Genomic DNA, 54033 nt, shown 5'->3' with positions numbered 1-54033 from the left:
TTCCGTCGCCGACAGCAGGGCGACCCGCGCGCGGCCGCCGCTGCTCGCGCCCGGCAGCGCCGCGGCATCCGCGGCGACCGGCAGCAGGGCGGTGACATCCACGCCGGTCGCGATGCCCATGCGCCCGAACATCCAGGCCACATCCTCGGTCGCGACATTGCCGGTCGCGCCCGGGGCGAAGGGGCAGCCGCCCAGCCCGCCCGCGGCCGCGTCGAACACCCGCACCCCCGCCTGGTAGGCCGCGAAGGTCGTCGCCAGCCCCAGGCCGTAGGTGTCGTGGGCGTGATAGGCCCAGGCCGTCACCTCCGGGCAGCAGGCCCGCGCCGCCGCGACCAGCGCCGCGACATGGTCCGGCGTCGCCCGGCCCGTCGTGTCGCAGGGGCAGATCTCGATATCCGGCCGCAGCGCGGCAAGGCGGCGGATGAGGTCCAGCACCGGCCCGACCGGCATCCGGCCCTCGAAGGGGCAGTCGAAGGCGGTGGCGAGGTTGAGGCGCAGTTCCGCATCGGCCGGCAGCGCATCGAGCATGCGCGCGTAATCCTCCACCGATTCGGCGACCGACCGGCGGACATTGCTGCGGTTGTGGGATTCCGACGCCGAGAGGACATAGACCAGGAAGCGCGCCCCCGCCGCCAGGGCCTCGCTCGCCCGCTTCGCCGTCGGCACCAGCACCTGCGGCCGCAGGCCGGGGATGGCGGCGGCGGCCTCCACCAGCGCCGCGCCGTCGCGCAGCTGCGGGATGGCGGTCGGGCTGACGAAGGAGCCGATCTCGATCCGCCGCAGGCCCGTGGCGGCCAGGCGGCGCAGGAAGTCGATCTTGGTCGCGGTCGGAATCCACGGCCCGATGGGCTGGAAGCCGTCGCGCGGCGCAACCTCCACGATCTCCACGGCGTCCATCAGCAGATCCCTTCCTGGTGCAGCGCGGCGATCTCCGCCGCCGAGAGGCCGAGCAGGCCGGCCAGGACCTCCCCGGTATGGGCGCCGACGGGCGGGCCGGCCCAGCGCACCGCGCCGGGATCGTCGGGCAGCAGCGGCACGATGCCGGGATGCAGCATGGGGCCGAGTGCCGCATCCTCCACCTGGCGCACCATGCCGCGGTGGCGGAATTGCGGGTCCGCCGCGCAATCCGCGATGGTGTAGGCCCGCGTCGCCGGCACGTCGGCGGCTTCCAGCAGCCGCTCCAGCTCTGCCGCCTCCAGCCGCGCGGCCCAGGCGCCGATCGCCTCGTCCAGCGCCGCGCTGTTGGCGACGCGGGCCTGGTTGCCCAGGAAGCGCGGGTCCTCCGCCAGTTCCGGCTGGCCCATCAGCGTGGCGAGCTTGCGGAACAGCGGATCGGAATTGGCGGCGATCAGCACCCAGATTCCGTCGCGGGACCGGTAGGCGTTGGTGGGCGCGGCGGTCGCGATGCCGCCGCCGGTGGGCTGACGCACGGTGCCGAGCGCGCCGTATTCCGGCAGCGCGCCTTCCAGCAGGCTGAAGATCGATTCCGTCAGCGCGACATCGAGGCCCCTGCCCCGCCCATCGCCGCGCCCGGCCGCGTCCCGCTTCCACAGCGCGGCCATGATGCCGAAGGCGGCGTAGATGCCGGCGACGCTGTCGCCGATGCTGATGCCGACGCGCACCGGCGGCAGCTCCGTGGTGCCGGGGGGGTGGTTGGTCAGGTGGCGCAGGCCGCCCACGGCCTCCCCGATCACGCCGAAGGCCGCGCGGTCCCGCTGCGGCCCGTCCTGGCCATAGCCGGAGATGCGCGCGATCACGAGGTCCGGCCGCGCGGCCCGCAGCGCTTCTTCCGACAGACCGAGGCGATCGAGCTGGCCGGGGCGGAAATTCTCCACCAGCACGTCGCATCGCGCGACCAGGCGGAGCACGATCTCCCTCGCCCGCGGCTTCTTCAGGTCGAGCGTGATGCAGCGCTTGTTGCGGGCATGGACGGACCACCAGGCGGATTGGCCCTTCACCCGCGCGCCCCATTGCCGCACGGGATCGCCGGCGCCGGGCGGTTCCACCTTGATGACATCGGCGCCGAGATCGCCCAGCAGCCGCGTGCAGAAGGGCGCCGCGACGAAATGGCCAAGCTCGATCACGCGCAGCCCCGCGAGCGGGCCGGTGCCCTCAGCCATAGGTCGAGACCTCCACCAGATTGCCGTCGGGATCGCGGAGGTAGAGGGAGGTGATCGGCCCCGTCGCGCCGGTGCGCGGCACGGGGCCGAGTTCGATGGCGAAACCCTCCCGCTTCAGATGCGCCTCGACCTCCGGCAGCGGGATCGCGGCGATCAGGCAGAGATCGGCGCTGCCGGGCGCGGGCTGCGCGGCGCGCGGCAGGATCGGTGCCTCCTTCGCGACATGGACATTGATCTTCTGCCGGCCGAAGGACAGCGCCAGCCTTCCGCCGCCGAAGCGCTCCTCCCGCATGCCGAGGCCGCGGACGTAGAAATCGATGGTCCGCGCGGCGTCCGCGACGGTCAGGACGAGATGGTCGAGGCGGTCGATCACGGCGGCGGTCATTCCTGCGGGATGTTCATGGCGCGTACGACCTCGGCCCATTCCACCAGCTCGCGCTCGACCCGCGCCTGCAACTCGGCCGGGGTCATGCGCCGCATCGCCGCGCCCTGCGCCTCGGCCCGGCCGCGGTAGTCCGGCGACGCGATGATCGCATCCACCGCCGCGGCGAGGCGGGCGACCAGCGGCTCCGCCATGCGGGCCGGCGCGAAGAGGCCGAACCAGGCCTCCGCGCTCAGCCCGGGCAGCCCGGCCTCGGCGGCGGTGGGCACGCCGGGCAGCACGGGGTGACGTTCCTGCGCCGACAGGAACAGGGCCCGCAGCTGGCCGTTCTGGATGAAGGGCAGCGCCGGCGGCGGCGTGGTCAGGAAGATCTCCACGCGGCCCGCCAGCAGGTCCTGCATCGCCGGGCCGGCGCCGCGATAGGGCACGTGTTCAAGCTGGATGCCGGTCAGGCGCTTCAACTGTTCGGTGCCGAGATGCTGCACCGAACCATTGCCGGAGGAGGCGTAGTTCAGCTTGCCCGGATTCGCCTTGGCGTAGGCCACAAGCTCCGCCAGCGTCCGGGCGGGGACCGAGGGATGCAGCAGCAGCACCTGCGGGACGTCCATCAGCAGACCGATGGGCACCACGTCGGTGCGGGGGTTCCAGCCGAGGTTGCGGACCACCGCCGGGGCGCCGACATGGAAGCCGGAATACTGCACCAGCAGCGTGTGGCCGTCCGGCCTGGCGCGCATCACGGCCTGCGCGCCGATCACGCCATTCGCCCCGGCGCGGTTGTCGACGAGGACCGGCACGCCGAGCTGCTGGCTGAGCGGTTCCGCCAGCAGGCGCGCGGCGAAATCCGTGGTGCCGCCGGGGGCGCTGGGCACGACGAGGGTGACGGGGCGGCCCGGTGCGAAATCCTGCGCGCGCGCCGGCAGGGCGGCGGCGGCGGCGAAGGCGGCCAGCAGGGTGCGGCGCCCGGGATGGCAGGATGGCCGCGGGGCGGCGCGGCCGGCAGGGGCGGGTCGATCCGGCGGGGATACGGGACGATGGGGCACGGTTCGGCTCCGCTGGCTTTGTTGTCCTGGACGTCGCCGCGGCGGCCTTCCGGCGCTTGCGGCGCGGGCACCCTGCCGATGGGGCCCGCGCCGCTCCAGTCGTCATGCGGCACGGCAGGCGTCGCGGATCGGCAAGCCGCCCCCGCCCGCTATGGCGAAGTCAGGTGCCCCACGAGCAGCCGCGCCGCGGCGGAGAGCCCTTCCGGCTGCCGCAGGCAGAGCGCGAGGGGGCGCACCGCCCAGGGCTCCTCCAACCGGCGCGTGGGCAGGGCGCCGCCGGCGGGCATCGCGGCGGCCGGCAGGATCGACAGGCCGAGCCCGGCCTCCACCAGGCGCCGCACGCCGTCGAAGCTGGCGACCAGGACGCGTTCGCGGAGATGGCCGCCGATCCGCGCGGCCTCCGCCCGGTAGAGGCGTTGCAGGGCGCTCGGGTCCTGCAGCCCGACGAAGGGTTCGTCCAGCAGATCGGCCAGGCGAAGCCCCGCCCGCGCGGCCAGGGGATGGCCGGGGGGCAGCAGCACCATGAGGGGATCCTCCCGCCAGGGCAGCACGGTCAGCCCCTCCGGCACCGGCACGGTGGCGGAGAAGAGGCCGAGTTCCGCGACGCCGGTCTGCACGGCGTGCAGGATCTCGACGCTGGTGCGTTCCTCCAGCGAGACGCGCAGGCCGGGATGCGCCTGGAGGAAGGAGGAGAGCAGGTCCGGCAGCCTGCCGCTGATGGCGGAGATGTTGGCATGCAGCACGACGCTGCCGCGCGCCCCCCCGGCATGCGCATCGAGTTCCGCGGCCATCCGTTCCAGCAGGCCGAAGAGATCGGCCAGGCGGTCGAGCAGCATCAGCCCCGCCGCCGTCGGCTCCACGCCCCGGTCATGGCGGCGCAGCAACTGCACACCGACGCGGCCTTCCAGTTCCGCGATGCGGCGGCTGACGGCGGATTGCGCGATGTGCTCGCGTTCCGCGGCGCGCGCCAGGCTGCGTTCCTCGGCCGCCGCGGCGAAGATCCGCAGCGTGACGAGATCGAGCCCGAGCGTCGCCCAGTTGGGCCGGTAGCGTGGCTTCATGCGGCGGCCCCCTTCCCCCGGCGCAACCTCGCGCGAAAGGGCGCGCGCGTCACGGGGCCTTCGCGGCGCCCTGCCGTCAGAACTCCGCGTCGAGTTCGAGTTCCGTGATCCGGGGCTCCGGTTCGTCGAGCGCGGCGGCGATCCATTCGCGCAGGTCGGGCCAGGCCTCGATGGTGCGGGCATAGGCCTCGCAGGTCTCGTCCAGCGCCACATGGTAGGTGCGGGCGCGCATGATGACGGGGGCGTACATGGCATCCGCGATGGTCGGGCGGTCGCCGAACAGCCAGGGGCCGCCCCATTGCGCCAGGCAGTCGCGCCAGAGGGAGAAGATGCGGTCGAGGTCGCCGCGGGCGGCGGACCAGACGGTGAAGCTCGGGATGCTGGCGCGGAGGTTGAACGGCAGGGAGGAGCGCAGCGCGTGGAAGCCCGCATGCATCTCTCCGCTGATGGCGCGGCAGCGGGCGCGGGCGATGCGGTCCTCCGGCATCATCCGCGCCTCGGGGAAGCGTTCGTTCAGGTATTCGGCAATGGCGATCGTGTCCCACAGCTCCGCGCCGTCATGCTCCAGGCAGGGCAGCAGGATGGAGGAGGCGTTGTTGAGCAGTTCCGCGCGGGTGGAGGGATCATCCGGGGAGACGGTGATGACGCGGAAGGGCAGGCCGGAGAGGCGGGCGATGAGGAAGCCGCGGAGCGACCAGGAGGAGTAGTTGCGGCTGGAGATGCGCAGGATGGCGGCCGGCGGGGCGGGCTTCACCGGGGGCTTGCGCGGCTTCGTCGCGGACATGGCGCTGACCTTCCTGCTGGCGCGGCGACGGTAGCAGCGCCTTCGCGGTTGCGAAACGGGCCCGGGCTGGCACGATGGGCGCCAGTGATGATGGGGCCCATCGGATGATCTACCGGGCATTGCAGGCAAGGCAGGACGCGCTGGCGCCGCTGCGGGCCCATGCGAAGGGGATGGCGGGGTGGCTCGGCCCCTGGGGGCTGGCGCATCCGCTCTTCGATGGCGTGCGCGCCATGCGGGCGGCCGCGGAGGTCTTTGCCGGTTTCGCGGTGACGCAGGCGCGGCCGGATTTCGGGATCGCGCCGGTGCGGGTGGGGAACCGGCTGGTGGAGGTGACGGAGGAGGTGGTGGCGGCGACGCCCTTCGCCTCCCTGATCCGGTTCCGGACGGATGTGGACACCCCCCTGCCCCGGGTGCTGGTGGTGGCGCCGATGAGCGGCCATTTCGCGACGCTGCTGCGCGGCACGGTGCAGGTGCTGCTGCAGGACCACGACGTCTACATCACGGATTGGCACAATGCGCGGGACGTGCCGCTGGCTGCCGGTCGCTTCGGGCTCGATGAATTCATCGAGCATGTGATGCGGTTCCAGGAGGCGATCGGGCCGGGCGGGCATGTGCTGGCGGTGTGCCAGCCGGTGGTGGCGGTGCTGTCGGCGGTGGCGCTGATGGCGGAGGACCGGAACCGTGCCTCCCCGCGCAGCGTGACGCTGATGGCGGGGCCGATCGACGCCAGGCAGAACCCGACCAAGGTGAATGAACTCGCCAGCGGGCACGGGATCGAGTGGTTCGAGCGCAACCTGATCGCCGCCGTGCCCTGGCGGCACAAGGGGTCGGGGCGAAGGGTCTATCCGGGGGCGTTGCAACTCTCGGCCTTCATGCAGATGAACATGGACCGGCATCTGAAGGCGCATCAGGACCAGTTCTGGGCGCTGTTCGACGGCGATGTGGCGCGGGCGGCGCAGCACCGGCGCTTCTATGACGAGTATCTCGCGGTGATGGACCTGCCGGCGGAGTTCTTCCTGGAGACGGTGAAGACCGTGTTCCAGGACCATGCGCTCGCACGAGGCGAGATGATGTGGCGCGGCCGGCGCGTGCGGCCGGAGGCGATCCGGCGCACCGCCATCATGGCCGTGGAGGGGGAGAAGGACGATATCTGCGGCATCGGGCAGACGATGGCGGCGCTCGATTTGTGCCGCAGCGTGCCGGTGACGATGCGGCGGTACCATCTGCAGACGGGGGTGGGGCACTACGGCGTGTTCAGCGGGCGGCGCTTCGCGCAGGCGATCTATCCGCGGGTGCGGGAGATGATCCAGGCGAATGAGGGATAGTCAGGACCCGGTGCGCGGCGGGTCGAGATACAGCGGGCTCTCCAGATATCGCCGCAGCCAGTATCGGGTGACGACGCCGATGGCGGCCGCCATCGGCACCGCCAGCAGCACGCCGAGGAAGCCGAAGGCGACGCCGCCGGCGAAGAGGGCGAAGATCACCCAGACCGCGTGCAGTTCCACCCGGTCCCCCAGCAGGCGGGGGTAGATGATGTAGCCCTCCACGATCTGGCCGGTGATGAAGACCGCCGCCACCAGGCCGACGCCGTTCCAGGTGCCGAACTGCGCCATGGCCAGCAGGATCGCCGTGACGAAGCCGGTCAGGCTGCCGACATAGGGGATGAAGGACAGGATGCCCGCCATCAGCCCGACCGTCAGGCCGAGTTCGAGGCCGACCGCGCTCAGGCCGGTCGCATAGTAGACAGCGAGCAACCCGCAGCAGAGCAGCTGGCCGCGCAGCCAGGCCGACAGCACGCGGTCGGTATCGCGGGAGAGCTGGCGCAGCACGGCGGCGTTGCGGCGGGGCAGCCAGGATTCAAGCCGCGCCATCATCGCCTGCCAGTCGCGCAGCAGGTAGAAGCCCACCACCGGCGTCACCACCAGCAGGGTGAAGACGTTGAACAGCGCGACGCCGCCGCCGATCAGCCGCGCGACGGCGGTGCCGAGGAAGGTGATGATCTGCCCGGCCTGGCTGACGACGAGGTCGCGGAGCTGGGTGTCCACCACCTCCGGCCCCAGGGCTTCCTGCAGCCGTTCCAGCGCCTGGCGGACCAGGCTGCCGATGCCGGCGACATAGGCCGGCAGGCGCGTGACCAGCACGCCGATCTGCGCGACCAGCAGGGGATAGAGCAGCAGCATCGCCAGCAGCGCGAAGGCCGTCAGGCCCATCACCAGCAGGAAGGCGGCCAGCCCGCGCGGCACGCCGAGGCGCGTCAACTGCCGGGCCGGCGGGTCGAGGAAATAGGCGATGCAGGCCGCCAGCACGAAGGGCGTCAGGATGGCCGAGAACAGCCAGAGGCTGAACAGCAGCACCGCCGTCGTGCCGATGACGAGCCCCCAGCGCTCCGCCCGCGTCGCCATGCGGGCACCGGGGGAGGCTGGCCAGGAGGCGGGACGCGGTTCCGGCTTCGGCGCGGGCGCGGGCAGGGCGGGCGGCGTGGCGGGGGGCTTGCTGCCGCTCATGCTCGGCCCCGCGCGGCCTGGGTGACGTAGGCGGCGCCGGAGGCGAAGGTGCTGGCGGCGACCAGCCAGATGAAGACGTCGATGACCACCGAATCACCCATGCCGTAGCCCGCCAGCAACAGCGCGCCGGCGGCCAGCGTGATCTGCAGCGCGGTGTTCAGCTTGGAGACGAAGATCGGCTGGATGCGCGGCGGCTGGCCCAGCACATAAAGCACCAGCACGCCGCCCACGATCAGCAGGTCCCGGAAGACGACGAGAATCGCGAGCCAGTCCGGCAGCACCCCGATGCTCGCCAGCGTCACGTAGATCGACACCAGCAGCGCCTTGTCGGCAACAGGATCGAGGATGGCACCCAGGGTCGAGCGGCTGTGCCGGATGCGGGCCAGCCAGCCATCGATGGCGTCCGACACCCCGGCCGCGACGAAGACCCAGAAGGCGAGGTCGAGGCGGTGGTTCAGCACCAGCCAGACCGCCCCCGGCACGGCGCAAAGCCGGGCGAAGGTGATGACGTTGGGCCAGGTGAAATAGGCGTCCGCCGGCACCACCGCGGGCCGGGGCGGCAGGGTGGAGAGGGGCGTGCCCTCCGCCGATGGACCGGCCTCGGCCGGCTTGCGGTCAACGGCCTCCGGCAAGGCTCAGGCGCCATCCCTCGCCGGGTCGCGAATCGATCGGGCCGGGCGCCAGGGCGATGCCGTTCTGCGCCAGTTCGGCCGCGGCTTCTGGCGGCTGGGTGCGCAGGCCGAGGCGCAGCCGCGCCCTTTCGCCGGTCAGGCTCACCACATCGAAGCGGGCGACGGGGGAAGCCGCGCCGAGGCGGCGGGTGATCTCCACCCATTCCGGGAAGGACCGATAGACCGCCACGACATCCAACGTCGCGACGGCCGGGCCGCCGACACCAGGCGCCTGGCTGGTCGCGCCGGGGGTGGCCGGGCCGGTGGCGGCGCCGCCTGGGGTGCTGAAGAGGGTCCCCGGCGCGCCGATGGCACCCGGGTTGCGGCCGCCCATGGCGGCGACGCGGCCGGGGTTGAAGTTCACCGTCAGCCGCGCGGAGTAGCCGCGCTGGGTGATGCGTTCGGATTCGATGACGAGGGACTGGACCAGGCCCTCGATCTGCGCGTCCGGGATCCCGCGGGGCAGGCCGAGGGCGGCGGCCATCCGCTCATAGGCGGTGCGCTGGCCGGCATTCAGCGCGCGGTCGCGGGCGATGACCGCGGTTTCCGCCGTGGCCTCGGCCGGGACGCCGCGCTGGATCAGCGGGTTTTCTTCAGGTGTCGCCTGGGCGAAGGCGGGTGCGGGCGCGGCGAAGGGCGCCGCGAACGCCATGGCGGCGCCGAGCACCATCGCCTGCATTGCCGTCCGGGGCCGGAAATGGTTTTTTCCGCCCCGCTGGCTGCGCCGCTCGCTGACCGGCATATCGCCATCCCTACCGTTGCAGGCACGTCGTGCCTGTGTGCCGAATACCCGATCGGGGGCCGCCATGACCAGCCTGACCTACCGCGACGCCGGAGTGGACATCGAAGCCGGCGATGCGCTGGTGGATGCCATCAAGCCCCTGGCGCGCAGCACCGACCGGCCCGGAACGATGGGCGGCCTCGGCGGTTTCGGCGCGCTGTTCGACCTGAAGGCGGCCGGGTTCCGCGACCCGGTGCTGGTGAGCTCCACCGACGGCGTCGGCACCAAGCTCAAGCTCGCGATCGACAGCGGCATCCACGGCTTCGTCGGCCAGGACCTGGTGGCGATGTGCGTGAACGACCTGGTGGTGCAGGGCGCGGAGCCGCTGTTCTTCCTGGATTATTTCGCGACCGGGAAGCTCGATGTCGCGCAGGCCGCCTCCGTGGTGGGCGGCATCGCGGAGGGCTGCCGGATCGCGGGCTGCGCCCTGGTGGGGGGTGAGACGGCGGAGATGCCGGGCCTCTACAAGGGCGGCGACTACGACCTGGCGGGCTTCACGGTGGGGGCGGCGGAGCGCGATGCGCTGCTGCCCAGGGCCGATGTCGGGCCGGGGGACGTGCTGCTGGGCCTGGCCAGTTCCGGCGTCCATTCCAACGGCTATTCGCTGGTGCGCCGGATCCTGGAGGGGACGAACCTCACGCTCGCCTCCCCTGCCCCCTTCGCGTCAGGGCAGAGCGTGGCGGAGGCGCTGCTGGCGCCGACGCGCATCTATGTGAAGCCGGTGCTGGCCCTGCATAAGGCGGGGAAGCTGAAGGCGGCGGCGCATATCACCGGCGGCGGGTTGCCGGGCAACCTGCCCCGCGTGCTGCCGGCGGGCGTGGTGGCGGTGCTGGATGCGGCCGCCTGGACGGTGCCGCCCGTCTTCGCCTGGCTGGCGCGGGCCGGCAATGTCGCGGCGGAGGAGATGCTGCGCGTCTTCAATTGCGGGCTCGGCATGGTGCTGGTGGTGGCCGCCGACGATGCCGAAGCCGCGACGGCGATGCTGGCGGAGGCGGGCGAGACGGTGTTCCGCATCGGCGCGCTGGCGGCGGGCGAGGGTGCGGCCGCCGTCCGCATCGACAACCTGCGCGAGGGCTGGCCCGCTTGACCAGGCGGGTCCCGACCGCGGTCCTGATCTCCGGCCGCGGCAGCAACATGGCGGCGCTGCTGGACGCGGCGGCCGACCCTGCCTACCCCGCGCGGATCGCGCTGGTGCTGTCCAACCGGGCGGATGCGGGCGGGCTGGAGCGCGCCCGCGCGGCGGGCATCCCGACCGCGGTGGTGGAAAGCCGCGCCTTCAAGGGCGACCGGGCGGGGTTCGAGGTGGCGATGGAGGCCATGCTGGCCGAGCACGGGATCGAGCTGGTGGCGCTGGCCGGCTTCATGCGGGTGCTGACGGAGGGGTTCGTCGGGCGCTGGCAGGACCGGCTGGTCAACATCCACCCGTCCCTGCTGCCCAGCTTCAAGGGGCTCGACACCCATGCCCGCGCGCTGGCGGCCGGCGTCCGGCTGCATGGCTGCACCGTGCATCTGGTGCGGCATGGGGTGGATGAGGGGCCGATCCTGGCCCAGGCCGCCGTGCCGGTGCTGGCGGGGGACACGGAAGCGACGCTCGGCGCGCGGGTGCTGGCGGAGGAACACCGGATCTACCCCGCGGCGCTGGCCTGGCTGGCGGCGGGGCGCGTGCGGGTGGCGGGGGAGATCGCGCATGTCGAGGCCCCGGGCGCGGATGGCGCCCTGGCGAACCCCTTGCCGGGCTGGGCGCCACTTTCTAAAAGGGCGGCCGAAGGCTGACGCTCAACGAAGGATCCCCCATGGCTGACCACGCCCCCGCGACGTATGAACTGGTCGAGGTGAAGGCCGAGGACATCATGGCCGAGCGGACGTCGTTCTATGACGGCTTCCTGAAGGGCACGACCTGGGGCATCGGCCTGACCGTCGGCATCCTGGTGCTGCTGGCGATCTTCGTGGTCTGAGGGCCCGGGCCGGGCGGCCCGGTTTCCATTGCCAGGGCACGTGGCCTTCCGATGATTCCATCTGGGCGCCTGTTGCTCCAGGCATAGCCCCCCTGGCCGGACCCTCGGATGGCATTCAGGGTCATCCCGGGCATCGCGCCGGCCTGCCGAGGCGCGACCCATCCTGACGCATCATGGGCCTGACGCCGTCTCGGCATCGAGGCGCCGGAGGAAGCGCAGCAGCAGGCCTGTCACGGCCGCCGGCTGCTCCAGGCTCGGCAGATGGGCGGCCCCGGGCAGGACCTCGCCTTGTGCCGCCGGCAGCGTCGCCACCATGTGGCGGCACCGTTCCTGGATATGCGGGAAATCCAGGTCGCCCCAGGCCACCAGCGCCGGGACGCGCAATGCCGCCAGGCGCTGGTAGGCCGGCGCCGTATCGAGGCTGGGCGCGGCCGGCAGCGACCGCAGCGCGATGCCGTTCATCGCCAGGAACAGATCCCGCACGGGCCCGGTGACGCGCCCCTCCCCGGCCAGCGGCCCATCGAGCCAGAGCCGCGCCTTGATCGCATTCACCTGGTCGAGGTCGCCGGCCCGCTCCGCCGCCGCCTGTCGCGCCAGCAGGGCGGCGATGGCGGGGGGATGCGCCGGTTCTGGCGCGCCGCCGACGCTGGGGGCGATCAGCACCAGGGCGCGCACCCTGTCGGGGTGGAGTAGCGCGGCGTCGATCGCGATCCGGCCGCCCTGGGAGCAGCCGACCAGGATCGCCGGCCCCGCGGCGCCAAGGGCATCGAGGACCGCCAGCAGGTCGGCCACGGGCGAGAAGGGCGCCCGGCCGGATTCGGTCCTCCCGAAGCCCCGCCGGTCATAGGCGATGGCCCTGGCAAGGGTGCCCACTTCCTCCATCTGGCCAGGCCACATGCGGCTGTCGGCGACATTCGCGTGCAGGAAGACGACCGGGCAGCCCGCGCCCCTCTCCTCCGCCGCCAGGCGGGCGCCGTCCACGACGACATGATGGCCCATCGGCATGGCCTTGCCCCTCATTCCCCGTCGCCCATGCAGGCTACGGCATGCGGGCGCCGCGCGTCCTGCCCGGCGCGGGATGCCAGGGTCACGCCCGGCGCATTGCGAAACGGCGCGCCGGGCGGAAGGATGGCCCCATGAGTCGAGAAGGCCGGCGATCCATGACGGACGGCATCACGGGCTGGCATGCCCATGTCTACTACGACCCCGATCAGACCCGCGCCGTGGCGGCGCGGCTGCGGGAGGCGATCGGGGAACGCTTCCCCGGCGCGGTGCTCGGGCGGTGGCATGATCGGCCGGTCGGGCCGCATCCCACATCGATGTATCAGGTGGCCTTCGGGGTGGACCTGTTCCCGGCGCTGGCGCCGTTCATCGCGCTGAACCGGGAAGGGCTGACCGTGCTGCTGCACCCGGAGACGGGGCGGCAGCGCGCGGACCATACGGCCCATGCCCTGTGGATGGGGGCGGTGCTGCCGCTGGATGTGAGCGTACTGCCGGAATAGGCGGGGGCGCCCCCCCTCACCCAACCCTCTCCCCCGTCGGGGGGAGAGGGCTTTCGGGATCAACCGTCGCGCTGGTCGCGATCGCGGTCGCGGTCCCGATCCCGGTCGCGGGTGTCGGACTGGTTGTCGTCCTGGTCCATGCCCCGGTCGCCCATGTTACGGTCGACATGGCCGTTGCCGTATTGGGGCGCGTTGATCTGCTGGGCCATGCCGGAATCGTCGCGGCGCATGGCGAGGTCGGGCTGGTCGCCGTTGCCCTCTCCGCCGCCTTCCTGTTCCGGGCCGTTCTGGTAGCGGCGCTGCTGGTGCTGGGGCGGGCCGCCCTGCTGCTGGGCCGCCTGGCTCATCGCGTTCAGGATGCGGAAATAATGCTCCGCGTGCTGGAAGTAGCTTTCCGCCATCACGCGGTCGCTGGCGCTGGTCGCGTCGCGGCCGAGCTGGAGATACTTCTCGAACAGCTGCTGGGCGGTGCCGCGCAGGCGCATGTCCGGGCCATTGCTGTCGAAGACATGGTTGCGGTTCATCGGCTGGTGGCCGCCGCCACCGCCCCCCCCGCCACCACCGCCGCCGCCGCCACCGCCGCCGCCCTGGCGGTACGGACCGCCGCCGCCGCCACCTCCGCCCCCGTGGCGGTTGCCGCCGCGGCCGCGCATGCGCTTCATGTTCATTGGTATGGCGTTCGCCGTCTCGCAATCGCGCCGCCGTGCGGGAAGGCCCCGACCGGGAACGCGGCATCTTCGGGTTGCGTCATCGCGGCGCGCGGGCTGGCGGGAACCGGGCCTGTGCCCCTGGACCCCCAATGCCCGGCCGCTTCTGCCGGCGGTGCCGGGACGCGCAAAGGCTTCCCGGGCCGCATGGTCAACCTAGTGCGCTGGCGCCGGGCCGACAAACGGTTTTTTCGCCAACCCCCCTTTTGCCAGCAGCAGGGCGCGTTCGATGCCGCCCAGGTCGGCGCGGCATCCCGCGGGTTCCAGCCCGGCGCCGCGGGCCAGGCCCTCCACCGCCGCGCGCTGGCCCTGGCCGAGTTCCAGCACCGCGACTCCGCCAGGCGCCAGCAGCGCGGGCAGCGCGGCGGTGATGGCGCGATAGGCATCGAGCCCATCCGCCCCGCCATCCAGCGCCAGCGCCGGTTCGTGCCGGGCGACATCGGGCATGAGGCCGGCGATGGCGTCGCGTTCGATATAGGGAGGATTCGACAGCACCAGGTCGAAGGCCGAATCGAGCGCGGCGGCCCAGTCCCCGGCCAGGAAGGCGCTGCGGTCCGCGAGCCCATTCTCCCGCGCGTTGCGGGCGGCGAGCGCGGCGGCTTCCGGCGCGCGATCCAGCCCGATGCCGAAGGCGGCGGGGCGTTCGGCGAGCACCGCGAGCAGCAGGGCGCCGGTGCCGGTGCCGAGGTCGAGCACCCGGATCGGGCGCTTCGGATCCGGGAAGGCCTCCAGCGCCGCTTCCACGAGCGATTCCGAATCGGGACGGGGGATCAGGGTGGCGGGGGAGACGGCGAGGTCGAGTGTCCAGAAACCCTGGCGGCCGAGGATATGGGCGACGGGGGTGTGGTCCAGCCGGGCCTTCAGCGATTGCCCGAAACGGGCGGCGGCCTCGGCCGGGACCTCCGCGCGGGGGTTGCGCAGCAGGGCATCCTGGGTGGTGCCGAGGGCATGGGCGAGGAGGAGACGGGCCTCGTAGCGGGGCTGGTCGATGGCGGCGGCGCGCAGGACCTGGCCGGCCTGGCAGAGGTAGGCGCCGATGGTGCTGCCGGGGGGGCATGTCATCGCGGGCGATGTGGGGAAGGCGCTGCCTTCCCCACGCCCCATCCGCCAGGGGCGTGGCGCCCCTGGACCGTCGTCAATGGCCTGGGTTCCAAGGGCCCGCTGGCCCTTGGCCGGGGGTGCGGGGGGCAGAGCACCCCGCCATGCGCCCTCATTCGGCCTCGGCCGCCAGCCGCGCGGCTTCGTCCTCCGCCGTCAGCGCCCCGATGATCTCGTCGAACTCCCCCTGCATGACCCGGTCGATCTTGTGCAGCGTCAGCCCGATCCGGTGGTCCGTCACCCGGCCCTGGGGGAAGTTGTAGGTGCGGATGCGCTCCGACCGATCGCCGGTGCCGACCTGGGACTTGCGGTCGGCGGCGCGGGCGCTGTCCAGGCGGTTGCGCTGCGCGTCGTAGATGCGGGCGCGCAGCACCTTCATGGCCTTGGCGCGGTTCTTGTGCTGGCTCCGCTCCTCCTGCATCGCCACCACCGTCCCGGTCGGAATGTGGGTGATGCGGACGGCGCTGTCGGTCTTGTTGACGTGCTGGCCGCCAGCGCCGGAGGCGCGATAGGTGTCGATGCGCAGGTCGGATTCATTGATCTGCACATCCACCTCCTCGGCCTCCGCCATCACGGCGACGGTGACGGTGGAGGTGTGGATGCGGCCCTGGCTTTCGGTCGCGGGCACGCGCTGCACGCGGTGGACGCCGGATTCGAATTTCAGCCGGGCGAAGACGCCGCGGCCCTCGACCGTCGCGGTCGCGCCCTTCACGCCGCCGAGTTCGCCCTCGTCATATTCCAGCACCTCGAACCGCCAGCCCTGGGTGGCGGCGTAGCGCTGGTAGGCGCCGAAAAGCTCCGCGGCGAAAAGGGCGGCTTCGTCGCCGCCGGCGGCGGGGCGGATTTCAAGGATCGCGTTGCCCTGGTCCGCGGCGTCGCGCGGCAGGAGCATCAGGCGGATCTCCCGCTCCAGCACCGGCAGGCGGTCGCGCAGCGTGAAATACTCGGGCTCCGCGAGTTCGCGCAGTTCGGGGTCGGCCAGCATGGCCTCGGCCTCGTCCCGGCCGCGTTCGGTGGCGCGGTATTCCTGCACCTTCTCGACCAGCGGTTCGAGGTCCGAGAGTTCCTTGGAGAGCGCGCCGACCTGCGCGCCATCCGCCGTGTTGAGCTGGTGGCGGATTTCCTCGGCGCGGGAGAGCAGGCGGTCGAGTTTCTGGGGAAGGCTCATCCGATCAGCCTGGCCACGGCCTCCGCGGGGGGGATGCGGTCCTGGGTGCCGGCATCGAGGTCGCGGAGCTGGACGACCCCTTGGGCCACCTCATCCTCCCCGAGGATCAGGGCGGCGCGGGCGCCGATCTTGTTGGCGCGTTCCATGCGGCGCTTGAGATTGCCCTTATAGGCGATCTCCGCCGTCACGCCGGCCGCGCGGAGCTGCTGCGTGAGCTGGATGGCGGCGGGTTCCTGCGCCTCGCTGACCGGGATCACGGCGACGGGGCGCGGGGCGGCGGGGCTGGCGGCGAGGAGCATGGACAGGCGTTCGACACCGGCGGCCCAGCCGACGGAGGGGGTGGCGGGGCCGCCCATTTCCTCGACCAGGCCATCATAGCGGCCGCCAGCCATGACGGTGCCCTGGGCGCCGAGGCGGTCCGTCACGAATTCGAAGGCCGTGTGGCTGTAGTAGTCGAGGCCGCGGACGATCCTCGGGTTTTCCCGGGTGGGGACGCCGAGGGTCTCCAGGTGCTTCAGGACGGCGGCGAAGAAGGCCGAGGCAGCGGGCGTCAGGTAGGGCTGGATGGTGGGGGCCGTCGCGACGATCCGGCGGTCGCCCTCATCCTTGCTGTCCAGGATGCGCATCGGGTTCTTCTCGAGCCGGATGCGGCTGTCCTCGGACAGGCTGTCCTTGTGCGCGGTGAAGTGGGCGACCAGCGCCGTGCGGTAGGCGTCGCGGCTCTCCGCGTCGCCCAGCGTGTTGATCTCCAGCACCACGCCATCGCTGATGCCCAGTGCCTCAAGGATGTTCCAGCCGGCGGCGATGACTTCCGCATCGGCCAGCGGCTCGGCGGCGCCGAGGATCTCCGCGCCGATCTGGTGGAACTGCCGGTAGCGGCCCTTCTGCGGACGCTCGTAGCGGAACATCGGCCCGGCATAGAAGACCTTGCGGGGCAGGTTGGACTGCGTCAGGCCGTTGGAGACGAGGGCGCGGCAGACGCCGGCCGTGTTCTCCGGCCGCAGCGTGATGGAATCGCCGCCGCGGTCGGTGAAGGAATACATCTCCTTCGAGACGACGTCGGAGGTCTCGCCAAGGGACCGGGCAAAGACGCGCGTGTCCTCGAAGATCGGCGTGGCCCATTCCTCGAAACCGTAGAGCCCCGTGATCCGCCGGGCCGCGGTGACGACGTGGTGATACCGACGAAAATCCTCGCCGATCAGGTCACGGGTGCCGCGGACGGGCTGGAGGGGTGTGCTGGCCATGGGGGGCGTATCGCGCCTGCGGCGCGTAGGAGCAAGAGGCGCGAGGCGCGCGTGGGGGCAAGGGGCGGCGTTGGTCAGGGCGTTTCGTCGGGGGGAATGAGGGGACGGAGACGGCTGGCAAGCCGCGGCATCGCAATCGTCACCGTTTCCCACAGACGATCCAGGTCAACGCGCCCGTAGTCATGGACGACAACATGCCGCATCCCGATGACGGCGTGCCAGGGAATGTCAGGGAGCGAACTGCGGAAGCCATCGGAAAGCTTGGCCGCTGCTTCGCCGACGACGCTCACACATCGTTCCACGGCGTAGCGGTGGATGTCGCTTGTCCGGAAACCTTCCGCATCCATGCCGTTGACGAAGCCCGCCGCGCGGTCGCAGTACCAGACGATATCGAGCGCCAGGGCCCAGTCCCGAGCCTCGTCACGCCGCATGGCGCGTCTCGGTATAGAAGGGTCTGGCATCCGCGAGGATGCTGCGGCGGCGGATGTAGTTGTGGCTCGCCATGAGGACATGGCGTTCCAGAACATCGACCTTGCGGCCGAAAACCGTCTCCAGTGCTTCCTCGAACTCCACCAACGCCGCGAAGTCGCGCTGGCTGCCGGGTTCGAACTCCACCAGCAGGTCCACATCGCTCCGCGCCGGGTCGAAATCATCACCCCGCGCGGCCGATCCGAAGACCTCCAGCCGGGTCACGCCGAAGCGGCGGCAGAGTGCCGCGATGGCGTCCCGGTGGCGGAGGATCTCCGGGTGCACGGGCTACTCGGCGGCCTGCTTCTCGGCCGCCTGGGCCTCGGCGGCCTTGGCGGCCTTCATGGCGTCGGCGCGGGCCTCCACCAGGCCGACGATGTGCTCGACCATCTCCTCGGTCTTCACGGTGTGGCTGGTCTTGCCCATGCCGTAGACCATGTGGGTGCCGGCCCCGCCGCCGGTCAGGCCGATATCGGTCATCAGCGCCTCACCGGGCCCGTTCACCACGCAGCCGATGATGGAAAGGGAGATCGGCTGGTCGATATGGGCCAGGCGCTCCTCCAGCTTCTCCACCGTGCGGATCACGTCGAAGCCCTGCCGGGCGCAGGAGGGGCAGGAGATGACCTTCACGCCGCGATGGCGGATGTGCAGCGACTTGAGGAGTTCCCAGCCGACCGCGACCTCCTCCTCCGGCTCCGCGGAGAGGGAGACGCGCACCGTATCGCCGATGCCGGCCCAGAGCAGCGAGCCCAGGCCGATGGCGGATTTCACCGTGCCGGCGCGTCGGCCGCCGGCTTCCGTGATGCCGATATGCAGCGGGTGGTCGCAGGCCTCCGCCAGCTGCTGATAGGCGGCGACGGCCAGGAAGACGTCGGACGCCTTCACGCTGATCTTGAAATTGTCGAATCCCTCCTGCAGCAGGTGGTCGGCATGCCACAGGGCGCTTTCCACCAGCGCATCCGGGTTGGGCTCCCCGTACTTCTCCAGCAGGTGCTTCTCCAGGCTCCCGGCGTTCACGCCGATACGGATGGAGCAGCCATGGTCGCGGGCGGCCTTCACGACCTCCTTCACCCGGTCCTTGCTGCCGATATTGCCGGGATTGATGCGCAGGCAGGCGGCGCCGGCCTCGGCGGCCTCGATCGCGCGGCGGTAGTGGAAGTGGATGTCGGCGACGATCGGGACGTTGACCTCGCGCACGATCTCCTTGAGCGCGGCGGTGCCTTCCTCGGTGGGCACGGAGACGCGGACGATGTCGACGCCCGCCAGTTCGCAGCGGCGGATCTGTTCGATCGTCGCCTTGGCGTCCTCGGTGGGGGTGTTGGTCATGGTCTGGACGGTGATGGGGCTGTCGCCGCCGACCGGGACCTTGCCCACATGGATCAGCCGCGACTTGCGGCGGGCGATCTGCTGGTAGGGGCGATAGGCCATGCTGCGTCCGTGGTCCCTGGTTCCTTGGCCCTGAGCATAGGATGCCGGGGCCGCGGATCACAGGGGGAAGCCGCGCGCGCCTCAGTTGGTGCGGATGGTCGCCGGCGGCGGGGCGTTGCTGGCCGTCGCGGGCACCAGGCGCTGCCGCAGGCGGTCGGGGTCGAGCGACACGTTGCGGCGGACGCCGATGATGCCCTCCAGCGCCGGGGAGAGGGTGTTCTCCACCACGATCTCCAGCGCATCGGCGCGGCCGGTATCCAGCAGCAGGCCGTCCCGCGGCGGCACGGGCCAGTGTTCGCCGGCGCGGAGCACGCGGTTCAGCAGGACCTGGCCGTTGCGGGGGTCCCGCACCTGCAGCCAGACGCCGTTGTCCCCGCTATTGGCGCGGGCGCGCAGCGCGACCCTGGTCCCTTCCGGCAGCCCGGCGATAAGGGGCGGCGGCGGGGCGGGCGCCGGGGCAGCCGCGGGCGGCGCGGGCGCGGCGGGGACGGTGGCGGCCTGGGCGGCGGTCCCTGGCGCGTTGACGCCGCCGGGCGGCGGCAGGGCGGAAAGCGGCAGCGCGCCCTCACCCCGGTTGGCATTGGCGCCGGGCAGCTGGCTGCGGCCCTGGTCGGCGGCGGCCTCCAGCCGCGGCGGCACGGGCGGCACCACATCGACGGTGCGGTTGCCGCCGCCGGTCCAGTTGAACCAGGCGACATAGGCGCCGATGACGATGACGGCGCCGATGCCGATCACGCCGCCGGCCGGCATGCCGCGTTCCGGCACGGGTTCCGGGAAGACCAGATCCGTCTTGCGGGTGACGGCGGCGCCGGACAGGTCGCGGAAGCGGCGGACCATCTCATCGGCGTCGAGGCCGAGCGCCACCGAATAGGTGCGGACGAACCCCACGGCATAGGCGGCGCCGGGCAGGTCCGCGATGCGGCCTTCCTCCAGCGCTTCAAGGTAGGGGCGGCGGATGCGAAGCCGCTGCGCCATCTCCTCCACCGACAGGCCGAGGGCCAGGCGGGAGTCGCGAAGTTCCTCACCGACCCGCGCGGCCTCTGCGCCGGTGGAGTCGGGCTTTCGGGGGATGCGCTTCAGGTCGTAGGGCACGGCATGGACACCTAGCGCGGGGCTTGCTGCGCCGCAAATCGAATCACGCGGCTGTCAGCTTGCTTCATCGATGTGTCGCGCGGCGGGGTCAGGCCGGCTGGCGCGCCGCGATGGCGGCGGCGGCCTGCCAGACGAGTTCCTGCACGATCTCTACCGCGGGCTGTTCACGCGTCACCATGCCGACGCTCTGCCCGGCCATCAGCGACCCGTTCTCCACATCGCCATCGACGACGGCGCGACGCAGCGCGCCGGCCCAGAAATGCTCGATGTCGAGCTGCGCTGCGGCCTTCTCGACCTCCCCGGCCAGGAAGCGGCGGATCGTCTCCGCCTGGTGTTCCAGGAAGCGCTTGGTGCCGCCGTTCTGCAGGGCGCGGACGGGGATGACGGGAAAGCGTTCGTCGAGTTGCACGGTCGGCAGCGCATCGCGCGCGGCGCCGCGGATAAAGGCGCGCTTGAAGTTGGGATGGGCGATCGATTCGGTGGCGCAGACGAAGCGGGTGCCGAGCTGCGCGCCGGCCGCGCCCATCTCCAGATACGACAGGATCGCCTCCCCCCGCCCGATGCCGCCGGCGACGAAGACGGGGACGTCGCGGATGAAGGGCAGGATCTCCTGCGCCAGCACGGTCAGCGAGACGGGGCCGATATGGCCGCCGGCCTCCGCCCCCTCGATCACCAGCGCATCGGCGCCGGAGCGGATGAGCTTCTTGGCGAGCGCCAGGGCCGGCGCGAAGCAGACGACCTTGGCGCCGCCATCCTTCGCCGCCTTGATGGCGGAGCCAGGCGGAATGCCGCCGGCGAAGACGATGTGGCCGACCTTGTGGTCGAGGCAGGTCTGGACCAGCTGGTCCAGCCTGGGATGCATGGTGATGAGGTTCACGCCGAACGGCTTCTGCGTCAGCGCCTGGGTGCCCTGGATTTCCTGGGCGAGTCTGTCGGGCTCCATCGCGCCACAGGCAATGACGCCGAAGGCGCCGGCGTTCGACAGGGCCGCCACCAAGTTGCGCTCGCTCACCCAGGACATGGCGCCGCCCATGATGGCGTAGCGCGTGCCGAAGAAGGCGGCACCGCGGGCCATGAGGGCATCGAGCCGGGCGAGGGCCTCGGCGGGCGGAGCCTGGGGGGGGAGCGCGTCCATGGTGATCCTTCAGCCTTCACCGCGCCGGGCCGGTTCCGGCCCGTCCAGCCCATAGGCCGTGTGCAGGGCGCGGACCGCAAGCTCCGTGTAGTCGGCGGGGATCAGCACGCTCACCTTGATCTCGCTGGTGGAGATCACCTGGATGTTGATCCCCTTCTCCGACAGCGTCTTGAACATGGTGGTGGCGACGCCGGCATGGGTGCGCATGCCGATGCCGACGACGCTGATCTTCGCGACATCGGGGTCGGCGATCATCGCCTCGAAGCCGATCGTCGCCTTCTCCTTCTCCAGCAGGTCGCGGGCGCGGGGCAGGTCGGTGCGGCCGAGGGTGAAGGTCATGTCCGTGCTGCCATCGGCGCCGACATTCTGGACGATCATGTCCACATTGACGTTGGCGGCCGAGAGCGGGCCGAAGACGGAGGCGGCGACGCCGGGCCGGTCCGGCACGCGGCGGAGGGTGACCTTCGCCTCGTCACGGGAATAGGCGATGCCGGACACGATGGGCTGTTCCACGATTTCGTCCTCGTCAACCACCAGGCTGCCTGGCTTGTCCTCGAAGCTGGAGAGAACCTGGACCCGCACGCGCTGCTTCATGGCCAGTTCCACGGAGCGCGTCTGCAATACCTTGGCCCCGACCGAGGCCAGTTCCAGCATCTCCTCATAGGAAATGCGGTCGAGCTTGCGGGCCCGGGGCACGATGCGGGGGTCGGTCGTGTAGACGCCGTCCACATCGGTGTAGATGTCGCAGCGATCCGCCTTCACGGCGGCGGCGATGGCGACGGCGGAGAGGTCGGAGCCACCGCGGCCGAGGGTGGTGACGCGGTTCCGCGTGGGCTCCAGCCCCTGGAAGCCGGCGATGACGGGCACCTGGCCGGCCTGCATGCGTTCGATCAGCAGCGACCCGTCGATGCTCTCGACGCGCGCCTTGCCATGGGCCTGGTCGGTCAGGATGGGGATCTGCCAGCCCTGCCAGGACCGGGCCTCCACGCCGATGGTCTGCAGCGCGATGGCGAGCAGGCCGATGGTCACCTGTTCGCCGGTCGCCACCACCACGTCGTATTCGCGGGCGTCATGGAGCGGCGAGAGGTCCTGGCACCACTTCACCAGCTGGTTCGTCGTGCCGGACATGGCGGAGACGACGACGGCGACCTCATGGCCGGCCTCCACCTCCCGCTTCACGCGGTTCGCGACGTTGCGGATGCGGTCGAGGTCGGCGACGGAGGTGCCGCCGAACTTCATCACGATGCGGGCCATGCTGGGTCCGGAGTGCCGTTCTCAGGGGTCGGGGGGCGGATCGGACGGGGTGGACCCGTTGCGCCCCGCCGGGGGGCGGACAGATAACGGGGGGCGGGCCGGCGGGCAACCTCGCCAGGGCAAGCCGGGGCTTTATTGGGGGGCGGGAATGGCAGGCACGGCGGTCGAGGCGGAAATCCGGAAGTTCGGCGCGCTGGCCGATCGCTGGTGGGACCCGGGCGGGCCGATGAAGCCGCTGCACCGGATGAACCCGTTGCGGACGGGGTGGATCGCGGAACGGATCGCCCGCGCGCATGGGCGGACGGGGCGGGACCTTTCGGGGCTGACCCTGCTGGATGTGGGCTGCGGCGCGGGGTTGGCCGCGGAAGCCTTTGCGCGGTTCGGCGCGCGGGTGACGGGGGTGGATGCGGCCGCCGATGCCGTGGCCGCGGCGCGGGCCCATGCGGCGGCGGGGGGGCTGGAGATCGAGTACCGGGAGGGCGGGCCGGAAGACCTGCTGGCGGAAGGTGCCCGCTTCGACGCGGTGGTGGCCCTGGAGGTGGTGGAGCATGTGGAGGAACGCGCGGCGTTCTACGCGGCGCTGGCCGGGCTGGCGTCGGGGCCGGTCTTCCTGTCCACGCTGAACCGGACCGCGAGGTCCTTCCTGATGGCCAAGCTCGGCGCGGAATACCTGCTGCGGCTGCTGCCCGTCGGCACGCATGACTGGAAGATGTTCGTGACGCCGGGGGAGCTGGGCGCGGGGCTGAAGCGCGCGGGGCTGCGGGTGACGGATATCGCGGGGATGACGATGGACCCGCTGACGGGGGGGTGGCGGGAGAGCCGGGACCTGGGGGTGAACTACCTGGTGATGGCGGGGCGGTAGGGGGGGGGTCAGCCGGGGGGTAGCGCGCGCCGGGTGATGCGGCGGGCGCCGTGGAGGATGCGGAGGACCTGCACCTCCTCCGCCGTGGTGCGATAGAGGATCACATACGGGGCCTCGGTCAGGCGGCGGACACCGGGGCCGAGTCGGGGAAGTCGTTCCCCGGCATCGGGATGGTCGGCCAGCAGGCGTACCCGATCGATCAGTCGGTCCACCAGCGGCCCCGCACTGGCGGGGCGGTGGTCCGCCACATAGGCACGTGTATCGACCAGGTCGGCAATCGCCGCCGGGAAGAAGCGGAGCCGCAGCACCTAGCGGGGCCGCAGCGTCGCGCCGTTCAGGACGTGGTCCCTCAGATTGCCGAGGTCCACCTCGACGGGCTCGCCACTGGCGAGCGCCACCTCATAGGCCTGCTTCAGCCAGGCCTCGTCGTCATCGGCCAGGCTTGCTTCGGCGACTTCCAACTGGTGCAGGGCTTCCCGCAGCACAGCGTCGGCGGAGGGGAAGCGGCCGCTGGCCACCTTCGCCTCGATGATCGCGACCAGGTCGGGGGAGAGGGTGATGGTCATCCTGGGCCTCCTCTCCCCTCATAACACGCCAGGGCGGCTCGCGTCCCGGTCTACGCCGCCGCGACGCTGGCGACGAAGCCGCGGACCTCGTCCTTCAGCCGTTCCGCCTGGCGGGAGACGTCGGAGGCGGCGCCGAGGACCTGGTCGGCCGCCGCGCCGCTGTCATTCGCGGCCTGGGTGACGCCCTGGATGTCGGCGCCCACCAGCTGCGTCGCCTCCACCGTCTGCTGCACGCTGCGGGCGATCTCCTGCGTCGCGGCGCCCTGTTCCTCGACGGCCGAGGCGATGAGGGTGGCGATCTGGCTCACCTCCTCGATCCGGCCGGCGATGCTCTGGATCGCGGTCACGGCGTCCCTGGTCGCGGCCTGGATCGTGCCGATCTGGGCGCCGATCTCCTCCGTCGCGCGGGCGGTCTGGCCGGCCAGCGACTTCACCTCGCTCGCCACCACGGCGAAGCCCTTCCCGGCCTCCCCGGCGCGGGCGGCCTCGATGGTCGCGTTGAGTGCCAGGAGGTTGGTCTGGCCGGCGATGCTGGTGATGATGCCGACGACGTCGCCGATGCGCTGCGCGCCGGCGGCCAGGGCCTGCACGGTGGCATCGGTGCGGCGGGCATCCTCCACCGCGGCGCCGGTGATGCGGGCGGATTGGGCGACCTGGCGGCTGATCTCCCCGATCGAGCCGCTGAGCTGTTCGGCGGCCACCGCCATGCTTCGGACGCGGCTGGTGGCATCCGTCGCGGCGGCCTGGACGCTGTCGGCCTTGGCGTTCGTCTCGGTCGCGGTGCCGCGCATGGACCGCGCGGTGCGTTCCAGTTCGGCGGCGCGGCCGGCGAGGAGGGCGACGGTGCCGCCGACCTTCTCCTCGAGGTTGGAGAGCAGGCCGCGCAGCACGCGCTGGCGTTCGGCGGCGGCCTCGGCCTTCAGCCGTTCCTGGTCGGCGGCCAGGCGCGCGCTGTCGGCCATGCTGGTCTTGAAGACCGCAACGGCCTTGGCCATGGCGCCGACCTCGTCGCCGCGGTCCTGGCCGGGGATCTCGGCGGCGAGGTCGCCCCGCGCCAGGCGCAGCATGGCGTCCGTCAGGCGCTTCAGCGGCGCCACGGCGCGGAGCGACCAGGCGGCGATGCCCGTGCCGATCAGCAGCCCGGCGGCGACAAGGGCGATCATCAGCGTCTGGAAGCCTTCCGCCACGGCGCGGGCCTGCGTCGCCACGGTGCGGTTCTTGGCTTCCTGCAGGTCGATGAAGCGGTTGATGCGGGCCAGCCATTCGACGAAGGCGGGGCGGGCCTGGTCCATCAGCAGGCGGTGGGCCGCTCCGGCCTCCCCGCGCTGGCGGGCCTCGATCACCTGGCGGATCAGCGGCATGGTGCGGGCCTCGATCTCCTTGATCGAGGCGAGGATGGCCTGTTCGTCCGGCGTCACGCCGGCGCCGCTTGCCATGATGGCGTCGAGCGGCGTGGCGCTGCGGGCGTAGAATTCCTCCAGCCGCGTGATCTCGGCCAGCGCGGCGGCGCGTTCGGCGGGGGTGGCGAGGAGGACGACGTCGCGCAGGCTGATGGCGCGGTCATGCACGCTGCCGCGGAAGTTGATGACGTAGCGCTGCTAGACGCTGTTCACGTCGTTGATGGTGGCCAGGCTGGCGCTGATGGCGTTGACGCGGTTGGTGGCGATGACGCCGAGCGTGACGATGAGGGCGAGGACGAGACCGAAGCCGATGGAGAGGCGGAAGCCGATGCTGCCGCGACGGGGCGCTGTGGTGACGGTGGCGGACATGAAGTGACGAATCCTCGCTGGTCGACAGCTCCAACGGGAGCGGGGCCGGGGGGTTACGGGCACCCGGCGGGTGGGGCCAGTCGAGGATTGTCGGTTAAGTTCGTGTCACGCCGGTAAAGCGGCGGCGCGCTCAGCCATCCGCACGGGGCACCCACGGAAGGCGGGCGATGTCGATGCCTTCCTCGGCCAGGGCCTCGGCCTCGGCGTCCGAGGCCTCCCCGTAGATGCCGCGGGCCTCGGCTTCCCCGTTCGCGATCTTGCGGGCCTCATCGGCGAAGGCGGGGCCGACATAGTCGCAGGATTTCTCCACCTCCGCCCGCAGGCGCTGGAGCATGGCGAGGAGCTGGGCCGGGATGGGGCCGCCGGCGACGCGTTCGGGGTTGCCGATCGGCGCGGTGTCGGGCGCGGGGGGGGTGGTGGCAGGGGCTTCCGCGGCCTCCGCCGCCGGGGGGGGCGCGGGCAGGGCCTTGCGGCGGGATTTGCGGATGGCGGGTGCCATCAGGGCGCGCTCGACCTTGGCGCTGCCGCAATGCGTGCATTCGACCAGGCCGGCCCTGGCCAGCGCCTCGAACCCCTTGCTGTCCTGGAACCAGCCATCGAATTCATGGCCGGCATGGCAGCGCAGCTGGTAGTGGATCATCCCCTGTGGTCCCGGTGGCCCGTTTCGGGCGGCTTGTCGCGCCGCATTCTGGCACTCCGGCAACCCGAGTGCCAGCCGCGGCACGTCATGCCGCGATCAGGGGATCGAGCCCGCCCTGGCGGTCCAGCGCCATCAGGTCATCGCAGCCGCCGATGTGGCGGCCATCGATGAAGATCTGCGGCACGGTGGTGCGGCCGCCGGAGCGGCTTGTCGCGTCCCGGCGGGCGTCGGAGCCATTGGGCGCCCAGATCTCCTCGAAGGGCACGCCCTTCTTGCGGAACAGGCCCACGGCGCGCGCGCAGTAGGGGCAGAAATCCTGGACGTAGATCTCGATCTTGGCCATGCGCCCCACATCGGTCCGCCGGCCGGCGCGGTCAAGCCTCTGGATCGGGCTTCGCGCCGGAGGCGCGGGTCAGGCTTCCGCCTGCAGGCGGGGGTCCGGCACGCGGGCGGCGACGAGGACATCGACGGCGGCGGCCCCGGCGGCGAGCAGGGCGCGGGCGCAGGCATCGACGGTGGCGCCCGACGTCATGACATCATCCACCAGCAGCACGCGACGGCCGCGCAGGCGCGGGATGGCGCGCGGGCGGATGGTGAAGGCATCCGCCACCAGCGCCGCGCGGGCGGCGGCGCCGAGGTCGCCGAGCGGGGGCGTCGGCCGGCGGCGGCGCAGCAGGTCCGGGATGCAGGGACGATGCGCGCCCCGGGCCAGGCGCTGCGCCAGCAGGGCCGCCTGGTTGTAGCGGCGGCTGAACAGGCGCCGCCAATGCAGCGGCACCGGCGCCACCAGGTCGCAGCGTGCCAGCAGCGCGGCGCCGGCCCGGGCCATGTGGGCCGAGAGCGGCCCCGCGAGTTCCGGCCGGTCCGCATGCTTGAAGGGCAGCACCAGGCGCTGGCTGGCATTGTCGTAGCGCAGCGCGGCGCGGGCGGTGTCATAGGCCGGCGGATGGTCCAGGCAGCCGGGGCAGAGGCCCCCCGCGCCCCCCTGCCCCGCATGCAGGAAGGGCACCCCGCAGCGCGGGCACATCGGCGCGGTGATGCGGTGCAGGCCGCGGAAGCAGGCGGCGCAGAGCGTGCCCTGCGTTTCCACCGCTTCCTCGCAGGTCAGGCAATGCGGCGGCATCACGGCGTCGAGGACGCCGAGGCCGAGGCGTTTCAGGCGTGAAACGCTACCCATGGCCCCCCTGGGCACCGAAGGGGGCGTCGCCGTCGCGCTCCACGGCATGGACCAGGTCGATCTCCCAGGCCAGGTAGGCGCGCATCGCCTCCTCCACCCCCTCGTTCCGGTCATAGGGGCGGAGCCAGGCGTCGATGCAGGCCGCGTCCGGGGGGTTCTGGCGGTCGGCGTGGAGCGGCAGGCCGGCGGCAGCCCAGGCGGTGGTGCCGCCTTCCAGCACCGCGACCGGGCCGGCGTGCATGGCCGACAATTCGGCGGCGGCGAGGGTGGCGAGGGCGGGGTCGGGCGCCGTGGCCACCAGCATCCGGTCGCCAGGCAGGCGCGGCGCCAGCGTGGCCAGGCGGGTGCGGACGCCCCAGAGCGCGCCGGGAATGTGGCCGGCGCGGAAGGCCAGGCTGCGGCCGCAATCGATGACGGTGGCGCCGCCCGAGGCCAGGCGGGCGGCGAGGTCCGGCGCCGTGATCGTCGCCGCCTTCGGCAGGCCCGGGATGGCGGGGGCCGGGTGGCCGGATTCGAGCCGGCCCTCCATGGCGTCCGTCAGGCAGAACACCTCCCAGCCCCCGAGCTGGCGCAGCCAGCCGCCGGTCATGGCGGCGCGGGTGCCGGTATCGTCGGCCAGGATGATCCGGGCATGGCGGGTGGCGACCCAGCCATCGGTGGCCTGGACCAGCTGCCCGCCGGGGGCGGAGATGGCGCCGGGGATGTGGCCCTCCGCATATTCGGCGGGGTCGCGGACATCGAAGAGGTGGGTGGTGCGGGCGGGGTCGGCGAGCAGGTCGGCCGCCGCCGCGCGGGTGATCCAGCGGATGCCGGCCTGGTCCGCGAAGCGCTTCGCGCGGGCCAGGGTCTCCGCCGCATCGGGGGGCGTGCCGGGGGCGTAGCGGTCATCCCGGCCGCGATCGCAGGTGAAGCCCGCGAGTTCCCAGCCCATGGTGCCGTTGCGCAGCGCCACCACCGGGTTGGGCAGGCCGGCGCGGCGCAGGCTTTCCGCCCCCAGGATGGATCGGGTGCGACCGGCGCAGTTCACCACCACCGTGGTCGTCGGGCGGGGGACCATGGCGGGGACGCGATAGGCGAGTTCCGCGCCCGGCACGTCGATGGCGCCGGGGATGGACATGGCGCGGAATTCCGCGATCGGGCGGCTGTCCACGATGATCATATCCCGCCCTTCCGCCTGCATGGCGGCGAGTTCGGCGGGGTCGATCGAGGGGGTGCCGTAATGGTGCTCCACCCATTCCCCGAAGGCCTTGGAAGGCACGTTGAAGCCCGAGAAGAGCTCGTAGCCCGCCGCTTCCCAGCCCTGCGTGCCGCCTTCCAGCACATGCAGGTCGGTGCAGCCGATCGTGGCGAGGAAGGCGGCCAGCCTGTCGGCGTAGCCCCCCTCCCCGCCATCGACGCAGACGATGCGGGTGGCGCGGCGGGGCAGCAGGCGGGGGGCGCGAAGCTCCGCCTGGGACAGCGGGCAGGGAATGGCCCAGAAGAGGTGGGAGGCGCTGAACTCGCCTTCCTCCCGCGCATCGAGGATCGCCAGTTCGGCGCCGTCGCGGAGCCAGGATTTCAGCGTCGCCGGGGGGATTGTCGGGGGCATTTCGGGTGTCCGGGCGACGGTCGTGGTGCGGGCGGGGGGAACCCCTCACCCAACCCTCCCCCCCCCATGGGAGGAGAGGGCTTTTCGGGCTTGAGGGCTGCGGATCAGGCCTTGGGCTGGGCCGTCGGCTTCATGAAGGCCTTGTTGTAGAGGGTGACGGCGCCCGTCTCCTCGTCATAGCCCTTGCGATCCTCCAGCTTCTCCAGCGCCAGGCCGTACATGTGAAGGTGGCGGGTGGGCACGTCGCCGGTGGTGTGGATGGAGTGGATGTCCTCCGGCATCAGGCAGATGCCCCGGCCGGGCTCCACCATGATCTCCTCCGCCACATGGATGGCGCAGCGCTCGGGGTCCGATCCGTCATCGGTGCGGGCATAGACCTTGTTCAGCTCCTGCCCCTCCACCGCGACGACGACGGCCCAGGTGGTGTGGTCATGCGGCTTGGTGCGGTTGCCGGGGTTCAGCGCGTTGAGATAGAGCGCGAAGCGGTTGTCCGCGTCTTCCTGCAGCAGGTAGCGGTTGGCGCCCTTGGCGCCGGCCTCCGGCGGCGGGAAGACATGGCTGGGGAAGAGGTGTTCCTGCGCGGCCAGCGCCAGCAGCTCCGCCCGGATTTTCTCCAGCGCCGGGCGGGTGACGCCCATCTCGCCCTCGATCGCGCGGATGCGGTCGATGGTGGAAGCGACGGCGGCGGCGCGGGCGGCCGAGGCATCGGTGACGTTCATGGGGGCCATCCTCCGGTTTGTCGGGGAAGCCTAGCGCGGCTTGTCGCCGGGGCGAAGCGGGGGCATCTCCGATCCCATGGATGCGATGATGGTGTTCGACCGGGCCCTGGTGCGGCGGCGGCGGGACAGGGCGGCGGCGAGGGTCGGGCGCGTGGCGCCGGTGCTGGAGGATTGCGCCGACCGGCTGCTGGACCGGCTGGACGACACGACCAGGCGCTTCAGCCGCGCGCTGGAGATCGGCGGGCGGGGCGTGGTGGCGCCGCGGCTGCGGGCGCGGGGCGTACCCTTCGTGGTGTCGATGGATCTGTCGGCCGCGATGCTGCGGGCAGGGGGCGAGGGCATGGCCGTGGCGGGGGATGAGGAGTTTCTGCCCTTCGCCCCCGGCGCCTTCGACCTGATCGTGGCGTCGGTGTCGCTGCACTGGGTGAACGACCTGCCGGGCGCGCTGGTGCAGATCAGGCGGGCGCTGGCGCCGGATGGGCTGTTCCTGGCGTCGCTGCCCGCGCTCGGCACGCTGCAACCCCTGCGGGATGCGCTGGGCCAGGCGGAGGCGACGCTGCGCGGCGGCATCTCGCCCCGGGTCTCGCCCTTCCCGGAACTGCGGGACGGCGCGGGGCTGCTGCAGCGCGCGGGCTTCGCCCTGCCGGTGGCGGATCTGGAAAACGTCTCGCTGGCCTATCGCACGGCGCTCGGCCTGTTCGGCGACCTGCGCGCGGCCGGAGAGGCCAATGCGGTGCTGGCGGCGGACCGGCGGACACCGCCGCGCGCCCTGCTGCCCATGGCCGCGGCGGGGCTGGAACGGGGGCCGGCGGGGATCGACCCGGTGCTGCGGCTGATGGTGCTGACCGGCTGGTCCCCGCATGAAAGCCAGCAGCAGCCCGCCCGCCCCGGCAGCGCCACGCATCGCCTGGCCGATGCGCTGGGCACGGTGGAACGCAAGACGGGCGAGAAGGCCGGCCACTGAAGCCTGGCGGGTAGGGCAGCCCTGCCCGCCACGCGCTTGCAACGCCGGGGGCCGGGGCGCATTTATCGGGTCATCCCCACGCCAGCCCGGACGGTCAGACCACGATGGAGCAGCAGGGCGGCGAAAGCCGCCGCATCACGATCCACTCCCCCTCCGACTTCGAGGGGATGCGCCGCGCCGGCCGCCTGGCGGCCGAGACCCTCGACATGATCACCCCGCATGTGAAGCCGGGGATCACGACGGAGGCGCTGGACCGGATCATCCACGACTTCACGCTGGCGAACCACGCGATCCCCGCGACGCTGGGCTATCGCGGCTACACCAAATCATCCTGCACCAGCATCAACCACGTCGTCTGCCACGGCATCCCCGGGGAGCGCGTGCTGCTGGACGGGGACATCATCAACATCGATGTCACCGTCATCCTGGATGGCTGGCACGGCGACAGCAGCCGCATGTATGTGGCGGGCCAGGCCTCGACCAAGGCCAAGCTGCTGATGGACGTGACCTATGAGAGCATGATGCGCGGCATCGCGGCGATCCGGCCCGGCGCCACGCTCGGCGATGTGGGGCACGCGATCCAGACCTTCGTGGAAAAGCACCGGTTCAGCGTGGTGCGGGACTTCTGCGGCCACGGCATCGGCCGGCGCTTCCACGAACCGCCGAACGTGCTGCATTTCGGCCGGCCCGGCGAAGGGCCGACCCTGAAGCCCGGCATGTTCTTCACCGTGGAGCCGATGGTGAATGCCGGGCGGCCGGAGGTGAAGATCCTGGACGATGGCTGGACCGCGGTGACGCGGGACCGCAGCCTCTCCGCCCAGTTCGAACACATGGTGGGCGTGACGGAAGACGGGGTGGAGATCTTCACCATCTCCCCCATGGGGATGCACCGGCCGCCCTACGGGGCGTGAGACCGCCCCGCCCCTCGCGGGGCGCCCGATGCGCCTGATCGACCCTCGCCCCACCCCGGGGCGGGGGTTTTTCATGTTGACCGCCTCGGCACATCGCCTTATGTAAATGTGAATCACATACACATAAAGGCATCGCCGTCGTGACCCTTGCCCCGCTCCTCGCCGCCCCCGCCATGGTCCAGGTCCATGCCTTCTCCGCGATGGCGGCGCTCGGGCTCGGCATCGTTCAGCTGGTCGCGCCCCGGGGCACGCTGCCGCATCGGCATCTGGGCCGGGTCTGGGTGGTGCTGATGGTGACCGTCGCTCTGTCCTCCTTCTGGATCACCAGCGCCGCGCGGGGGCACCACTATTCCTACATCCACCTGATCTCGATCGCGGTGCTGGTCATGCTGCCGCTGGCGGTGCTGCGGGTGCGGCGGGGGAATGTGGCGGCCCATGGGCGGCTGATGGTCTCGATCTTCTTCGGCGGGCTGATCATCGCGGGCGGTGCCACCCTGCTGCCGGGGCGGATCATGGGGGCCGTCGTCTTCGGCTGGTGAACGCCAGGGTTGAAGATCACCCGGTGTTCGTTGCACCCTCGGGGTCGATCACCATGGGGACGGGATGGCCCGGAAGCCGCAATTCTCGGAAGCGACCGCCGGCCTGGAGGGGCTGTTCCCGGAGGCCGTATCCCGGCCGGAGGAGGCAGAACCGCCTGGCCATCTCGGCCATCGCGCGCGGATGCGGACCCGGCTGCTGACGGCGGGGCCGGATGCGCTGCTGGATCATGAGATGCTGGAGATGCTGCTGTTCCAGGCGCTGCCGCGGCGGGACACCAAGCCCATCGCCCGCGCGCTGCTGGCGCGCTTCGGCAGTTTCGCCAATGCCATCGCCGCGGAGCCGCGGGAGTTGCAGGCGGTGGAGGGGATGGGGGAGGCCGGCGCGGCGGCGCTCAAGACCGTGCATGGCGCGGCGCTGCGGCTGATGCGGGCCGAGGTGCGCGACCAGCCCGTGCTGAACAACTGGGACAGGCTGATCGGCTACCTGAATGCCGCCCTGGCCCGCGAATCCATCGAGCAGTTCCGCGTGCTGTTCCTGGACAGCAAGAACCGGCTGATCGCGGATGAGGCGCAGGCGCGTGGCACGGTGAACCACACGCCGGTCTATCCGCGGGAGGTGGTGAAGCGCTGCCTGGAATTGCAGGCGACGGCGCTGATCCTGGTGCACAACCACCCCTCCGGCGATCCGACGCCGTCGCGCGCCGACCTGGAGATGACGCAGGAGGTGAAGGCGGCGGCGAAGGTGCTGGGCATCGTTGTCCATGACCACCTGATCATGGGCAATGGCCGGCATTTGTCCTTCAGGCGCGAGGGCCTGCTATAGGCGCGGGCGGCCTCGCGGGGAAGGCGCTGCCTTCCCCGCACCCCATCAGCCAGGGGCGAGACGCCCCTGGACCGTCATCAGGGAAAACCCGGCGGTCCAGGGTCCCCTTGGACCCTGGCGTGGGGGGTATCGGGGGGAGCGGCGCTCCCCCCGGGTTCACGGCGCCCGGCACTCGAAGCTCTCCGCCCGCTCCGGGTCCCCCCCGGTGTAGTGCGCCTGCTGCGGGAAGGGGCAGTGCGGCCGGGTGCGGCCGGGGAAGCTCGCGCCGCGCGCGACGATGCGGGCGGGCGGTTCGTTGCGCTCGACCCAGGCCTCGAGCGCCGCGAGCGGGTCGAAATCCTCCATCGCCGGGCCACCGCCGCAATGCGCCATGCCGGGCACCATGAAGAGGCGCGCGAAGCGGCCGAGTGCTTCCGCCCCGCCATTGTCGCGTGCGAGGTCCTGCCAATAGGCGGTGATGTCGCTGGCGCTGAAGACCGGGTCGCTGTTGCCGTGGAAGACCAGCAGGCGCGACCCGCGCTGCGCGAAGCTCGACATCATCGTGCCGGTGGCGTCGTTGATCGCCGCTGTCTGGGCGGTCTGCGGCGTGTCGCGGTCGAAGTCGAATTCCAGCAGGTCCAGATCCGGACGCGGCGGCGTCAGGAAGAAATAGCCGAGCGAGGAGGCGGCGAGCGTCGCGTTCAGCGCGTTCGGCCGGCCGGTCTGCGCGGTGCCGAGCTTCCAGGCGCGCCAGCCCGGGGAGGCGATGCCCGAATCCCAGGGCCAGCCGGCGTAGATGGCCTCGCCCCGGCTGTTGCGGGCGCCAGCGAAGACGGTCTGCAGCGCCTCCACCTGCGCGGGGGCGAGGCAGGTGGCGGTCTTCTCGGCGGTCGGGCAGCGCAGGCTCGCGGGGTCGAAGCGGCAGGCGGCGGGGGCCTGGATGAGGCCGTCGCGCAGCCCGTCCGCGCCGTCGCAGGCTTCCAGCACGGCATTGGCGACCAGGGTCATGTCGGCGGGGGTGAGCGAGGCAGCCAGCACGGGCTGGCCATCGGCATCGCGGGGTGACGCGCGCAGCAGCGCCTGCACGTCCCAGGCCTGCGCCACCGCGGCGCGGCTCAGGCGGAAACCGGGATTGCCGGCGACGATGCCGTCGAACAGCAGCGCGTCCCGCTGCGCCGCCAGCATGCCCTGGCGGCCGCCATTGGAGCAGCCCATGAAGTAGCGGCGTTCGGGCGCGCGGCCGTAGCGCTGGGCGATCAGGGACGTCGCCTCCCGCGCCACGACCGGCACGGCGCCTTGCGCGTAGTCGTAGCGCGCCTGCTGGTCGAGGCCGAAGGTCGCGTCGCGCGTGTCCCGCCCCTGGTGGCCGGCATCGGTGGAGACCACGGCATAGCCGCGCATCAGCGCGGGGGCGGCGGTGGCGCCGGCGATGGGGACGACGCCGGTCGCCTCCACCACCACCCCATCCATCCCGCCGCCGCCCTGGAACAGCAGCTTGCCGTTCCAGTCTTCCGGCATGCGGAGCTGGAAGCCGGTGCCGAAGCTGACGCCGCCGACGCCGGTGCGGGGCGCGATCATGCCATCGACCACGCAATGCGCCGGCATGGGCGCGCGATCCGGCCCGGCCAGCGCGGCGCGGCCGCGATTCTCGGCGGGCAGCGTGCCGGCGGCCACGGGCTCCGCGCGCGTGATGCGCAGGTCGGGGCGGGCGAGGGCGGAGAGGTCGGCGCAGGCGCGCCCCTGGGCCAGGGCGGCGGTGCCGAAGCTGCCGGTCAGCGCAAGCGCCGATCCCAGCAGCCGGACATGGCGGGACATCATGGTGGCGGACCCCTTCCCTTCACGCGGCGCTTGGCGCGCCGGTCGCTTGATAGTTATGTTGTATAACAATCAAGGAGCCCGGCACCAGGATTTCCTGCGATGACGGGACCAGGGGATGCCGGGACCAAGGGAGGCTGACGATGGACCGGATCATCACGCGCCGCGGGGCGCTCGGGGGCGCAATCGGCATGGTGGCATCGGGAAACGCGCTGGCGCAAGGCACGCCGCCGCTGGAGCCCAGCGTGCCGCTGGTGCTGCCGCGCAGCGAATTCGTCTGGGAGGCGCTGGTGGAACTGGCGCCGACGCTGGCGATGGGCGAAGGGCCGCTTGGTGAGCGGCGCATGGTGCCGATCACCGGCGGCGTCTTCGCCGGCCCGCGCATCAGGGGCCGCGTGCTGCCCGGCGGCGCGGACCGGCAGCTGGTGCGCCGCGACGGCGTGCGGCGGCTGGAGGCGCTGTACGAGATGCAGGCGGAGGACGGCGCCATCATCACCGTGCTGAACAAGGTGGTCGTGGCGCCGGTGCCGGGGGCGGAGGAGTACCGCTTCTCCACCATCGAGGTGACGGCGCCCGACGGGCCGCATGCCTGGCTCAACCGGCTTGCCTTCGTCGGCACGCTGCACGGCCTGCGGCCTCGCCTGGCGGTGCTGGTCCGGGTGTACAGCCTGGCCTGACCGTTTCGCACCGTTTCGACATGGTTGACCCCGGGGTCCGCGCGCCGTCATCCTCGGGACATGCACCTCCGCCCCGCCCTGCTGCCCGCCCTTCTCCTTGGCCTCATCGCCGGGGGGGATGCGATGGGACAGGGCAAGCCGGTTCCGGGCGCGCCTGGCGGCGCGCCGCAGGCGGGCTTCCCGCCGCTGCCGGCCACCAAGCCCCCTGCCCTTCCGCCCGGCCCGCAGGCCGGCGTGCCGGGCAAGCCGGGCGGGCCGCAGCCCGGGGCGGCCACGGGGCGGATGGTGTCGTCGGGCACCGGCTTCGTCGTGGCGCCGGGGCGGGCACTGACGAACCACCATGTCATCGACGATTGCCGCGGCGTGCGGGTGCGGGTTTCCGGCGGCGCGGACCTGCCCGCCCGCGTCATCGCCAGCGACCGGGACCGCGACCTCGCCCTGGTCGAGGTGCCGGCGGAGGCCGGCCCGCCCCTGCCCTTCCGGCGGGACGTGAATGTCCGCCGGGGCGAGGGCGTCGTGACCTATGGCTTCCCGCTGGCAGGGCTTCTGTCCTCCGGCCCCACGCTGACGACCGGGGAGATCTCGGCGCTGGCCGGGCTCGCCGACAACCAGCGCCAGTACCAGATCAGCGCACCGGTGCAGCCGGGCAATTCGGGGGGGCCGCTGCTCGACATGTCCGGGCAGGTGGTGGGGGTCATCGTCTCCAAGCTCAATGCGCAGCGGATCGCGCAGCGCACGGGGGACATCCCGCAGAACGTGAATTTCGCGGTGAAGGGGACGGAGGCGCTGGCCTTCCTGCGCGCCAATGGCGTGAACCCGACGCTGGCCGAACTGCCGGCGCGCAGCGCGGCGGAGGTGGGGGAGATCGCGCATCCCTCCACCCTGTTCATGCGCTGCATGGGGTAGTGCCGCGATCCACGGCCCGGGACCGGATCGGACCAGAACGGACCGGAACGGTGACATGTCGTTAGCATCGTCGCCGCATCCTGGGCCGCTGCGCCCCCGCCAGAGGGCCGCGATGATCCAGGAACCACCGCCTTGTCCCTCCGCCTCAAGATCCTGCTGCCGGTCCTGCTGCTCGGCGCCGGAGTCGTGCTGCTGCTCGCCCAGGCCGGGCTTTCCGCTTCCCGACAGGCGGAGGTCGCGGAACAGCAGCGGGCGGTGAATGCGCGGGTGGCGCTGATGGTGGAGGCCGGCGTGGCGCTGGCCGTCGAACGCGGCACCACCAACGGCATCCTGGCCAACCCCGCCGCCGCGACCCCGGCGGCGATGGAGGCCGCACGCACGGCGCGCAGCCAGGCGGAACAGGCGCTGGGCCAGGCGCTGGAGGCGCTGCCCGGGCTGGAGGAAGCGCGCGGGAAGCTCACGGAGGCACGGGCCCGCGTGGCGGCGATGCGCGCGGCGATCGACGCGCCGCGCGGCACCGCGACCCTGCCGCCGCCCCCCGCCTGGTTCGCCGCGACGACGGCGCAGATCGATGCGCTGGCGGCGCTTCGCGGGCTGCTGGAGGCGCGGTCGCTGACCAGCAGCGACCTCGGCGCGCAACTCGCCACCCTGCGGGCCATGCTGGCGGAGGCCGCGGAACAGGCGGGGCGCGAACGCGGCATGATGAACGGGCTGATCGCCCAGGGCCGCGCGCCGAATGCGGCGGAACAGCGCGCCCTGGGCAGCTTCGCCGGGCGGGCGGAGGAATCGCTGGCGCGCACCGCCACCCTGGCGCAGGGCCTGCCCGCGCCGGTCGCGCAGCAGCTGCGCCAGGCGATAGGGACGTGGGAGGAGACGCTGCTGCCGCTGCGCCGTTCGGTGCTGGCGGCGGCCGACCAGGGCGCGCCCTACCCCGTCGCGGCGCCGGCCTGGTTCGCCGGCTCCACCCGCGCGATCGAGGCGGTGGTGGCCGCGCAGCGGGAAGCGGGCCGCGCGCTGGAAGCCCTGGTGGAGCAGCGGCGGGAGGAGCAGCGCTTCATCCTGCTGATGGATGTCGCGCTGGCCCTCGGCGGCATCGCGCTGGTGCTGGGCGTGCTGGCCTGGCTGGGGCGCGCGGTCACCGGCCCGCTGCGCCGCGCCGTCACCGCCCTGGCGCGGGTGGCGGAGGGGCAGGTGGAACAGCCCATCGCCCGGCGCCGCGTGACGCCGGGCGGGGATGAGGTCGATGACGTGCTGGCGGCGGCGGAAGCGCTACGCATGGTGACGCTGCGGGCGCGCGACGCCGATGCGGAGGCGACGCGCCAGCGCCTGGCCGCGGAGGCCGACCGCGCGGCGGCGCTGCGCGCCATGGCGGACCGCGTGGACCAGGAAGTGCACGCGGCGATCGACCAGGTGACGGCGCGGATGGAACGGCTGCGGATCGGGGCCGATTCGGTCGGCGGATCGGCGGAGGCCATCGCGCGCGACGGTGCCTCGGTCGCCGCCACGGCGGAACAATCCCTGACCGCGTCCCGATCCGTGGCGGCGGCGACGGAACAGCTGACGGCCTCGATCGGGGAGATTTCCGCCCAGGTGTCGCGGACCGCGGGCGCGGCGCGGGGCGCGACGGAGCTGGGGGAGCGGGGCGCGCAGGCGATCCAGGCGCTGTCGGAGACGGTGGCCCGGATCGGCGGCGCGGCGGCGCTGATCGCCGATGTGGCGGCGCGGACCAACCTGCTGGCGCTGAACGCGACGATCGAGGCCGCGCGGGCGGGGGAAGCCGGCAAGGGCTTCGCCGTGGTGGCCGGGGAGGTGAAGCAGCTGGCCGCGCAGACCGCGCGCGCCACCGACGACATCAACCGCCAGATCGCGGAAGTGAAGACGGCGACGGAAGCCGCCACGGGCGCGGTGCGCGCCATCGCCGGCGCGGTCGGGGAGGTCGATGTCGCGGCCTCCGCCATCGCCGCGGCGGTGGAGGAGCAGGCCGTCACGACGCGGGAGATCGCGGGCATCGTCGGCCAGACCACCCAGGCCGCGCGGACCGTGGCGGAACGGATCGCGGAAGTGTCGCGGGAGGCGGCGACCACCACCACCTTGCTGGCGGGGGTGCGGACGGAAACCGGGCTGGCCGGGGATGCCGTGGCGGCGCTGAAGCAGACGCTGGTCGGCGTGGTCCGCAGTTCCACGCCGGAGGTGGATCGCCGCATGGCCCCGCGCCGGCCCTTTGCGGCGGCGGCGGCGGTGACGGGACCCGATGGGGTGGCGGCGCCGGCGCGGGTGGTCGACGTGTCCGAGGGCGGCATGGCGCTGGAGACGGCGACCCGCGCCCAGCAGGGCGAGCATTGCCGCGTCAGCGTCCCGGAACTGGGCATGGCCGGCGTGACGCTGGTGGTCGTGTCCGCCGGGCAGGGCCGGCTGCGCGGCCGGCTCGAGGGGCTGGACGAGGCGACGCGGCGGCGGCTGGCGGCCATCGTCGCGGCGCCGGCGGTGGTCGCGGCCTGATCTACCCGCCCATCGCCGCGCGGTACCGGGCCTTGGTGGCGGCGTCCGGCGGGTAGGTGCCTTCGAGGGGTGCGCCGGCCGCGATCTCCTCCAGGATCCAGGCCTCGAGCTTCTCCTTCTCCACCGCTTCCGCCGCGATCTCCGGCGCCAGGGCGCGGGGGATGCAGACCACGCCGGAGGCATCGCCCACCATGATGTCGTCGGGGAAGATGGCGACGGGACCGATGGAGACCGGCAGGTCCCGGTCCACCACCATGACGGCCGCGCCCGAGGGCACGGGGGCGGAGCCGCCGCCATGGAAGACAGGGAAATCCATGCCGGCGACCGTCGGCAGGTCCGACACGCCGGTGTCCACCACCATCCCCGCGACGCCCTGGCGGTGCAGCGCCATGGCGATGATGTCGCCGAGCACGGAGGTATGCGCCGCGCCGCCGGTCGCGAAGACGACCACCGCGCCCGCCGGGGCCTCCGACAGGAAGCGGCGATGCAGGTTGGGCGCCTCACCCTTCAGCACCGCGTCGCGCATGTCCTCCCGCACCGGGATGGCGCGGATGGTGACGGCGGGGGCGACGACGCGCGCGGCGGCCGGGTTGGCCGGGACGATGCCGTGCAGGAACCGGGTGCGCAGCCCCCGGGCATAGAGCATGGCGGAAAGCGTCGGCACCGCCACGGCGGAAAGCTGCGCGACCAGCGCGGGGTCGATCGGCGTCATCAGGGGGACGCCATGACGATGTCGCGGCCGACCTCATCCGCTTCGCGCTCGGCGCGGGCGCGCCATTCGCGCATCAGCGGGCTTTCCATCTGCGTCGCGATGAAATCCATGCTGTCGGGCGCGAGTTCGATCCCGTAGGTGACGTAGCGGCTGCACATCGGGGCGAAGGCGGCATCGGCGAAGCAGAATTCCTCGCCGGCGATGTAGGGGCCGCCATGGCGGGCGCGGGCGTCGCGCCACATCGCCTCCATCCTTTCGGTGCCGGCGCGCACGCCGGGGCGGGCCATGAGCTTCACGTTGCTGGGCAGGCCATCGCGGATGGGCCAGCGCTTGATGAGGTTCATCGGCAGGCCGTTGCGGACATCGTCGAAATGGCTGTGGACCTCGGCGGCCACGCAGCGGGCATAGGCGCGGCGGGCGGGGTCCTTCGGCCAGATGGCGCAGCTGGGATCACGCTCCCACAGCCATTCCGCGATGGCCAGGCTGTCCCACAGGACCATCCCGTCGACATGCAGCGCGGGCACGCGGCCGGAGGGGGAGACGGCCTTCAGCTTGGGCGGCGAATCGGGGCGGGAGAGGAAGATCCGGTTCTCCGTGACCGGGAGGCCGCCGAGCCGGCAGGCCATCCATCCCACGATGGACCAGGATGACGACCAGGCACTTCCAAGATGGAGGGTGGGCGGCATGCGTTTCTTCCGGATTGGTCCGGACATGTTGCGGCCTTCATGCTGCATCGCGCAACATGGCCCGACACCGACGGAGAATGACGCGATGACGACGCGACGTGGCCTGCTTATCGGTTCCGCGACCCTGCTGGCCGCCCCTGCCGCGATCGCGCAGGACAATTGGCCGACGCGGCCGATCCGCTTCGTCATTCCCTGGCCGCCCGGCGGCGCCACCGCCAATATCGCCCGCATCGTGGGCGATGCGATGACGGCGCAGCTGGGCCAGCCGCTGGTCTATGATCACCGCGCGGGGGCGGGCGGCGCGATCGGCACGGAGAACGTCACGAAATCCCCCGCCGATGGCTATTCCATCCTGATCGCCGGCGCGGGGTCCTTCTACCGCCCGCTGATCGAGCGTGACACGCCCTGGAACCCGGACCGGGACTTCAGCTTCATCGGCCCGATCGGTGACGGACCCTTCGCGCTGGTCACGCGCACGGGGCTGCCGACCACGCTGCGGGGCTTCATCGACCATGCCCGCGCCAATCCGGGCGCGCTGAACTTCGCCTCCTCCGGCCAGGGGTCCACCAGCCATCTGACGGCGGAAGCCTTCAACACCGCGGCCGGCATCCGGGCCACGCATGTGCCCTATCGCGGGTCGGCGCAGGCGACGACGGACCTCGTGGCCGGGCGGCTCGACTACTATTTCGACGCCTTCTCCACGGTGCAGGAGAATGTGCGCGCGGGGCGCATCCAGGCGCTGGCGGTGACGACGGGGGTGCGCGCGGCGCAGGCGCCCGATGTGCCGACGATCGGGGAGGCCGCGCTGCCCGGCTTCACCGCGGCGCCGTGGTGGGGGATCGTCGGGCCGGCAGGCATGCCGGCGCCGGTGGCGGCGCGCCTGTCGGCGGCGCTGAAGCGGGCGACGGAGACGCCGCAGGTCGTCCAGCAATTGAACGACAATGGCTGCCGCGCCTTCTTCCTGGAACCCGGCCCCTTCGGCGATTTCGTCCGGGCCGAGAACGCGAAATGGTCACGGGTGATCGAGGCCGCTGGCCTGAAGGTGACCTGACCGCCCTTTGTTGTGGACATGGGTGCTTCTTGCGCCCATGTCCCCGGCATGGACTGGCAATCGATCCTCGGCCTTCTGGGCTTCTTCGCGGTGTGCTTCGCGGCCGCCTGCACCGGCGCGATCTTCAAGCCCGGGGCGTGGTATGACCGGCTGGACCGGCCTTCCTGGCTGCCGCCGGACTGGGCGTTCCCCGTGGCGTGGTCGCTGCTCTACATCATGATCGCGGTCGCGGCCTGGCTGGTCTGGCGCGTGGAGGGCTTCGGCCTGGCACTCGGCGTCTGGGCAGTGCAGCTGGGGCTGAATGCGCTGTGGTCCGTGCTGTTCTTCGGCGTGCGGCGGCTGGGGCTGGCCCTGGCGGAGGCGATGGCGCTGTGGGCCTCCATCCTCGGCTGCGTCGTGACCTTCGCGCCCGCCAGCCCGGCGGCGGCCTGGCTGATGGTGCCCTACCTCGCCTGGGTGACCTTCGCCTGCGTGCTGAATTTCTCGATGTGGCGGCGGAATCCGGGGCCGCACCCCGTGATCACGATGGCGGAGATGAAGGCGCCGCCGCGGCGCTACCAGCGGGGGTAGAGGCCCCTCCCCTCACCCAACCCTCTCCCCCCCCAAGGGGGAAGCAAGGGGGGGGAGAGGGCTTTTCGAATCAGCGGGCCCAGTAGAGGCGTTCGGGGTTGTCGACCGTCACCTGCTTGATGAGCGCCGCGTCGTCCGTCATCGCGCCCAGCAGATCCACCAGGTCGCCATCATTCGGCATGTCGCCGGCGATGTTCGGATGCGGCCAGTCCGTGCCCCAGAGGCAGCGATCCGGCGCGGCGGCGAGCAGCGCCTGCGCGAAGGGCACGGCATCGGTGAAGGGGGCGCCGGCGGATGACACACGCTCCGACCCGCAGATCTTCACCCAGGCCAGCGGGTTCTTCATGAGTTCCAGCAATTGGAGGAAGGCGGGCTGGCCGGTGCCTTCCTTCGCCTTCACCCGGCCCATATGGTCGATGACGAAGGGGATGCGGATCGAGGAGATCACCGGCGCCAGCGGCACGATGTCCTGCGCATCCAGATGCAGCACGACATGCCAGCCCAGGGCCTCGACCTGCGCCAGCACGCGCTGGAAGAAATCCATGTCCGGCATGCCGCCGAGGTGCTTCACGAAGTTGAAGCGCACGCCGCGGATGCCGCCGGCATCGAGGCGCGCCAGTTCGGCATCGGTGACGCCGGGATCGACCACCGCGACGCCCTTCATGGCGCCGTTGGAGCGCGCGATCCCGTCAAGCGTCACCGTCATGTCGCTGCCGTGGCAGGAGGCATGGACGATGACGGCGCGGGAGACGCCGAGCTTCCGGTGCAGCGCGACCAGACCCTCATAGGGCGCATCGGGCGGCGTGTAGGCGCGGTCCGCCGAATAGGGGAAGACATCGCCGGGGCCGAAGACGTGGCAATGCGCATCCACGGCGCCGGGCGGCAGGACCAGGCGCGGCGTGCGGGTATCCGGGTCCGGGCCCTTGCAGGTGGGGATCTGTCTCACTGGCGTTCGATTCCTGCCTTCTCGATCACTTCGGCCCAGCGGGCGGTATCGGCCGCCAGCAGCTGGCCCATGGCCTGGACGGTGCCACCGCGAGGGTCCACGCCGACCTGCGTCAGGGCCTGGCGGAGGTCGCCGCTGGACAGCGCCTCATTCACCGCCGCGTTGATGGCGGCGATGGCCTCGGCCGGCGTGCCGGTGCGGGCGACGATGGCGTTCCAGCTTGCCACATCATAGTCGGGCACGCCGGCTTCCATAAGGGTGGGCACGTCGGGCAGCGTGGGCGCGCGCGTCGCGGCCGTCGTCGCCAGGACGCGGATGGCACCTGAAGAAACCTGGCCGGCAATGGGGCCGGTGATCTCGAAGGCCGCGTCCACGTCGCCGCGCAGCAGCGCCGTCATCAGCTGGGGCGTGGCAGGGAAGGCGATGGTCTCGAACCGCGTGTTGCTGCGGATCTTGAACAGCTCCGCCGAGAGGTTCTGCGTGCTGCCCGCGCTGATGGTGCCGATGTTGAGACGGCCGGGATTGGCGCGGAGACGGGCCAGCAGCGCGGCGATGGTGGCATCCGGCGAATTGGGCGCGTTCACCACCGCGATGGGGAAGGCGCCCATCGTCACCACCGGGGCAAAGTCGCGCAGGGGGTCGAAGGGCAGCGTGCGGAACAAGGCGCGGCTGATGGCGGTGCCGTTGCTGGCGACCAGCAGCGTGTGGCCATCGGCGGGCTGGCCCATCAGCGCCTGGCCGGCGACGATGCCGCCGGCGCCCGGGCGGTTGTCGATGACGACGGGCTGGCCGAGCCGTTCCGCGATGCGGCTGGCGACCGCGCGGGCGGTGAGGTCCGCGACCCCGCCGGCGGCGAAGGGCACCAGCATGCGGATCGGGCGGTCGGGCCGCCAGGCCGCCTGCGCCCGGGAAGTGCCGATGACGGGCAGCGCGAGCGCGGTGCCGAGGAGGAGACGGCGGCGCATCACGAGGCGGCCCAGTCGGCGGGGACGTAGCGGTAGCCCTGCCCTTCCTTCGCGATGAAGCCATGCGCGGGGAAGGGGAAATGGTAGCCGGTGACGTGGATTCGGTCCGTCGCCACGCGGTCCAGCATGCGCTTGCGCGTCTCGACCGCCGTGGTGGGATCGAAGTCGAACATCACCTGCAGTTCGGGGCGGCGTGCGAAGAGTTCCGGGCGATGGGTGATGTCGCCCAGCACCATGAGCTGCGCGGGGCCGTCGCTGACATGCCAGCAGGTATGGCCGGGGGAATGGCCGAAGGCGGAGACGGCGCGGATGCCGGGCACGGCTTCCTGGCCTTCCTGCACCTGCCTGATCTTCCCCTGATAGGGGCCGAAGCGGCGGGCAGTATTGGCGAAATTGGGTTTCTGGCGCGCAGGCGCCGGGCCTTCGTTGGAGGCATCGGTCCAGAAGCGCCATTCCGCGGCGGGGACCACGATCTCCGCATTCGGGAAGACCGCCTGGTTCTGCGCGGTCGTCAGGCCCGTGATGTGGTCGCCGTGGAAATGGGTGAAGACCACATGGGTGATGCGCGCGGGATCGAGCCCCGCCGCCGCCATGTTCGCCGCCATGCGCCCGGCCTGGGGGGAAAGCTGGCCGCCGGTGCCGGCATCGAACATCACCACGGCGGTGCCCGTCTCCACCACCGTCACGGTGTAGGGGGTCAGGTAGTGGTCGGTCGGCAGGAAGCTTTTCGCCAGCACGGCCTGGACCTCGGCGACCGGGGCATTGCCCACGAAGCCTTCGAGCGTCAGGCGGGCCGTGCCATCGAAGAGGGTCGTGACGGTGAAGCCGCCGATCTTGAAGCGGTGGAAGCCGGGATTGACGAGCGGCGCGGGTTGCGCCGCCGCGCCGCGGGGCAGCGCGGCGGTGGCGAGGGCGGCGGCGCCGAGCAGCGCGCCACCCCTTCTGGTGAGGATCGTCATTGTCGCTTCTCCCTGTTCGTTCTGGTGGCTCAGTCCGGACGCATGTTGGTGGCGCGGATCAGCTCACCCCAGCGGGTGCGTTCGCGGGCGATGAGGTCGCGGAATTCCTCGGGGGTGCCGGGGGCGGCGTCGGCGCCCTCCCCTTCCAGCCGCGGACGCAGGCGCGGGCCGTTGAGGATGCGGTTATGCGCTTCGTTCAGGCGATCGATGATCGGTCGCGGCGTGCCGGCGGGGGCGACCAGGCCATACCATTGCGTCGCATCGAAGCCCGCGACGCCCTGTTCCGCGATGGTCGGGATGTCCTGCGCGGAGGAGAGGCGGCGGAGCGAGGAGACGCCGAGCGCCTTCACCAGATTGCTGCGCACGGCGGGCAGGATGGCGGGGCCGCCGGTCAGCGTCAGGTCGATGGTGCCGGCGATGAGGTCGTTCATCATCGGGCCGGTGCCGCGATAGGGGATGTGCTCCATCTGCGTGCCGGTCGCCTGGCAGAAGGCGACCATGGCGGTATGGGCGGCGGAGCCGTTGCCGCCGGAGCCGTAGGTGAGCGCCCCGGGCCGGGCCTTCGCCAGCGCGATGAGTTCCTGCACGTTGTTGGCGGGAACCTTGCGCGGGTTCACCGCCAGGATGTTCGGCACGATCGCCATCAGCCCGATGGGGGCGAAGGAGGTGGACGGATCGAAGCTGAGGTTGCGGTAGAGGGAGGGGTTCACGGCCAGCGTGCCGATATGGCCCATCATCAGCGTGTAGCCATCGGGCGCGGCGCGGGCCACGACTTCCGACCCCACCGTGCCGCCGGCGCCGCCGCGATTCTCGATCACGAAGGGCTGGTTGAAGACTTCCTGGAGTTCGGCCGCGATGGCGCGGCCCAGGATGTCCGTGGTGCCGCCGGGGGTGAAGGGCACGATGACGCGGACGGGCCGTTCCGGCCATGCGCCTTGCGCGACGGCCAGGCGCGGCGCAGCGAGCAGCGCGGTGGCGGCGGTGAGAAGCGTGCGGCGGTTCATGGTGTTTCTCCCGTTGTTTGTTTCAGCGCGATGTGTCGCGCGGGATTGTCTTCAGCGCGCCGTGCTGCGCGAGTTCGTTGATCTCGTCGGCGGAGAACCCCGCCGCTTCGAGGATGGCGGGCCCATCGGCACCGAGCCGCGGCGCGGCCGGCAGCGGCGGCGCCATGCCGCCGGAGAGCTTGTTGGGCGCGCCGATCGCGAAGGTCGGGCCCTCGGTCGGGTGCTCCTCCTCCCGCACCATGCCGGTTGCCCGCAGATGGGGGTCCGTCAGCAGGCTCTCGATGGTGTTGTAGGGCATGGCGGGGACGTCGTAGCGGGTGAAGAGGTCCAGCCATTCGGATGTGGGACGGCCCGTCAGCGCGGTGGCGCGGAGCGCGAAGTAATCCTTCGTGTTCGCGGTGCGCGCCGTGACGGTGGCGAAGCGCGGATCGGTCTTGAGCTCCGGCCGGTCGATGGCGTCGAAGAAGCCATGCGCCTGGGCGTCGGTATTGGCGGAGACGCAGATATAGCCATCAGCCGTCCTGAGCGGACGGGCTTCCGGGCTCAGCACGCGCAGGTCGCCCGGCACGCCGAGGCCGGGGCGGAAGGACATGGCGCCGAGATGCTCCTGCAGCACGAAGCCGGCCATGTTCTCGAACATCGGGATTTCGAGGCTCTCGCCCCTGCCCGTCTTCTCCCGCCGATACAGCGCAAAGCCGATCTGCTGCGCGGCGATCAACCCGCAGACATGGTCGGCGACGAGCATGGGGACGTAGCGCGGTTCGCCGGTGCTGGCCTCGAAGCAGCTGGCGACGCCGGAGACGCCCTGGATGACGGTGTCGTAGGCGGGTTTTCCCGAGTAGGGGCCATCGGTGCCGAAGCCGACGATGGAGCAGTGGATGAGCCGCGGCGCGGCTTCCGCCATGGAGGCCGCATCGACGCCGAGCCGCTTCTGCGCATCGGGGCGGATATTCGTCACCAGGATGTCGCAGCGCAGCGCGATGCGGCGCAGCACCGACTTCGCGCGGGGGTGCTTCAGGTCCAGGCAGATGGACCGCTTGCCGCGGTTGAAGTTGAGGAACTTGCCGGCCATGCCGGGATTGCGCCCCTTGCCGCCGAGCTTGCGCAGCAGGTCGCCTTCCGGGCTTTCGAGCTTGATGATTTCCGCGCCCTGTTCCGCCAGCACGCCGGTGCAGACGGGGCCGACGACCACCGAGGAAAGATCGAGGACACGAAGTCCGTCGAGCGGGCCTGGCATCTTACGAAATCCTCGCCTGGATGCGCAGCGCCATGGCGCCGGTCTCGTCTTCCACCCAGAGGGTGCGGTTGCCCTGTTCATCGGGCGCGGTGCCGCACAGCGTCGCGGGGCGGTTGCACATCACCGGGCGCATGGTGCGGATATCGGCACCGCGAAGCGTGCCGGATGCGTGCTTCATCGCGGCATCGAGCAGCATGGTGGTGCTGAGCCCGCCATTCACGACAAGCCCGGCATAGCCTTCGGCATCCCGCGCATAATCCACATCGTAGTGGATGCGATGGCCGTTGAAGCAGAGCGCGGAGTAGCGGAACAGCAGCACGGGGTCCGGGTTGAAGGGAACGCGCCAGACGGCATCGGGCTTCGCGACAGGCGCCTCGGGCTTCGCGCTCGCGCCGGTCGAGGCTTCCCGGTAGGCGATGTCCTGTTCCTCCGTCGCCACCACGCCATCGGGGCCGATGACGGTGTGCAGGACCGTCACGAAGCAGAGCCTGCCGCTGCGGCCCTCCTTCGACGTGATGGCGGTGATCTCGGAACGCCGCGTCAGCTTCTGGCCGATGCGGAGTGGCGAGGCGTAGGTCATGCGCCGGCCGGCGAGCATCCGGCGCGGCAGCGGCACCGGGGGCAGGAACTCCCCCTTCTCGGGATGGCCGTCGGCGCCGAGGCGCGATTGCGGCTGCGCATCGTCGAAGAGGATCGCGATCCAGAAGGGCGGCACCGCGGCACCTGGCAAGAGGTCCGGCGCCGCCTGGTCCAGCATCGCGGCCATGCGCCGCGCGGCGGGGGCGCACATCTCATCCGCCACCTCCCGCGCACGGCCGATCCAGCCTTGCAGCTCCTGCACGGAGGTTACGCCAGCTCGTCCATGATCATCGGGAAGAGGCGCTGATAGGCCTCGCCATACACCATCGCCTTGCCGGAGTTGCGGCCGCCCTGCATGCCGCGGTTCAGCGCCACCCGCTCGTAATAGGCCCAGAGGTGCTTCTGCGCGGGCAGGCATTCGAAGGCACGGCGCTTGGTCTCCCAGGCGTCATCGATGTTGAGGATGACGTTGGGCTGGAAGTTGCACTGCTCGGGCTGGTGGGGCTCGAACAGGAAGACGGGGGGCGCGGCGTAGCTGTAGCCTGGGCCGGGCTTGTGGCCCATCGCCTGCGCCACGATGCGCGCGGCCTGGGCGAAGCGCGTCGCCTCCGGGTGGTCCAGGTTGTATGGGTCGTTGAGGGAATGCGTGAGGACCCAGGCGGGGTTCAGTTCGCGGAACAGGTCGATGGCGCGGTCCATCATCGCCGGCGTCGTCACCAGCGGGTAGTCGCCGGCATCCATGAACTCGATCTCCGCGCCCAGCACGGCGGCCGCGGCCTCGGCCTCCGCCTTGCGGGCGGCCTTGACGGATTCGAGGGTGGCGTTGGGGTCCTTCCAGGCGAACTGGCTCTCGCCGCGCTCCCCGAAGGACAGGCAGAGGATCTTCACGCGCCAGCCGCGCTTCGCGTGCAGGGCAATGGCCCCGCCCGCACGCCAGACGAAATCGCCGGGATGGGCGGTGACGACAAATCCGGTCTTGGGCATGCGCTTCCCCTGGGTGTCCGATTGGCGGCCATATGGCGCCTGGCCCGTCATGCGACAAATGGAAAGAACGGTGGGATTATGCGGGGGTGTGCATGAATGGGGTCAGGCGGTTTTCCGGGCGCGCGCCGGCGCGGCCGGCCTGAAGCGCTGGCGGAGCAGGGCCAGCAGCGCCTCCGCCGCCGGCGACAGCGGCACGCCGCGGCGGGAGACCACGCCGAGGCGCCGCACCACCGCCGGGTCCCGCAACGGCACCGCCACCACCCCCGCGGTGCCGGCGGCATCCACCGCCAGGCGGGGCACCACGGCCAAGGCAATTCCAGCCTCCACCATACTGATCGCGGTGGCCAGGTGCTGGACCTCATACCGCCAATCCATCGCATCCCGCTTTGCGCCCAGCGCCTCATCCAGCAGGGCCCGGTTGCCGGTATGCGGCGCCACGCGGACCAGGGGCTGCCCCTCCAGGTCCGACCAGGCCAGGTGCGGGCGCAGGGCGAAGGGATGCGCGGCGGGACAGGCGAGGACGAAAGCCTCCGTCATCAGCGGCACGATATCGAGGTCCCAGCGATTGGCGGAGACGATGGTGATGCCGAACTCGGCCTCCCCCCTCGCCACCCGCTCCGCGATCTCGCTGGCGGAATTGTCGAAGACCTTCACCGTGACGGCGGGATGGGCCGCGGAGAAATCGGCCAGCAGGCGCGGCACGTGATGCACCGCGATCGTCGGCAGGCAGCCGATCGTCACGGATTGCTGGGCGGAACCGGCGCCGGCGCGCAACTCGCCCAGCGCCGCATTCAAGGCCTCCACCGGGGCGCGGGCGCGGGACGCCAGGTCCAGCCCCGCCGGCGTCAAGGTCACCTGCCTGGTGGTGCGCGCCAGCAGCTTGAGGCCCAACCCCTCCTCGAACTTGCGGATGCGATGGGACAAGGCCGTCTGCGACAGGTTGAGATGCGCCGCCGCCTTGCGGAACGAACCCCGCTCCGCAATCGACAGGAACGCCTCCAGCCCGAGGAAATCGATCGCCATGACCGGAAGCGTGTAGCACGGCCATGCGGGGGTGGGGCGAGGGTGTCGGCAGCGTCGCGTCGGTGGCCCGGGGAAAGGGCTCCGCCCCTTCCCCGTACCCCTTCCCCGCAAAGGGGCAGCGGCCCCTTTGATCCCCCTTCAATCGATGGGTGATGGGAGGGGCGCGGAACGACCGTGGGACAAGCGGATACGCCGTGCCCCTCCCATCACCCATCGATGCAAAGCCTGGGGTCCAGGGGCCCGCTGGCCCCTGGCGGGTAATCCTGGAGAGGGGCCGGCGGCCCCTCTCCAGGATTACCCGCGCGACGCTTCCAACACCGTCACCCCGCCCCGCACAGCCGCGCCACCGCTTCGATCATGGCGGTCGGGTTCGCCTGGCCGCGGCCGGCGATGTCGTGGCCGGAGCCGTGGGCGACGGAGGAGAACAGGACGGGGGCGCCGATGGTGAGGCCGGCGGTGCGGTGGGGGGCGACCATTTTCGCGGCGATGTGCCCCTGGTCGTGCAGCATGACGGTGAAGGCGTCGTAGCCCGATTTGTGGAACATCGTGTCGGCGCCGAAGGGGCCGTCCACGGTGGCGCCGGCGGCACGGGCGGCGGCGATGGCGGGGGTGGTGATGCTGTCGTCTTCGCTGCCGAACAACCCGCCTTCGCCGGCATGGGGGTTGAGGCCGCCGACGGCGATACGGGGTGCTGGGATGCCGAGGCGCTTGAGGGCGGTGTCGGCGGCGAGGATGGCGGCGGTGATGCGATCCTGCGTCAGCAGTTGCAGGGCGCGGGCGACGGGGACGTGCAGGGTGATGTGGACGATGCGCGTGGTGTCGAAGCAGAGCATGAGGAAGACGTCTTCCTCCGCCATGCCGCATTCGCGCGCGACGAAGGTGGGGTAGCCGTCGAAGGCGATGCCGGCGGCGGCGATGGCCGTCTGGTTCATGGGGGCCGCGAGCACGGCATGGACCTGGCCGGCGCGGGCGGCGGCGATGGCGGCGCTTGCACTGTCGAGGGAGGCGCGGCCGTTCTGGGCGGTGACGCTGCCGAGGGTGAATTCACCGGGCGCGAAGTGCTGGCGGGGCAGGACATCGACCGTGTCGGGCGCGGCTTCCGCGTGGTCCGCGCTGGCGTGTTCGACCAGGCGGGCGGTGATGCCGGCGGTGGCGGCGTGATGCGCGATGACGCCGGGATCACCGACCAGGATCGGGCGGCAGAGGTCGCGCGTGCGCGGATGCAGCGCGGCCTTCAGCGCCAGTTCGGGGCCGATGCCAGCGGGGTCGCCCAGCGCGATCGCGAGAACCGGGAGTGTCATACCGCGTAGTGCCCGGCCTTGGGGTCGATGCAGATCTGCCCGTCCTGGATCACCACGTCCCAGACGCGGACGGGATCGATGCAGGGGGCGGCCGTCGCGGCGCCGTTGCGGATGGAGAAGCGCCCCTGGTGGAAGTCGCATTCGACTTCCTCATTCTCGATGAAGCCGTCGCCGAGGTTGCCGGGGCCGTGGGTGCAGGTGTTGTCGAGGACGAAGAACTCGCCGCCCAGGTTGAAGACGGCGAAGGCGCCTTCGGGCGTGTCGACGCGCTGGCCCTCTCCCTCGGCGATGGCGGTGGTGGCGATGAGCGGCAGGAGCGGCATGGCCAGGGCTTTCCTATTCGGCGCGGACGCCGGCGGCGCGGGCTATGGGGGCCCAGCGCGCCGTCTCGGTTTCGATGAAGCGGGTGTATTCGGCGGCGGTCATGGATACAGCCTCCGTCGCATCGGCTTCCAGCCTGTCGCGGATACGGGGCAGCGCCATCGCGCGCACCACCTCCCGGTTCAGGCGATCGACGATGGGCGCGGGCAGGCCCGCGGGGCCGGAGAGGCCGAACCAGGTCATGGCGGCGAGGTCCGGGAAACCCTGTTCGGTGAAGGTCGGCAGGTCCGGGAAGGCGCGGGCGCGCGTCGCGGTGGTCAAGGCGAGCGCGCGGACCTGGCCACCGCGGATGGCGCCGGCGGCGGAGGAGAGGGTGATGGAGCCCGCCGGGACGCTGCCGCCGATGATGTCGCCCATCGCCGCACCGGCGCCGCGATAGGGGATGTGGTCCATCTCGAACCGCCCGGCATTCATGAAGGCGATGCCGAAGAGGTGGCCATGGGTGCCCGCGCCGGGCGACCCGAAGGCGAAGCGCTGGCCGCCGCGGGCCAGCGCCACGAATTCCGCCAGGTTCCGCGCCGGGATGTTGTTGTTGACGATGAAGACCGTGGGCGGGCCGCCGAGAAAGGCGATGTGGGTGAAATCCTTGATCGGATCGAAGCCAGCGGCGCTGTTGATGGCGGGCGCCACGACATGGCTCGCGATGCCGGAGATGACGAAGCTGTAGCCATCCGGCGCGGCGCGCGCGACGGCCAGGGAGCCGAGGACACCGCCGGCGCCGGGGCGGTTCTCCACCACCACGGACTGGCCGAGCGCGGTCTGGAGTTCCTGCGCCACCAGGCGGCCCAACGTGTCCGCGCTGCCGCCCGGCGCGAAGGGGGCGGTGATGCGGATGGGGCGGTTGGGCCAGGCATCCTGCGCGCGCGCCGGGATGGCGGCGGTGGCGAGCGGAAGGGTGAGCAGGGCACGGCGGCGGATCAGGGGCACGGGACGTTTCTCCTCGGGGCCGCCGCGCCCTGCTTGGGGCGCGGTCTGGCCATGTCAGCGTAGCAGGGCGCGAAGGTCGCTGGCGGGGTCGGCCAGGCGGGCGGGGTCGGGGCGGGCGCTGGCGGCGATGAGGCGCCGCGCGACGGCCATGGCCTTGCTGTCGCCGAGCGTCGCGGCGCCGACCAGGCGGCCATCCCCGGCGATGTGCCAGGTGGATTCGGTGGCGGCGGGGCGGAGGATTTCCTGGCCCTCCTGCGGCAGGCCCTCCACCAGCAGGCGCGTGCCGTGCTGGTCGGACCAGAAGCCGGGCACATCGTCATAGTCCGGCAGCGACGGGTCCAGCAGCGCGGCGGCGGCGTGGCGGGCATGGGCTTCCGCATGGCGCCAGCTTTCCTGGCGCAGCGTCACGCCGAAGCGCGGCAGGGGATGGCGGGCGACGTCGCCGATGGCGAGCACGTCCGGATTATCCAGGCTGCGCGCATGGCCATCGACCAGGATGCCGTCCCGGGTGCGAAGCCCGGCGGCGGCAGCCAGGCCATCATCGGGCGCGGCGCCGATGCCGAGCACGATGCCGTCGGCCTCGATCCGTTCGCCATTGCCCAGCGTCGCGATGATGCCGGCGCCGGCCCAGTCCACGGCGATGACGCCGGTGCCGAGATGGACTTCCACCCCGCGGGCGCGGTGCAGCGCCAACAGGCGGTCCGCCATCAAGGGCGGGCAGCCCCGGGGCATCAGGCGGGGCGCCATCTCCACAACCACGGGATGGGCGCCGAGGCCGGCGGCGGTGGCCGCGACTTCCAGCCCGATGACGCCACCGCCGATCAGCAGGATGCGGCGGCCGGGGGTGAGGATGGCATGCAGCGCGGCGGCATCGTCCAGGCTGCGCAGCGCGAAGACCGGCAGGTCCGCATCCGTCAGCGCGGCCAGGCGGCGCGGACGGGCACCCGTTGCCAGCACGAGTGTGTCGTAGGGGATGGGGGCGCCACCGCCGGCGGGCTGCACGCGCTTCGCGCCGCGGTCGATGGATTCGGCGCGCACGCCTTCGAGGATGTCGATGCCGAGCGCGGCCCAGTCCACGGGGAGGCGCGTGGTGTCGGGCGCCGCCTTGCCGGAGAGCACATCCTTCGACAGCGGCGGGCGTTCATAGGGAGCGTGTGGTTCTTCCGCGAGCATCGTGATGCGCGCGTCGCTGCCGCCCTTGCGGAGCGCCTCGGCGAAGCGGCCGCCGGCCTGGCCGCCGCCGATGATGACGACATGCCGCGTCACGCGCGCAGCGCCTCCAGCAGGGCGGCGACGTAATCCGTGCCATCGGCCAGCACGAGCATCCCGGCATGGGGACGCAGCGCGGCCAGGCTGCGCTCAAGGGCCGCGGGATCGGCATCCCCGCTGTCCAGCACCACGGCGGCGATCATGCGGCCCTGCGCCTGCGCGGCTTCCGCCACCACGGCGGCCGCGCGGGCATCGGCGCCGGCGGTGGCGACCAGCAGGACCAGGCTGGCTTCCGTGATCGCCGCGACCAGGGCGCGCGTGCGGCCGGGAAGCTGCGCGATCCAGTCGCCGCCCTGGTCGAGTTCCACGAAGATGGCGCGCTGCCAGGGGCCGCCGCGCAGTTCCGCGAGCGTCGCCGCGGCGGCGGAATCGAGCGGGACGATCGCCGTCGTGCGCGGCAGGGAGTTGGGGTTGGCGATCCGGAAGCGGGATTCCGCCGCCGTCGTCGCGCGGGCCGATTGCGATTCCATCAGACGGAGGACTGCTTCACGCCTTCCCGCACCGTCAGATCCTCCGCCGCCGCATCCTTGAACGCCTGGTCGGGCGGCAGGATGACGGCGGCGGAGCGCACGCGCTGGTGGGCCGCATCGCGCCCCGGCGGCAGCACGCCC

General features: G+C 71.9%; 61 protein-coding genes (2 of these 61 cut by a window edge). 15 read left to right on the top strand and 46 right to left on the bottom strand.

Annotated elements, in window-relative coordinates; all coding sequences use genetic code 11:
* From BM041_RS05590 to BM041_RS05565, 6 genes are all read right to left on the bottom strand, one after another.
* Positions 1-897 carry the 5' portion of a hydroxymethylglutaryl-CoA lyase gene (locus BM041_RS05590; RefSeq protein ID WP_175533755.1) on the bottom strand. It extends 18 nt beyond the left edge of the window, so 897 of the gene's 915 nt are visible here — the first part of the coding sequence; it begins with the start codon at positions 895-897; its stop codon lies beyond the left edge, outside the window.
* Positions 897-2120, bottom strand: coding sequence for a CaiB/BaiF CoA transferase family protein (locus tag BM041_RS05585; protein WP_092956589.1), 1224 nt, complete (start codon positions 2118-2120; stop codon positions 897-899). Before BM041_RS05585 ends, BM041_RS05590 begins: the two co-directional genes overlap by 1 nt.
* A complete protein-coding gene (locus BM041_RS05580; RefSeq protein ID WP_245761937.1) occupies positions 2113-2493 on the bottom strand; it encodes a VOC family protein in 381 nt (126 codons plus the stop codon). Before BM041_RS05580 ends, BM041_RS05585 begins: the two co-directional genes overlap by 8 nt.
* An 8-nt stretch (positions 2494-2501) precedes the next feature.
* Entirely contained in the window at positions 2502-3542 is a 1041-nt protein-coding gene (locus BM041_RS05575) for a Bug family tripartite tricarboxylate transporter substrate binding protein (protein WP_217648618.1), read from the bottom strand.
* A gap of 149 nt (positions 3543-3691) precedes the next feature.
* The gene (locus BM041_RS05570) at positions 3692-4603 is read right to left on the bottom strand and encodes a LysR family transcriptional regulator (RefSeq protein ID WP_175533754.1); all 912 of its coding nucleotides are present in this window, start codon (positions 4601-4603) and stop codon (positions 3692-3694) included.
* A 76-nt stretch (positions 4604-4679) separates the two neighbouring features.
* Positions 4680-5387, bottom strand: a complete 708-nt coding sequence (locus BM041_RS05565; protein WP_092956581.1) for a glutathione S-transferase — start codon at positions 5385-5387, stop codon at positions 4680-4682.
* A 104-nt stretch (positions 5388-5491) separates the two neighbouring features.
* Here BM041_RS05565 and BM041_RS05560 point away from each other — a divergent pair, with 104 nt between their 5' ends.
* A complete protein-coding gene (locus BM041_RS05560) occupies positions 5492-6712 on the top strand; it encodes a polyhydroxyalkanoate depolymerase (protein ID WP_092956578.1) in 1221 nt (406 codons plus the stop codon).
* On the opposite strand, the gene BM041_RS05555 is transcribed toward BM041_RS05560, so the two are convergent.
* From BM041_RS05555 to BM041_RS05545, 3 genes are read right to left on the bottom strand one after another with little or no spacing between them, the layout of a single operon-like run.
* Positions 6713-7891, bottom strand: a complete 1179-nt coding sequence (locus tag BM041_RS05555) for an AI-2E family transporter (protein WP_245761936.1) — start codon at positions 7889-7891, stop codon at positions 6713-6715.
* Complete coding sequence (locus BM041_RS05550) at positions 7888-8523, bottom strand: CDP-alcohol phosphatidyltransferase family protein (protein ID WP_245761935.1); 636 nt, start codon at positions 8521-8523, stop codon at positions 7888-7890. Before BM041_RS05550 ends, BM041_RS05555 begins: the two co-directional genes overlap by 4 nt.
* Complete coding sequence (locus tag BM041_RS05545; RefSeq protein WP_092956575.1) at positions 8507-9241, bottom strand: hypothetical protein; 735 nt, start codon at positions 9239-9241, stop codon at positions 8507-8509. The genes BM041_RS05550 and BM041_RS05545 overlap by 17 nt, the downstream gene beginning before the upstream one ends.
* A 127-nt stretch (positions 9242-9368) precedes the next feature.
* On the opposite strand from BM041_RS05545, the gene purM reads away from it, so the two are divergent.
* From purM to BM041_RS29880, 3 genes are read left to right on the top strand one after another with little or no spacing between them, the layout of a single operon-like run.
* Positions 9369-10430, top strand: a complete 1062-nt coding sequence (gene purM, locus BM041_RS05540; RefSeq protein WP_092956572.1) for a phosphoribosylformylglycinamidine cyclo-ligase — start codon at positions 9369-9371, stop codon at positions 10428-10430.
* A 47-nt stretch (positions 10431-10477) separates the two neighbouring features.
* The gene (gene purN / locus BM041_RS05535) at positions 10478-11116 is read left to right on the top strand and encodes a phosphoribosylglycinamide formyltransferase (RefSeq protein ID WP_092957540.1); all 639 of its coding nucleotides are present in this window, start codon (positions 10478-10480) and stop codon (positions 11114-11116) included.
* Positions 11117-11136: 20 nt separating this feature from the next.
* Positions 11137-11298, top strand: a complete 162-nt coding sequence (locus tag BM041_RS29880; RefSeq protein ID WP_139225962.1) for an aa3-type cytochrome c oxidase subunit IV — start codon at positions 11137-11139, stop codon at positions 11296-11298.
* A gap of 171 nt (positions 11299-11469) precedes the next feature.
* On the opposite strand, the gene BM041_RS05530 is transcribed toward BM041_RS29880, so the two are convergent.
* The gene (locus BM041_RS05530) at positions 11470-12303 is read right to left on the bottom strand and encodes an alpha/beta fold hydrolase (protein WP_092956569.1); all 834 of its coding nucleotides are present in this window, start codon (positions 12301-12303) and stop codon (positions 11470-11472) included.
* Between the two features lie 131 nt (positions 12304-12434).
* On the opposite strand from BM041_RS05530, the gene BM041_RS05525 reads away from it, so the two are divergent.
* The gene (locus BM041_RS05525; RefSeq protein ID WP_217648617.1) at positions 12435-12800 is read left to right on the top strand and encodes a DOPA 4,5-dioxygenase family protein; all 366 of its coding nucleotides are present in this window, start codon (positions 12435-12437) and stop codon (positions 12798-12800) included.
* A 59-nt stretch (positions 12801-12859) separates the two neighbouring features.
* Here the strand turns inward: BM041_RS05525 and BM041_RS05520 are convergent, their stop codons facing one another.
* From BM041_RS05520 to BM041_RS05475, 10 genes are all read right to left on the bottom strand, one after another.
* Positions 12860-13453, bottom strand: coding sequence for a DUF4167 domain-containing protein (locus tag BM041_RS05520; RefSeq protein WP_408735394.1), 594 nt, complete (start codon positions 13451-13453; stop codon positions 12860-12862).
* A 210-nt stretch (positions 13454-13663) separates the two neighbouring features.
* Entirely contained in the window at positions 13664-14569 is a 906-nt protein-coding gene (gene prmC, locus BM041_RS05515) for a peptide chain release factor N(5)-glutamine methyltransferase (RefSeq protein WP_092956560.1), read from the bottom strand.
* A gap of 148 nt (positions 14570-14717) precedes the next feature.
* The gene (gene prfA, locus BM041_RS05510) at positions 14718-15773 is read right to left on the bottom strand and encodes a peptide chain release factor 1 (RefSeq protein WP_092956557.1); all 1056 of its coding nucleotides are present in this window, start codon (positions 15771-15773) and stop codon (positions 14718-14720) included.
* Positions 15770-17017: a histidine--tRNA ligase gene (hisS, locus tag BM041_RS05505; protein WP_092956555.1), complete on the bottom strand. Its 1248-nt coding sequence runs from the start codon at positions 17015-17017 to the stop codon at positions 15770-15772. The genes prfA and hisS overlap by 4 nt, the downstream gene beginning before the upstream one ends.
* A 74-nt stretch (positions 17018-17091) precedes the next feature.
* Positions 17092-17448, bottom strand: coding sequence for a HepT-like ribonuclease domain-containing protein (locus BM041_RS05500; protein ID WP_175533753.1), 357 nt, complete (start codon positions 17446-17448; stop codon positions 17092-17094).
* Positions 17438-17770 carry a nucleotidyltransferase family protein gene (locus BM041_RS05495; protein WP_092956549.1) on the bottom strand — a complete coding sequence of 111 codons (333 nt, stop codon included), beginning with the start codon at positions 17768-17770 and terminating at the stop codon, positions 17438-17440. The genes BM041_RS05500 and BM041_RS05495 overlap by 11 nt, the downstream gene beginning before the upstream one ends.
* A 3-nt stretch (positions 17771-17773) precedes the next feature.
* On the bottom strand, positions 17774-18913 hold the full coding sequence (ispG, locus tag BM041_RS05490; protein WP_092956545.1) for a flavodoxin-dependent (E)-4-hydroxy-3-methylbut-2-enyl-diphosphate synthase: 1140 nt from the start codon (positions 18911-18913) through the stop codon (positions 17774-17776).
* Positions 18914-18994: 81 nt separating this feature from the next.
* Positions 18995-20005, bottom strand: a complete 1011-nt coding sequence (locus BM041_RS05485; RefSeq protein WP_092956542.1) for a helix-turn-helix domain-containing protein — start codon at positions 20003-20005, stop codon at positions 18995-18997.
* A gap of 88 nt (positions 20006-20093) precedes the next feature.
* Positions 20094-21140, bottom strand: coding sequence for an NAD(P)H-dependent flavin oxidoreductase (locus tag BM041_RS05480; RefSeq protein WP_092956539.1), 1047 nt, complete (start codon positions 21138-21140; stop codon positions 20094-20096).
* A 9-nt stretch (positions 21141-21149) separates the two neighbouring features.
* Positions 21150-22394 carry an aspartate kinase gene (locus BM041_RS05475; protein WP_092956536.1) on the bottom strand — a complete coding sequence of 415 codons (1245 nt, stop codon included), beginning with the start codon at positions 22392-22394 and terminating at the stop codon, positions 21150-21152.
* Positions 22395-22542: 148 nt separating this feature from the next.
* On the opposite strand from BM041_RS05475, the gene ubiG reads away from it, so the two are divergent.
* On the top strand, positions 22543-23256 hold the full coding sequence (gene ubiG / locus BM041_RS05470; RefSeq protein WP_092956533.1) for a bifunctional 2-polyprenyl-6-hydroxyphenol methylase/3-demethylubiquinol 3-O-methyltransferase UbiG: 714 nt from the start codon (positions 22543-22545) through the stop codon (positions 23254-23256).
* A gap of 8 nt (positions 23257-23264) precedes the next feature.
* On the opposite strand, the gene BM041_RS05465 is transcribed toward ubiG, so the two are convergent.
* From BM041_RS05465 to BM041_RS05430, 9 genes are all read right to left on the bottom strand, one after another.
* Positions 23265-23564, bottom strand: a complete 300-nt coding sequence (locus BM041_RS05465) for a type II toxin-antitoxin system RelE/ParE family toxin (RefSeq protein WP_092956530.1) — start codon at positions 23562-23564, stop codon at positions 23265-23267.
* The gene (locus tag BM041_RS05460; RefSeq protein ID WP_092956528.1) at positions 23565-23822 is read right to left on the bottom strand and encodes a ribbon-helix-helix domain-containing protein; all 258 of its coding nucleotides are present in this window, start codon (positions 23820-23822) and stop codon (positions 23565-23567) included. It abuts the gene before it with no gap.
* Positions 23823-23872: 50 nt separating this feature from the next.
* Positions 23873-25390, bottom strand: coding sequence for a methyl-accepting chemotaxis protein (locus BM041_RS30440; RefSeq protein ID WP_245761934.1), 1518 nt, complete (start codon positions 25388-25390; stop codon positions 23873-23875).
* A gap of 30 nt (positions 25391-25420) precedes the next feature.
* On the bottom strand, positions 25421-25591 hold the full coding sequence (locus BM041_RS31115; protein ID WP_245761933.1) for a hypothetical protein: 171 nt from the start codon (positions 25589-25591) through the stop codon (positions 25421-25423).
* A 130-nt stretch (positions 25592-25721) separates the two neighbouring features.
* Complete coding sequence (locus tag BM041_RS05450) at positions 25722-26231, bottom strand: DUF1178 family protein (protein ID WP_092956526.1); 510 nt, start codon at positions 26229-26231, stop codon at positions 25722-25724.
* Positions 26232-26316: 85 nt separating this feature from the next.
* Positions 26317-26574 (bottom strand): glutaredoxin 3, encoded by a 258-nt coding sequence (gene grxC, locus BM041_RS05445; protein WP_092956523.1) that lies wholly within the window; start codon positions 26572-26574, stop codon positions 26317-26319.
* A 69-nt stretch (positions 26575-26643) separates the two neighbouring features.
* Positions 26644-27408: a double zinc ribbon domain-containing protein gene (locus BM041_RS05440; RefSeq protein WP_092956520.1), complete on the bottom strand. Its 765-nt coding sequence runs from the start codon at positions 27406-27408 to the stop codon at positions 26644-26646.
* Positions 27401-28996 (bottom strand): rhodanese-like domain-containing protein, encoded by a 1596-nt coding sequence (locus tag BM041_RS05435; RefSeq protein ID WP_092956517.1) that lies wholly within the window; start codon positions 28994-28996, stop codon positions 27401-27403. The genes BM041_RS05440 and BM041_RS05435 overlap by 8 nt, the downstream gene beginning before the upstream one ends.
* A 104-nt stretch (positions 28997-29100) precedes the next feature.
* Entirely contained in the window at positions 29101-29715 is a 615-nt protein-coding gene (locus BM041_RS05430; RefSeq protein ID WP_092956514.1) for a cysteine dioxygenase family protein, read from the bottom strand.
* A gap of 76 nt (positions 29716-29791) precedes the next feature.
* Between BM041_RS05430 and BM041_RS05425 the strand changes: the two genes are divergently transcribed.
* The 4 genes from BM041_RS05425 (at position 29792) to radC (ending at position 32952) form a co-directional block, all read left to right on the top strand.
* Positions 29792-30679, top strand: coding sequence for a methyltransferase domain-containing protein (locus BM041_RS05425; protein WP_092956511.1), 888 nt, complete (start codon positions 29792-29794; stop codon positions 30677-30679).
* 104 nt (positions 30680-30783) lie between these two features.
* Positions 30784-31590 (top strand): type I methionyl aminopeptidase, encoded by an 807-nt coding sequence (gene map / locus BM041_RS05420; protein WP_092956509.1) that lies wholly within the window; start codon positions 30784-30786, stop codon positions 31588-31590.
* Positions 31591-31730: 140 nt separating this feature from the next.
* Positions 31731-32129, top strand: coding sequence for a DUF2306 domain-containing protein (locus BM041_RS05415; RefSeq protein ID WP_092956506.1), 399 nt, complete (start codon positions 31731-31733; stop codon positions 32127-32129).
* 64 nt (positions 32130-32193) lie between these two features.
* The gene (gene radC / locus BM041_RS05410; RefSeq protein ID WP_092956503.1) at positions 32194-32952 is read left to right on the top strand and encodes a RadC family protein; all 759 of its coding nucleotides are present in this window, start codon (positions 32194-32196) and stop codon (positions 32950-32952) included.
* Between the two features lie 156 nt (positions 32953-33108).
* Here radC and BM041_RS05405 read toward each other — a convergent pair whose 3' ends face one another.
* Positions 33109-34749 (bottom strand): tannase/feruloyl esterase family alpha/beta hydrolase, encoded by a 1641-nt coding sequence (locus tag BM041_RS05405; RefSeq protein ID WP_092956500.1) that lies wholly within the window; start codon positions 34747-34749, stop codon positions 33109-33111.
* A gap of 140 nt (positions 34750-34889) precedes the next feature.
* On the opposite strand from BM041_RS05405, the gene BM041_RS05400 reads away from it, so the two are divergent.
* The 3 genes from BM041_RS05400 (at position 34890) to BM041_RS05390 (ending at position 38828) form a co-directional block, all read left to right on the top strand.
* Complete coding sequence (locus tag BM041_RS05400; protein ID WP_092956497.1) at positions 34890-35423, top strand: DUF3237 domain-containing protein; 534 nt, start codon at positions 34890-34892, stop codon at positions 35421-35423.
* 60 nt (positions 35424-35483) lie between these two features.
* On the top strand, positions 35484-36329 hold the full coding sequence (locus BM041_RS05395) for a S1C family serine protease (RefSeq protein WP_217648616.1): 846 nt from the start codon (positions 35484-35486) through the stop codon (positions 36327-36329).
* Positions 36330-36461: 132 nt separating this feature from the next.
* Complete coding sequence (locus tag BM041_RS05390) at positions 36462-38828, top strand: methyl-accepting chemotaxis protein (RefSeq protein WP_092956494.1); 2367 nt, start codon at positions 36462-36464, stop codon at positions 38826-38828.
* A 1-nt stretch (position 38829) separates the two neighbouring features.
* Here the strand turns inward: BM041_RS05390 and BM041_RS05385 are convergent, their stop codons facing one another.
* Together BM041_RS05385 and BM041_RS05380 are read right to left on the bottom strand one after the other, a co-directional pair.
* The gene (locus tag BM041_RS05385) at positions 38830-39540 is read right to left on the bottom strand and encodes an RraA family protein (RefSeq protein ID WP_092956491.1); all 711 of its coding nucleotides are present in this window, start codon (positions 39538-39540) and stop codon (positions 38830-38832) included.
* Entirely contained in the window at positions 39540-40226 is a 687-nt protein-coding gene (locus BM041_RS05380; protein ID WP_175533752.1) for a glutathione S-transferase family protein, read from the bottom strand. The genes BM041_RS05385 and BM041_RS05380 overlap by 1 nt, the downstream gene beginning before the upstream one ends.
* Positions 40227-40311: 85 nt before the next feature.
* On the opposite strand from BM041_RS05380, the gene BM041_RS05375 reads away from it, so the two are divergent.
* The gene (locus BM041_RS05375) at positions 40312-41277 is read left to right on the top strand and encodes a Bug family tripartite tricarboxylate transporter substrate binding protein (RefSeq protein ID WP_175533751.1); all 966 of its coding nucleotides are present in this window, start codon (positions 40312-40314) and stop codon (positions 41275-41277) included.
* Between the two features lie 48 nt (positions 41278-41325).
* Positions 41326-41847, top strand: coding sequence for a TspO/MBR family protein (locus BM041_RS05370; RefSeq protein ID WP_092956485.1), 522 nt, complete (start codon positions 41326-41328; stop codon positions 41845-41847).
* Between the two features lie 70 nt (positions 41848-41917).
* Here BM041_RS05370 and BM041_RS05365 read toward each other — a convergent pair whose 3' ends face one another.
* The 14 genes from BM041_RS05365 to BM041_RS05300 form a co-directional block, all read right to left on the bottom strand.
* Entirely contained in the window at positions 41918-42793 is an 876-nt protein-coding gene (locus BM041_RS05365; protein ID WP_245761932.1) for an amidohydrolase family protein, read from the bottom strand.
* Positions 42790-43758 carry a Bug family tripartite tricarboxylate transporter substrate binding protein gene (locus BM041_RS05360; RefSeq protein ID WP_092956482.1) on the bottom strand — a complete coding sequence of 323 codons (969 nt, stop codon included), beginning with the start codon at positions 43756-43758 and terminating at the stop codon, positions 42790-42792. The genes BM041_RS05365 and BM041_RS05360 overlap by 4 nt, the downstream gene beginning before the upstream one ends.
* Positions 43758-44717, bottom strand: a complete 960-nt coding sequence (locus BM041_RS05355; protein WP_092956479.1) for an MBL fold metallo-hydrolase — start codon at positions 44715-44717, stop codon at positions 43758-43760. The genes BM041_RS05360 and BM041_RS05355 overlap by 1 nt, the downstream gene beginning before the upstream one ends.
* Before the next feature lie 29 nt (positions 44718-44746).
* Positions 44747-45721 (bottom strand): Bug family tripartite tricarboxylate transporter substrate binding protein, encoded by a 975-nt coding sequence (locus BM041_RS05350; protein ID WP_092956476.1) that lies wholly within the window; start codon positions 45719-45721, stop codon positions 44747-44749.
* A 22-nt stretch (positions 45722-45743) separates the two neighbouring features.
* Complete coding sequence (locus BM041_RS05345) at positions 45744-46958, bottom strand: CaiB/BaiF CoA transferase family protein (RefSeq protein WP_092956473.1); 1215 nt, start codon at positions 46956-46958, stop codon at positions 45744-45746.
* Between the two features lies 1 nt (position 46959).
* A complete protein-coding gene (locus BM041_RS05340; RefSeq protein ID WP_092956470.1) occupies positions 46960-47799 on the bottom strand; it encodes an FAS1-like dehydratase domain-containing protein in 840 nt (279 codons plus the stop codon).
* A gap of 5 nt (positions 47800-47804) precedes the next feature.
* Positions 47805-48521 carry a PIG-L deacetylase family protein gene (locus tag BM041_RS05335; protein WP_092957527.1) on the bottom strand — a complete coding sequence of 239 codons (717 nt, stop codon included), beginning with the start codon at positions 48519-48521 and terminating at the stop codon, positions 47805-47807.
* Positions 48522-48623: 102 nt separating this feature from the next.
* Complete coding sequence (locus tag BM041_RS05330; protein ID WP_092956468.1) at positions 48624-49544, bottom strand: LysR family transcriptional regulator; 921 nt, start codon at positions 49542-49544, stop codon at positions 48624-48626.
* Positions 49545-49864: 320 nt separating this feature from the next.
* Positions 49865-50845, bottom strand: a complete 981-nt coding sequence (locus tag BM041_RS05325) for a PdxA family dehydrogenase (protein ID WP_139225960.1) — start codon at positions 50843-50845, stop codon at positions 49865-49867.
* On the bottom strand, positions 50842-51168 hold the full coding sequence (locus tag BM041_RS05320; protein ID WP_092957524.1) for a non-heme iron oxygenase ferredoxin subunit: 327 nt from the start codon (positions 51166-51168) through the stop codon (positions 50842-50844). The genes BM041_RS05325 and BM041_RS05320 overlap by 4 nt, the downstream gene beginning before the upstream one ends.
* 13 nt (positions 51169-51181) lie before the next feature.
* Positions 51182-52153: a Bug family tripartite tricarboxylate transporter substrate binding protein gene (locus BM041_RS05315; protein ID WP_092956462.1), complete on the bottom strand. Its 972-nt coding sequence runs from the start codon at positions 52151-52153 to the stop codon at positions 51182-51184.
* 54 nt (positions 52154-52207) lie between these two features.
* Positions 52208-53419: an NAD(P)/FAD-dependent oxidoreductase gene (locus BM041_RS05310; protein WP_092956460.1), complete on the bottom strand. Its 1212-nt coding sequence runs from the start codon at positions 53417-53419 to the stop codon at positions 52208-52210.
* Positions 53416-53892 (bottom strand): hypothetical protein, encoded by a 477-nt coding sequence (locus BM041_RS05305; protein WP_092956457.1) that lies wholly within the window; start codon positions 53890-53892, stop codon positions 53416-53418. Before BM041_RS05305 ends, BM041_RS05310 begins: the two co-directional genes overlap by 4 nt.
* Positions 53892-54033, bottom strand: partial view of an aromatic ring-hydroxylating dioxygenase subunit alpha gene (locus BM041_RS05300; protein WP_092956454.1) — the 3' end only. The gene runs 1145 nt beyond the window's last position; only the last 142 of its 1287 coding nucleotides appear in the window; its start codon lies off the right edge, out of view; it ends in the stop codon at positions 53892-53894. Before BM041_RS05300 ends, BM041_RS05305 begins: the two co-directional genes overlap by 1 nt.

Source organism: Falsiroseomonas stagni DSM 19981 (assembly GCF_900114315.1).
GTDB classification, from domain to species: domain Bacteria; phylum Pseudomonadota; class Alphaproteobacteria; order Acetobacterales; family Acetobacteraceae; genus Falsiroseomonas; species Falsiroseomonas stagni.
This window is presented reverse-complemented; position numbering and strand designations above follow the sequence as displayed.

What these genes read in the sequence shown, in the direction of transcription:
- BM041_RS05585 (WP_092956589.1), bottom strand. Translation starts at nt 2,120, where the DNA reads ATGGCTGAGGGCACCGGCCCGCTCGCGGGGCTGCGCGTGATCGAGCTT.
- BM041_RS05570 (WP_175533754.1), bottom strand. Translation starts at nt 4,603, where the DNA reads ATGAAGCCACGCTACCGGCCCAACTGGGCGACGCTCGGGCTCGATCTC.
- BM041_RS05565 (WP_092956581.1), bottom strand. Translation starts at nt 5,387, where the DNA reads ATGTCCGCGACGAAGCCGCGCAAGCCCCCGGTGAAGCCCGCCCCGCCG.
- BM041_RS05560 (WP_092956578.1), top strand. Translation starts at nt 5,492, where the DNA reads ATGATCTACCGGGCATTGCAGGCAAGGCAGGACGCGCTGGCGCCGCTG.
- BM041_RS05555 (WP_245761936.1), bottom strand. Translation starts at nt 7,891, where the DNA reads ATGAGCGGCAGCAAGCCCCCCGCCACGCCGCCCGCCCTGCCCGCGCCC.
- BM041_RS05545 (WP_092956575.1), bottom strand. Translation starts at nt 9,241, where the DNA reads ATGCAGGCGATGGTGCTCGGCGCCGCCATGGCGTTCGCGGCGCCCTTC.
- purM (WP_092956572.1), top strand. Translation starts at nt 9,369, where the DNA reads ATGACCAGCCTGACCTACCGCGACGCCGGAGTGGACATCGAAGCCGGC.
- purN (WP_092957540.1), top strand. Translation starts at nt 10,478, where the DNA reads ATGGCGGCGCTGCTGGACGCGGCGGCCGACCCTGCCTACCCCGCGCGG.
- BM041_RS29880 (WP_139225962.1), top strand. Translation starts at nt 11,137, where the DNA reads ATGGCTGACCACGCCCCCGCGACGTATGAACTGGTCGAGGTGAAGGCC.
- BM041_RS05530 (WP_092956569.1), bottom strand. Translation starts at nt 12,303, where the DNA reads ATGCCGATGGGCCATCATGTCGTCGTGGACGGCGCCCGCCTGGCGGCG.
- BM041_RS05525 (WP_217648617.1), top strand. Translation starts at nt 12,435, where the DNA reads ATGAGTCGAGAAGGCCGGCGATCCATGACGGACGGCATCACGGGCTGG.
- BM041_RS05520 (WP_408735394.1), bottom strand. Translation starts at nt 13,453, where the DNA reads ATGCGCGGCCGCGGCGGCAACCGCCACGGGGGCGGAGGTGGCGGCGGC.
- prmC (WP_092956560.1), bottom strand. Translation starts at nt 14,569, where the DNA reads ATGACATGCCCCCCCGGCAGCACCATCGGCGCCTACCTCTGCCAGGCC.
- prfA (WP_092956557.1), bottom strand. Translation starts at nt 15,773, where the DNA reads ATGAGCCTTCCCCAGAAACTCGACCGCCTGCTCTCCCGCGCCGAGGAA.
- hisS (WP_092956555.1), bottom strand. Translation starts at nt 17,017, where the DNA reads ATGGCCAGCACACCCCTCCAGCCCGTCCGCGGCACCCGTGACCTGATC.
- BM041_RS05500 (WP_175533753.1), bottom strand. Translation starts at nt 17,448, where the DNA reads ATGCGGCGTGACGAGGCTCGGGACTGGGCCCTGGCGCTCGATATCGTC.
- ispG (WP_092956545.1), bottom strand. Translation starts at nt 18,913, where the DNA reads ATGGCCTATCGCCCCTACCAGCAGATCGCCCGCCGCAAGTCGCGGCTG.
- BM041_RS05480 (WP_092956539.1), bottom strand. Translation starts at nt 21,140, where the DNA reads ATGGACGCGCTCCCCCCCCAGGCTCCGCCCGCCGAGGCCCTCGCCCGG.
- BM041_RS05475 (WP_092956536.1), bottom strand. Translation starts at nt 22,394, where the DNA reads ATGGCCCGCATCGTGATGAAGTTCGGCGGCACCTCCGTCGCCGACCTC.
- ubiG (WP_092956533.1), top strand. Translation starts at nt 22,543, where the DNA reads ATGGCAGGCACGGCGGTCGAGGCGGAAATCCGGAAGTTCGGCGCGCTG.
- BM041_RS05460 (WP_092956528.1), bottom strand. Translation starts at nt 23,822, where the DNA reads ATGACCATCACCCTCTCCCCCGACCTGGTCGCGATCATCGAGGCGAAG.
- BM041_RS31115 (WP_245761933.1), bottom strand. Translation starts at nt 25,591, where the DNA reads ATGTCCGCCACCGTCACCACAGCGCCCCGTCGCGGCAGCATCGGCTTC.
- BM041_RS05450 (WP_092956526.1), bottom strand. Translation starts at nt 26,231, where the DNA reads ATGATCCACTACCAGCTGCGCTGCCATGCCGGCCATGAATTCGATGGC.
- grxC (WP_092956523.1), bottom strand. Translation starts at nt 26,574, where the DNA reads ATGGCCAAGATCGAGATCTACGTCCAGGATTTCTGCCCCTACTGCGCG.
- BM041_RS05440 (WP_092956520.1), bottom strand. Translation starts at nt 27,408, where the DNA reads ATGGGTAGCGTTTCACGCCTGAAACGCCTCGGCCTCGGCGTCCTCGAC.
- BM041_RS05435 (WP_092956517.1), bottom strand. Translation starts at nt 28,996, where the DNA reads ATGCCCCCGACAATCCCCCCGGCGACGCTGAAATCCTGGCTCCGCGAC.
- BM041_RS05430 (WP_092956514.1), bottom strand. Translation starts at nt 29,715, where the DNA reads ATGAACGTCACCGATGCCTCGGCCGCCCGCGCCGCCGCCGTCGCTTCC.
- BM041_RS05425 (WP_092956511.1), top strand. Translation starts at nt 29,792, where the DNA reads ATGGATGCGATGATGGTGTTCGACCGGGCCCTGGTGCGGCGGCGGCGG.
- map (WP_092956509.1), top strand. Translation starts at nt 30,784, where the DNA reads ATGGAGCAGCAGGGCGGCGAAAGCCGCCGCATCACGATCCACTCCCCC.
- radC (WP_092956503.1), top strand. Translation starts at nt 32,194, where the DNA reads ATGGCCCGGAAGCCGCAATTCTCGGAAGCGACCGCCGGCCTGGAGGGG.
- BM041_RS05405 (WP_092956500.1), bottom strand. Translation starts at nt 34,749, where the DNA reads ATGATGTCCCGCCATGTCCGGCTGCTGGGATCGGCGCTTGCGCTGACC.
- BM041_RS05400 (WP_092956497.1), top strand. Translation starts at nt 34,890, where the DNA reads ATGGACCGGATCATCACGCGCCGCGGGGCGCTCGGGGGCGCAATCGGC.
- BM041_RS05395 (WP_217648616.1), top strand. Translation starts at nt 35,484, where the DNA reads ATGCACCTCCGCCCCGCCCTGCTGCCCGCCCTTCTCCTTGGCCTCATC.
- BM041_RS05385 (WP_092956491.1), bottom strand. Translation starts at nt 39,540, where the DNA reads ATGACGCCGATCGACCCCGCGCTGGTCGCGCAGCTTTCCGCCGTGGCG.
- BM041_RS05380 (WP_175533752.1), bottom strand. Translation starts at nt 40,226, where the DNA reads ATGCCGCCCACCCTCCATCTTGGAAGTGCCTGGTCGTCATCCTGGTCC.
- BM041_RS05375 (WP_175533751.1), top strand. Translation starts at nt 40,312, where the DNA reads ATGACGACGCGACGTGGCCTGCTTATCGGTTCCGCGACCCTGCTGGCC.
- BM041_RS05370 (WP_092956485.1), top strand. Translation starts at nt 41,326, where the DNA reads ATGGACTGGCAATCGATCCTCGGCCTTCTGGGCTTCTTCGCGGTGTGC.
- BM041_RS05360 (WP_092956482.1), bottom strand. Translation starts at nt 43,758, where the DNA reads ATGCGCCGCCGTCTCCTCCTCGGCACCGCGCTCGCGCTGCCCGTCATC.
- BM041_RS05355 (WP_092956479.1), bottom strand. Translation starts at nt 44,717, where the DNA reads ATGACGATCCTCACCAGAAGGGGTGGCGCGCTGCTCGGCGCCGCCGCC.
- BM041_RS05350 (WP_092956476.1), bottom strand. Translation starts at nt 45,721, where the DNA reads ATGAACCGCCGCACGCTTCTCACCGCCGCCACCGCGCTGCTCGCTGCG.
- BM041_RS05345 (WP_092956473.1), bottom strand. Translation starts at nt 46,958, where the DNA reads ATGCCAGGCCCGCTCGACGGACTTCGTGTCCTCGATCTTTCCTCGGTG.
- BM041_RS05335 (WP_092957527.1), bottom strand. Translation starts at nt 48,521, where the DNA reads ATGCCCAAGACCGGATTTGTCGTCACCGCCCATCCCGGCGATTTCGTC.
- BM041_RS05330 (WP_092956468.1), bottom strand. Translation starts at nt 49,544, where the DNA reads ATGGCGATCGATTTCCTCGGGCTGGAGGCGTTCCTGTCGATTGCGGAG.
- BM041_RS05325 (WP_139225960.1), bottom strand. Translation starts at nt 50,845, where the DNA reads ATGACACTCCCGGTTCTCGCGATCGCGCTGGGCGACCCCGCTGGCATC.
- BM041_RS05320 (WP_092957524.1), bottom strand. Translation starts at nt 51,168, where the DNA reads ATGCCGCTCCTGCCGCTCATCGCCACCACCGCCATCGCCGAGGGAGAG.
- BM041_RS05305 (WP_092956457.1), bottom strand. Translation starts at nt 53,892, where the DNA reads ATGGAATCGCAATCGGCCCGCGCGACGACGGCGGCGGAATCCCGCTTC.